Genomic DNA, 57,671 nt, shown 5'->3' on the forward strand with positions numbered 1-57,671 from the left:
CTTCTCGGCTGAGGTGCTTGTACATCTGGCAACTTGGACTTGGCGGTTTGAGTGACCATGATGCCTTGACATCCTCAGCCACCTATTACCGGGTTCATCTTTGTTGCACCTCGTACTTGAATCCGCCTCATCTTTAGACCATTTTTCTGTAAAGTTAGTGTGAATTTCAAGTATTGCGGAGATTTTTTCATTCAATTTTTCATTTGAATCCAAAAAGCTTGGAACATAAAAATCTTGGCAAGGCTGAGCCCAAGCTTTCAATGTTGCAAGGGGCGGCATCACAAAATCTTTGTGAATGACCAAATAGGCTTGTGGGTATTTCATGATTTTTAAAATGAGTTGTCATGCAGCAACTTAAAAAAATGTAGTTGCTTGCAGGAGTGGATTAGGAGCCCTACAGCCGGTGGTAATGTGGACCGGATAGCCTCAAGCCCAGATGGATCTTTGGCTTGGCTGTAGGGCTGGATTGAGGGTGCCGATCAGATTTACAAGTTAACCATCACCTCATGGCTTGGATAACCTACCTCATAATATTTAACCACAACGTTATAGGTATAACTTTGAAAATCGAAGTTATAAAAAACTTGCCAATAAATATTGGCACCGTCCTCGATACGACAAATCTCAATAATTTCACAACCAGGAATATTGATCATCCAACTTTTAATGAAGTGATCATGAAAGGCATGCATTCCGTAAAGGGCCTCCTGTTTATGGTATCGATGTTCCTTTCCATTTTCTTCATAAAAATCGTGAATAGCAACATCAATGCTCTTCATGATGGCACCATTGGTAATTGAGAAATTTTTATTCATAAGTTTTCCGTGTTTGAAGAAAGATGCCCTGACGCTTTGATGTTCAAGGCATCTTCTTGGTTGTCAGATGTCTAAAAGTTCGTAAATGATGTGTTTTAGGCAGCTTGTCGTTTTAAACGACAGTTGTGGATGGCAAGTTCGAAGCGTTGCCATTGCACTGAATCGTGATGATCAGTGTTGTGAGTGCATCAACGATTTGACGAGCCGAACCGTTGCACGGATCAATCACTTTGATCAATGCTTGGTCAGAAATCGTGGTGATCCCCGCATCGGCCAACATCCGGTGCGCCAGCGGCAACCATTTCTGGCTTGTGGCAGCAAGGAACGGAATGCAGTGGCAACGATCTTGAACGGCCTGATCAATTTTGTTCAAGTGGTTAGTGGTCATGACGAAGATGGAATGCCGTGTGTTCATCACCGACTTGAGAATGGCCATTGCTTGCCCGGTCAGCTCATCAACTTCATCGAGCACAAAGTAGTGATGGGAAGCTGAGGGAATGGTCTGAGCTTGAGATTGAATGTTCGCAAGAATTGACATGCCGTTAGCACCCGGCGACACTGGGAAATAGACATAATCAGACAGATACCCCGTGCTCACCACTTCCATCGCATCGGGCAGCATCTTCGCCAAAGCGCTTTTGCCTGTTCCTGGAGGGCCATACAACAAGATGCCTGTTTTGCCTGCATTAGGAAATGGACGAGTGCCGCTCACAATGTCCATCACCAGACTTTGACTTTTTGGGCTGGCGAATACGATGTCGTTGATAGTCTGTGGATCGTAATTTTTAAAGGTATGAGTTTTCATGTGACTTTCCTTGGAGCAGACGAGACAGTGTCTCGCCTGATTGATTGATGGTTAGGCCTGTGCCGCAGCCAGTTCAATGGCCGCTTGCTTTTGGTCTTCTTTGGATTGGATGGCGGCGGTTTGTTCCGCTTCTTCCAACTCCTTCTTGTTATCGGTGTAATAGGCTGCGTAAGCGGCATTCACAGCACTGTCGTTTTTCACGACAACGTGGACATCGAATTCGCCGGTAGGGCGATAGGTGGCAATCAGAACCATCGGTTTGTCGTTGTCGTTGGTGTCGAGCTGCATGACTGCTTCATCCACAGCAAAGCTCATCAGCTTTTTGGTGCGGACAACGGTCTCGACCTTTTCTGCACGAGCTTTGGGCGTCATCCCTTTATTCTTGGAGCCAAGGCGAACTTCTTCCACGCCACCCTGATCTTCCAGCCAAGTGCTCAATTGGGATTCGGGCACACGAGTTGGTTTGTTCTTGGCGTCAGGCTGAACACCAACCAAAGCTGCACGCAGTGCCGTGCTGTAAGCGCTGACACGACGACGATCAACACCACCAAAAACAGCTTTGACAACACGATTCATATCGTGTGTTGATGCCTTGAATGTGTAGCTGCGTGCTGCGATGAATGCATTGAGCCCCTTACGGCTTTGCTCACGCACTTCAGAGCTCGTGTCGGTCTTCATACGGAGGTAGAACGCATAGCACTTGGTCAGCATTTCATACAAGCGCTTGTGGCTTGCTGCCAACTCGGTGATTTCCCATTTTTCACGCTCGGCTTCCAAGTTTTCCAGCAGAAAGTAGACCTGCTCGATCGGCTTGATGGTTGCTGCAATGACTGCAGAAATTGCAGCGCTTGGGGCTTGAGGTGATTGCTGGGAAGCAATATCCGAAATTTCGGATGTGGTGGATGGGGCTTCAGTAATGTTCATGGTGATTCCTCGGTTGTGAACAGTGACTGCGATTGCGGGATGCAAGCACTTGTTTAAGTCACAACTTGACTGTTACATGCCAAACTTTTAAGGTCGATTAGCAGACATAGGAACTCCCTTAAGTGTTAATATTTATTTGAAATGATCGACTCATCTAAGCTACCCGGCAGAAAGTCCAAGGAATGGACTACCAAAAGCATCAAGGCCTATGTCATGCTGATGATGTTGTTTCTGCGAGCAAGTCCCAGCTATGCGTTGGCACATGCATTTGCCACCAAAAAAACAAGCTCAGCTCAGCAATCGCAATTGATTGCACGGCTGTATCAAGGCGAAAAGCAACCCGAATTGCAGGGCACAGATTTGGAAGAAGTGTTGGCTGACTTTGCTCGGGTCAGGAAGACGTATGAAGAGTTCGGCGATATCTACACCGTTGATTTCGAAGAATGGTGGGACACACGTGCCTTGAAGATTTATGGCTTCGAGGGTCTGCGTCCGAAGGTGCGGAAAATTGCATTTCTCACCGAAGGCAATCAAGTGAGTGATGACGACAAGAAGGCTTTGCGTAAATATCTGCATGTCACCAGACCAGCAGAAGCAACGCCGCCTGCACTTTTGCTTTCAGTGCCATTAGGTATCAGCAAGGACGAATTGCTGGACCAAGTCTCAAAGTTGATTGATGCAGAAAAAGTTCCGGTGAAGCGCAAAGCTCACATGGCCAAACGCCCCTTCACGGCCAAGCGGCTTCGATCAGAGCCCTTGTTTTTGGGATTGAAGCTGCTGTGGGCGAAAGCAAAATTTCCCAAGATGCCATTGTGGAAACTGGGCGCACTGCTCAATGTCAGTCCCCGCAATCATTTGGGAAAAGATCCCTTAGATGTAAAACGGACGAGTGACAACTTGGAACTGCGCAATCACCTGGCGATCTTGACGCACAGGATGCTGAAAAAAGCTCAAACGATTGCGGAGAACGCAGCAAGAGGCGATTACCCCAGCAATAACAAGTGCCGACTTCCCAAGTTCGAGCCCAAGCATGTGAGTAACCGCATCAATAAATCAAAGCGCATCATCAGAAGCGCAGCAGCGGCAGATGTGTCAGATGAGTTATCGCTGTAACGTGAATCAGTTGCTCAAGCCAACTCAACAGCCTGACGCTTCATATCGTCATTGATGAGAACAGAGCGTTGGGGTGTGGCTATGCCAACTCCGCAGCACGTCGAAGCATGTCGTCGGATGCATCAATGTAGACAGCGGTGACGGCAGGGTGTTTATGACCCATCAAGCGCATCAACACACGAAGCCCCACACCTGATCCTGCAATTTTTGTGGCGTATGACCGGCGACCCGAATGGCTGGAGCATCCATCCAGTTCAGCCCCTCGATACAAGTTGATGAAATGCTGCGCAAGTGAGTTAGCGCCAAATCCTTCTCGGGGATTCTTTTGCGATGGAAAAAGGGCACGCTGCCGGTCATCTGTGCGCATCGTTTGCAAGTATGCAGACCACTCTTCACGCAAGCGCTGATTGATGAAAACTGTTCGGGCGTGCTTGCCTTTTGTTTGCTCAGCAGTCAATCTAATCTCGCTGCGCACTGTTCCGTTTGGTGCAAGCACATGACCAACAGTCAGTGCAGCGATTTCGCCAACCCGCATTCCTGATAAATGGCTTGTAAGGATCAAGCAGCGATCACGTGCCGCGTGCTTGCGTGTCTTTGTGTGCTCTAGCACTTGCTCAATTCCTTGCTCGTTCAGTGTGCGTGCTTGTGCCATTTTTGTTCCTGCTTAAATCACATTTTTTATGTTAAATGAGCATAAATTCACACATTCCTGATGAGCAACCAGAGCAGTGGTGTCATGCCAAAGTGGCGGGCTATTGGCGTGATCACTTGAAGATCAATGACTTAGCGCGGGAATCCAACAATTCAGCAATTTTGTTAGATTTGGATTGCAGCTGAAATGTGTGGCAAGTGCGCCACGAAACTGGCGTGACTGCACAGCAAGCCCTACAAGCTGCGATCAAGCCTGTCAGCAGTCCGAGCCAGCCAAGTCCGAAAATAATGCGCTGTAGGGCTTTTTTGAGTGCCTGCACCCTGCATGTCGTTTTAAGCGTCAACGCAAGTGTCGATTAAATTTACGCTTGGCATTCGGGTCCTTTCTTGAAGAAATGATGCTTCGTGCTATGCAGCCCAAATCTTCATAGCTGCACCTAAAAATCTGCGCTGCAATTTTTGCGGGATGTGGAGATCTCGGCCCCTGGTGATTGCAGCACACACCCCCACCGTGCATTGACGTTTTTCACGACATCCGATGTGCAGCCAGTCTTGCACAACGCTGTTTCTTCTTTCAACTAAATACACATGCATTGAGCTGCTGGCTTGATGTTATTCACCGCTGTCCGAATACGGGATTTGCAAGTCCCGTATTCACCTAAGTGGCCGTGGTGAGTAGGGCCGATGGTCGGCCCATGTGGAATGAATAACAACAAGAAAGAAGAACAATGAAAAGAACACCCATCACCGTGGACGCCCGTGGCGCGGGGCAAGGCAAGACACGCAACGGCATCTATCCCATGCTGGCCAGATTGGCAATGACAAACATGCCCACACTGATCGTGGTGCCCAGCCAATTGCTTCAAGAGCAATACTGCACCGACAACCCCACACTCAAGATCAGGAAGATCAACAGCTCTCATGATTCTGGCTCAGGCCTCAATGTATCGGCTGAAATCCTCAACGCCTTGGCCAATCGAGCGCCCATGGTGATCATTACCGAAGAGGCCTTTCGAAGAACCCATATCAGCTGGGACATCAAGTGTGACTACCACTTGATCATTGATGAGGCGATCAATCCATACAGCATTGAAGAGCTGCGCATTGATCCAAAAATTGCCCTGCAGTTGGACAAGATTTTCAGCGTCGAAGACAAGAGCAAGTCTTGGGATGAATACTTGAACGGTTACAAACAATTGATAGAGGAATCTGATGAGTCCGAGGCTGAAAAGCTGGAAATGCATAAGGATTTTCAGCCAAAATCGTGGGCAAGTCTCAAGCGCATTGCGGTGGAGAGCAGTTCGATTTTTGAGGAGAGCTTGCAGTGGCGTCGATTGATGAATCCCAACACTCGGCTGTGGGTCACTTGGGGGCACTGGCAGAAGATCAAAGCAGGTGACACGAGGGAGTTGAGCATTGCGGTTGAGCTGAACGACAGTATGTTGAACGGCTGGATTTCCGTGCATATTGCCGCAGCTGCATTTGACAGCACTTTCATGAGTATGTGGCTCAAGGCAAACGGCGTGAGCTACACGATCAGTGTGCCGTTCAAGCCCCACAAGCAAGTGCCTATATTTCATGTTCCCGAAGATAGTTTCAGCTGGAGCAAATACAGACGCAATGCACAGCCCGATGCATTGCCGGAGTTTTATCGCTATGTGGAAAGCCAGTTGAAGGGTGGTCCTTGTCTCGTGGTGCGGAATAACGACGAGATCGCGGCCAAGTTGAGCAATGAACAGAAGATCACCCACAATGTTCATGGCATCAACACCTACAGCGACAGCACGGCGGTGTGTCTCAGCACTGCACTCAAGCCCGGGTGGTCATTCAAGGCCTTTCTGACACAGCAAGCCGAGGCGGCCGGTCTTTGGCCTGAAAAAGTTGATTGCTTCATCGCACGAGCATTTGGAAGCTACATGTTCTATCAAATCCTTATGCGCAGTGCCCTGCGTGTTGATGGCAACAGCAAGCCAGTTCATTGCTTTGTGCTCGATCACGAGATCGCAATGGGATTGATGGATTTCTTTGACGCAGATGCCCAGATCAAACAGATCAGTCCATTTGCCTTGACCTGTATGAACAAGTTACCCCGTAAGAAGACCAAGATCGCCATGACCCCAGCAGAAAAGCAAAAGAGATACAGGGAACGCAAGGCCAACTTGGCCAAGATGTCAGCAACATCAAGGGGTGTTGATTCCCCCGATAAAACATGACCGTTACTTTTTTCTCTTATATAGCTTTATAGAGATTTTCGTAACGGAATTTGACTTGTGATTTGCAGATGGATGTGTGAGATGTGTGATGTGACAGATCAGATGTATTTGAGATGCGTGTGAGGTGATCTGGTGTTGCGTGAACTGATTGAAGCTCAGTGCTACTGCCACTTATGAATGGAATGACTTCGCGAAGCGAGACTCACTAAACAAGACAGAATGGGAAGTAACGCATCCATGTTCTGGTGATCAGAAACCCGCCAACTTGATGGGACACCAAACAGCCTCGGTTGCTCAATCAACAAGGCCGAAAATAAAGTCGTGGACATCAACAACACACAGGAGTAATTGATGTCCGCACTCACAACACTTAAGCTGAGCACAGCTAAGAAATCCCAAGCGATGACACCCGCAGTGCATCGCCGTTTGAAGCTGGGCAAGAAAATTTGGGAGCAGATCGAACTTGCCAAAGCCACAAGCGCTGGGGGCACTTACACAGTGCGCCGCTTCAAGACCATTCGTGATGAAGAGGGCAATAGTCGCAGCGTTGAATTGCCCAAAAAAGTGCGGCAATGGTGGTGGATCACAGCTGATGGCAAGCTGGCCATGAGCATCCGTTATGGAAGTCGCGTGATTGATTTGGCCAAGGGCAAGTCATCTATCGAAATGGCCACTGTGGATGACTTGGTGCCAACGCTTGAGTTGATCAAGAAGGCCGTGGAAGCAGGGGAGTTGGATGGTCAGATCGAAGCTGCAAGCATCAAGCTTCGTGAAGGCTTTGGCAAGTGATGGCCAGATGCACTGTAGTTGTCGTTTTAAACGTCAGTTGCAGTGCCCTGCATAAATACTTGATGCGATTTTATGAATTCAGTCACATCAAACCGATCAAGCCCTTGAGTCCACCTGAGGCCCGCCTGCACAAGCTGAAACGAACGGCTGAGCTGGCCAAGTCTGCAGTCAAGACCGAAAAAGACTCCCAGAAGCGTCAGAAAGCTTTGGTCAAACAGCGCAAGCAGCAGGGCAAGGGGCGACCGACCAACAATCCCAATCAAACCTTGTGATTCGGGAAAACCGCATCAAAACCTTGGTTTCTTAAAGAAAGAACTGGTGGTTTTTTGTGGTCTCGTGATGGTGGGGATGACAGGCATAGCTGTGATGTGCATTTCGGTGCTCCCTCTGACTTGTGCCATATAGCTCCTCCTCTTATCGGAAAGCTATGAAAAAAAATCTTCAACTCATCAGCGACAACTATCTCGATACCCGCATCATCAAGCGTGTAGCCATCAACGGCGTGGAATTCGATGAGGAATTTCTTGCCGGGCTGGTTGCCAAGCACATGAATCAACGCGGGCATCTCAAGCAGCCAACGCTGACCACTGCTTTTGAAATTTATCTTCATGAAAAATCCGCAGCAAACCGCAAGCGATTTCGAGACAACGCCACAAGAGACTTCAACTATTTTTTGAGTCTATTCGGCGATTTGACACTGCAAGAGCTCAGACATTCGCATGCCACCAAGTATCGGGATGTGCAATTGGCACGGGGCCTAAACCCGACGACTGTTCGCAAGCACTTTGCAACACTCAATTCCATGCTCAACCTGTCTTTCAAACATTTGGATATTGATCGTCTGAGCCCATTTCGAGGACTGCACATTCCCGGGGAGGGTGAAGTTAAACGATACATGCGGACCATTACGCCGGAACTTTTGCAAGCCGTGAAGTCGCGTCTTTTGATCAATAGGACGCAATACAAACTACTGGCGTTGATTCAGCTGAACACGGGATTTCGCTTGTCAGAACCCCTGTTTGCAAGGCGTGAGGATCTGGTGCTTGAACATGAAATACCGCACCTTTGGATTCGTAGGAACAGTCTTTCAGACAGGAAAACGAAGTCCAGTATCCGTGCTGTGCCGCTCGTTGGGGTGTCACTTCAGGCTGCTGTAGAGCTTCAGAAAATATCCGTTTTCTCAAGCAGTGAATGGCTTGTGCCGCGCTATGCAAGGGAAAACGGCAATACCAGTTGCTCTGCCATCATCAACAAGCACCTGCGTGATTTGGAGTTTCGTAGTCACATGTTCAGACATGCGCTGATTGACAGGCTGAAAGCTTGCAATGATGTGCCCACCCGTCTTGCGGAAAGCATTACCGGGCATTCAAGCGGCGGTTCTGACTTCAACACATATGGGACTGTGGGCTACACATTGCAACAGAAGCGCGATGTGCTGATGCGTGTGCTGGTTTGATGTCGGATTGGTGCTACGGATAGCTGTCAACTCTCAAAATGAGAGATTGACGGATCAGCAACATGGCGTCCCAGGAGCGTCAAGAAAATTGACGCCTCTACGTAGTCAGTGCAGCGAACTTGTCGGAGGGCTGTCGATGAAATCCACAATGCCCATTGCATTGATTTCGCTTATGGCAAATTCAAGAGCTTGCTGATCGCTTTGAAATTCGCCATCCCAAACTGTTGAATTGCGCTTGTCATCAACGACCTCAAGCGTCCAGCCCGTGTTGGGCATCCGATAGATGCAAATTTCAACCCACCGATCTTGGTCTCGGTAGATTTGTTGCAAGGGGGAGTGGATAAGGTCGTGTTCGTCCATAGCCGAAATTTACATCAATATGGAGCGGGTGTGACATTCAACTTGATGGTCGGGCCAGGATCGCGTGGCAGCTGCACGTTGTATTGCTTGCCATTGAATTCGTAAGTGACGTTGTAGCCCATCACGCGATTTTCAAAGACATTTTGAGTCATGCAGTTCTGCACTGTTTGTGTCTGGGTTGTTGGCGCGCCTTCAATGTTGTTGCCCAAAATGGCACCACCGAAGATGCCAAGTGCAGTAGCTGCAGCCTTGCCACTGCCACCGCCGATTTGATTGCCAAGCACACCACCTGCAATCGCGCCCATTGCAGCACCAGCACCGCTCTTGTTCTGTTGCACAGCCACCTGTTCTTGTGTGCAAACTTGGCGTGGCACAGAAACTTGCTGAATGACCTGAACTGAGGAAATTACTCGACCAACTTCTTGAGCCGAAGTGATTGTGCCGAGGCTAATGAGTGCCAACGCTGCTATGGATTTTTTCATTTTTCTGATTTCGGACCGTAAATGCAAATGATACAACTGGCCTTTGTGCCGGCTTAGGGGGCGTGACAGCTGTCGTTTAAAACGACACCTTCGCTGCCAAACCCCATCAAACCCAACCCTGCCGCCACACGCTGTCATGTTGCAGCTCTCGCCACGCAATGGTCTGCGTGGCCTTTGAAAAGACCGCCTCGATTTCCACCGATTCAATCGGATCGGAGGGCTGGTCAGGTTGGATCACCCGGCTGACCAAAAAGTGTTTTTGCTTGGCCACAGGCGTGACAGCCGTCCATTTGCTCAGCAGCAGTTTCTTGGGGTTCAGTGAGTTCATGGCGGTCCTTCACCGACTGTTTTGCATTTCCCGCGTCACTGCTTCGGCCAACTCAATCACCGCCATCGCGTAGTAGCTGCTCCAGTTGTAGCGAGTGATGGCATAGAAGTTTTCTGTCCCCGCCACATAGCTGGGGGCGTTGGGGCCGTTGCGCAGCTCGATCAGAGCCAATGGGCCTGGGTGCGCCAAGGCGGCGCCATTCAGGCCTGCACCTTTTGCGGTGAAGCTGGCCACGCTGAAGGTAGGCAGGATGTCGGGTGCCAGCAAGCTGTCCATGTCGGTTTGGGCGCTCAGGCTCACCGGGTAGTGCGTGGGCATGCCGGTTTGCCACAGGAAGGCCTTGAAGTAATTGGCCACCGAGCCGATCGCATCGGCGGGGCTGCCAAACAGGTCGACGCGGCCATCGCCGTCAAAGTCCACCGCGTATTGGGCCCAGCTGGACGGCATGAACTGCGGCAAGCCCATGGCACCGGCATAGCTGCCGCGTACCGACAAAGGGTCTGCGCCGCTGCGCGAACTCAACAGCAAAAATTGCTCCAGTTCTGACCTGAAAAACGCTTGACGTTCGGTGGCCCGGGGATGGGCCTGCGGAAAATGAAAGGCCAGCGTGCCCAGTGCATCCACCAAGCGGAAGTTGCCGGTGTTTTGGCCGTAAAGGGTTTCGACGCCAATGATGGCAACGATGATCTCGGCGGGCACACCGAATTCTTTTTCGGCACGCGCCAGTGTGGCTTGGTGCTTGCGCCAAAAGCGGGCACCAGCCTGAATGCGGGTGGGCTCAATGAAGCGGGCACGGTAGGTGGCCCAGTCCTTGGCCACGGGGGAGGGCGGGGGCAAGACCAGCTTTTCCACCAACGGCAGGCGCTGTGCTTGCGCCATGACTTTTTGTAGCCAGATGGGATCGAGTTGCAAGCGGGGTGCGGCTTCTTGGGCCCAGGCCATCACATGGATGTCATCGCTCAGCGCAGAGCCTGTGTGCTGAGGGCTGGGTTTGGTCTTGTGCGTATGCGCTGGTTTGGCGTGAGCGCTGCTGGCATGGGCGCTGCTGGCATGGGCGCTGTGGTGCGTCTTCTTGGCCAACACCGCAGAAGGGGCCAAAAATAAAGTGCTGCAAAGGCAGCCCATGAGGAGCAGGTGTTTCAGGCCAAGATGGCGCGATGGCGTTTCAAAATGCATGCAGACAGTTTAATGTCCGCAAAGCCTGATTGGGCTCAGACTTGTGCAACATGGCGCGTGATAAGCTGGGCCATCAATTCGAAAAAATCAAGAAAAGCGACAGCCCCGTTGGGCCGAGCTTTGGCAGAAAGACAAGCCGTATGGGCGCTACAGGTTATTTCACTCACCCCCAATGCATGAAGCACGAGATGGGCCGTGGCCATCCCGAATGCCCCGAGCGGCTCAGTGCCATTGAAGACCGCTTGTTGATCACCGGTCTGGACATGGCTTTGCAGCGCCGCGAGGCGGGCCCGGCAGCGCTGGCCGACATCGAGCTGGCCCATGGCCGCATGCATGTGGCCGCTTTACGCGGTTTGAGCGACAACTTGCGCGACGATGTGGCTGCCGGTGGCCCCAGCCACACCGCGCTGGATTCGGACACCTCGATCAATGTGCACACCTGGGATGCCGCCCTGCTTTCAGCGGGGGCGGCGATAGAGGCCACGGACGCCGTCATGGCGGGCGAACTGGAAAACGCCTTCTGCGCCACCCGCCCGCCGGGCCACCACGCTTGCCGCGACAAGGCCATGGGCTTTTGCTTTTTCAACAACGTGGCCATTGCGGCCAAGCACGCGGTGGAGCGCCATGGCCTGAAACGGGTGGCGATTGTTGACTTTGATGTGCACCACGGCAATGGCACCGAAGACATCGTGGCCGGGGACGAGCGGATCTTGATGGTCAGCTTTTTCCAGCACCCGTTTTACCCAGAAGGGGGCTCGCAATCGACCGCTGCCAATCTGCTGAACTTGCCGGTGCCCGCCTACACACGCGGCATGGACATTCGCGAGTTGATCGACATGATGTGGATGCCCCGGCTGGAGGCGCACCAGCCAGAGCTGATTTTCATCAGCGCGGGTTTTGATGCCCACCGCGAAGACGACATGGGGCAGATGGGTCTGGTCGAGCAAGACTACGCTTGGATCACCCAGCGCATCAAGGACGTGGCCTTGCGCCATGCCAAAGGTCGGATTGTGAGTTGCCTGGAAGGTGGCTACAGCCTGAGCGCTTTGGCCCGCAGCGTTGAGGCGCATTTGCGCGTGTTGGCCGACGTTTGATCGCCAAGGCGAAGGTGGCGCAGGGTCGCCTACTTTGTGCACAATCGAGAGCATGAACGCTCCACCTGCAAACACCGACATCCTGTTGCACGAACGCGATGCACGCGGCGTGCACCGGCTCACGCTCAACCACCCCGCCAGTTTCAACACCTTGGGCGAGGCCATGTTGCAGGCTTTGCAAAGCGCATTTGACGCCATTGCCCAGGACGCCGATGCGCGTGTGGTGGTCTTGGGTGCGGCAGGCAAGGCTTTTTGCGCAGGCCACAACCTCAAGGAAATGCGCGCACAGCCCGAGCTGGCTTACTACCAGAAGCTGTTTGCCCAATGCACGCGCATGATGCTGTCGATCCAGAACTTGCCGGTGCCTGTGATCGCGCGGGTGCAGGGCATCGCCACAGCAGCGGGTTGCCAATTGGTGGCCCAGTGCGATCTGGCAGTGGCCGCCCAGGGCGTGCAGTTCGGCGTCAATGGCATCGATGTGGGCTTGTTTTGCGCCACCCCCAGTGTGCCGCTGGTGCGCAATATGCACGCCAAACAGGCGATGGAAATGCTGCTCACCGGTGGCTTCATCTCCGCCGATGAAGCCTGCCAGCGCGGGCTGATCAACCGCGTGACGCCTGCGCATGAACTGGATGCCGGTGTAGACGATTTGGTGAACGCGATTTTGGCCAAACCCCGCGAGGCGGTGCGCATGGGCAAACAGTTGTTTTACAAACAGCGCGAAATGGGCGTGGAAGCGGCTTACCAACTGGCCGGTCAAACCATGGCCTGCAACATGGTGCACGAGGTGGCGCAAGAAGGTGTGCAGGCTTTCATCGACAAGAGGAATCCCGCGTGGCGAACATGAAAACCGTGCAGATGAGCGACCCGATGGCTTGGGTGGATGCGTTGCTCAGACCAGAGTCGCTCCCGGTCATCGCCGCTTTTGCGCTGAGTGTTTTGTTGGCTTGGCTCATGGTGTGGGGTCTGCGCTGTTTATTGCGTGGCCATGAGCTCAAGGTCCTGCTGGGCCGCCAACTGGTGGACGGGGTCTTGTTCCCGGTCTTTTTGCTGGGCTTGACCTTTGTCGCTCGCACGGTGTTGACACAAGATCACTCGCTGGCCTTGTTTGACATCTTGTTGCCGGTGTGCACTTCTTTGGCAGCCATCCGCTTGGGGGTCAAGGTGCTGCAAGCGGCCTTTGCAGGGGCGGCCTTTGTGCGGGCCTTGGAACGCACGATTTCCTGGCTGGCTTGGGGTGCGGTGGTTTTGTGGGTGACCGGCATCTTGCCCCTGGTGCTCAATGAACTCGATCAGATCCAATGGAAAATCGGCGGCGCAGTGATGTCGGTGCGCACCATGATGGAAGGGGCTTTGACGGCGGGCGCGGTGCTGATCGTGGTGTTGTGGATTTCTGCCGCCATTGAAGCGCGTTTGCTCCAATCGGCCACGGGCAGCGATTTGTCCTTGCGCAAAGTCATCAGCAACACTGTGCGCGCCTTGCTGATGTTTGTGGGCTTGCTCATGGCTTTGTCTGCAGTGGGCATCGACCTGACGGCCTTGTCGGTGCTGGGCGGTGCTGTGGGTGTGGGCATTGGCTTTGGCCTGCAAAAGCTGGCGGCCAACTATGTCAGCGGGTTTGTGATCCTGGCCGAGCGCAGTGTGCGCATAGGCGATACGGTCAAGGTCGATGGCTTTGAAGGCCGGATCACCGACATCAAGGCCCGCTACACCGTGATCCGTGCACCGAATGGTCGCGAATCCATCGTGCCCAATGAGTTGATGATCACGCAGCGGGTCGAGAATTTGAGTTTGTCGGATGCCCGGATCGCGCAGACCACCGTCGTGGTGGTGGCCTATGACACATCGGTGGATTTGGTCATCGAATTGTTGATGCAGGCCTGTATTTCACACGAACGGGTGTTGACCGAGCCCGCCCCCTTGGTGGCTTTGTCGGCTTTTGGCGCCGATGGGCTGGAATTCACGGTGACCTATTGGCTGGACGATGTCGCCAATGGCCAGTTGAATTTGAAATCCGACATCAACCGTGCGATTTTCAAGGCCTTGAAAGACCACCACGTTGAAATCCCGTTTCCCCAGCGGGTGGTTCATCTTCGTGGACAGGCAGTTTGAGCGCTTTTTGCAATGGAAATGTATTCAATTCAAGGCTCTGGCGTGCGCGCAGCCCATGGGCGGTGGTTTAGGATCAGCGCTGGCGGTTCAATGCATGTTTAAAATACGAACGACCGTTCTTTTTTGAGCCTTGGCAGTTGGCCTTTCAGCGGTTCTGGTGCACAATTGACGTTTACGTAACGTCAACTGTTGACGCGCAGCCCCGGCTCAGATATTTCAATCAATGGAGATGCTTTCATGAAAATTCTTGTTCCCGTGAAACGGGTGGTGGACTACAACGTCAAAGTGCGCGTCAAGTCCGACAACAGCGGCGTGGACATTGCCAACGTCAAGATGAGCATGAACCCCTTTGACGAGATCGCCGTCGAAGAAGCCGTGCGCCTGAAAGAAAAAGGCCTGGCCACCGAAGTGATCGCGGTGTCTTGCGGCGTGGCCCAATGCCAGGAAACCCTGCGCACGGCCATGGCCATCGGCGCGGACCGTGGCATTTTGGTCGAGACCCCCGCTGACCTGGACTTGCAGCCCTTGGCCGTGGCCAAGTTGCTCAAGGCCCTGGTCGACAAAGAACAACCCGGCCTGATCATCTTGGGCAAGCAAGCCATTGACGACGACTGCAACCAAACCGGCCAGATGCTGGCCGCTTTGGCCGACTTGCCCCAAGCTACTTTTGCCTCCAAGGTCGAGATCGTGGACGGCAAAGCCCAGGTGACCCGCGAGATCGACGGCGGTCTGGAAGTGCTGTCCATCAGCCTGCCCGCCGTGGTGACCACCGACCTGCGCTTGAATGAGCCGCGTTATGTGACGCTGCCCAACATCATGAAGGCCAAGAAAAAGCAGCTCGACATTTTCAAGCCTGAAGACCTGGGCGTCGATGTGGCCCCCCGCATCAAAACCCTGAAGGTCACCGAACCTGCCAAGCGCAGCGCCGGTATCAAGGTGCCCGATGTCGCCACCCTGGTGGACAAACTCAAAAACGTCGCCAAAGTCATCTGAACAATTTCCCTGTAGGAGCCCACCCCGTGGGCGATGGTGTGTTGAGCGATGAAGCTTGACTCAGGGGCATACGCCCGAACCCCCCATCGCCCACAGGGGTGGGCTCCTACACAAAAAACAAAGGACAAACCATGACCGCTCTTGTCATTGCAGAACACGACAACGCCTCCATCAAAGGCGCAACCCTGAACACCGTCACGGCCGCTGCCGCTTGCGGTGGTGACGTGCATGTGCTGGTCGCTGGCCACAACGCCGCTGCCGCCGCTGCCGCCGCAGCACAAATCGCTGGCGTGGCCAAAGTGATCCACGCCGACAGCGAAGCGCTGGCGCACGGCCTGGCCGAAAACGTCGCAGCCCAGGTGCTGGCCATCGCTGCCAACTACAGCCACATCCTGTTCCCCGCCACTGCGGCTGGTAAAAACGTGGCCCCCCGCGTGGCAGCCAAACTCGATGTGGCGCAAATCAGCGATGTGACCCAAGTCATCTCGGCCGACACCTTCGAGCGCCCCATCTACGCTGGCAACGCCATCGCCACGGTGCAAAGCGCTGACGCGACCAAAGTCATCACCGTGCGCACCACCGGCTTTGATGCCGCAGCCGCCACGGGTGGCAGCGCCGCTGTGGAAGCCGCAGCCGCCCAAGCCGACAGCGGCAAGAGCAGCTTCACACGCAGCGAAATCGCCAAGAACGACCGCCCTGAGCTGACGGCAGCCAAGATCATCGTCTCGGGTGGTCGCGCTTTGGGCAGCGCCGAGAAGTTCAACGAAGTGATGACGCCCCTGGCCGATAAGCTGGGTGCGGCCATCGGTGCCAGCCGCGCGGCGGTGGACGCGGGCTACGCCGCCAACGACCTGCAAGTGGGCCAGACCGGCAAGATCGTCGCGCCTCAGTTGTATGTGGCTTGCGGTATCTCGGGCGCGATCCAGCACTTGGCGGGCATGAAGGACTCCAAGGTGATCGTCGCGATCAACAAGGACCCTGAAGCGCCGATTTTCAGCGTGGCGGACTTTGGCCTGGAGGCCGATTTGTTCGCTGCTGTGCCTGAATTGACCCAGGCACTCTGATTTTTCAGCACCTCACAAAAGGCATCGTTCGCGATGCCTTTTTTGTAACCTCACCCAGACTTACCGGAGACTTTCATGAGCTACACCGCACCCCTCAAGGACATGCTGTTCAACATCGAGCACCTGGCCCGCATCGACCAGATCGCGCAGATTCCCGGCTTTGAAGACGCCGGTTTGGAAACCGCGCAAGCGGTGCTGGAGGAGTGCGGCAAGCTCAACACGGAAGTGATTGCGCCCCTGAACTGGGAAGGCGACAAGAACCCGTCTTTCCACCACAGCGGCAACCAGGTCACGACGACACCCGGCTTCAAGCAGGCCTACAAGCAGTTCACCGAAGGCGGCTGGCAAAGCCTGCAGCACCCTGCCGAGTTTGGCGGTCAGGGCTTGCCCAAAACGATTGGTGCAGCTTGTGGCGAAATGCTCAACTCGGCCAACATGAGCTTTGCCCTGTGCCCCATGCTGACGGACGGTGCCATCGAGGCTTTGCTCACGGCCGGCTCGGACGACATGAAGGCCAAGTACCTTGAAAAACTCATCTCGGGTGAGTGGACCGGCACCATGAACCTGACCGAGCCGCAAGCCGGTTCAGACCTGGCGGCCGTGCGCACCCGCGCCGAGCCCCAGCCCGACGGCACCTACAAAGTATTTGGCACCAAGATCTACATCACCTATGGTGAGCACGACATGGCCGACAACATCATCCATCTGGTGTTGGCCCGTGTGCAGGGCGCGCCTGAAGGCGTCAAGGGCATCAGCTTGTTCGTGGTGCCCAAGTTCATGGTCAATGGCGATGGCACTTTGGGTGAGCGCAACGACGTGCATTGCGTCTCCATCGAACACAAGATGGGCATCAAGGCCAGCCCCACAGCAGTGCTGCAGTACGGCGACGGCATGGCGGCGAGCATTGCAGACAGCACCGGACCCGGCGCTGTGGGCTTTTTGGTCGGTGAAGAAAACCGTGGCCTTGAGTACATGTTCATCATGATGAACGCCGCCCGCTATGCGGTGGGCGTGCAGGGCATCTCGATCGCCGAGCGCGCTTACCAGCATGCCGTGCAATACGCCCGCGACCGCGTGCAAAGCCGCCCGGTGGACGGCAGCTTGCCCGCAGCGGGCCCCATCATTCACCACCCCGATGTGCGCCGCATGCTCATGACCATGCGCGCCTACACCGAAGGCTGCCGCTCGCTGGCGTCTGTGGCCGCCGCTGCTTATGACGCGGCGCACCACCACCCCGATGCCGAGGTGCGCAAGCAAAACCAGTCTTTCTACGAATTCATGGTGCCGCTGGTCAAAGGCTTCAGCACCGAGATGAGCCTGGAAGTCACCAGCCTGGGCGTGCAGGTGCACGGCGGCATGGGATTCATCGAAGAAACCGGCTGCGCCCAGTACTACCGCGACGCCAAGATCCTGACCATTTACGAAGGCACGACCGCCATCCAGGCCAACGACTTGGTGGGCCGCAAGACCTCGCGCGACGGTGGCCAAACCGCCAAAGCCCTGGCCGATCAAGTGGCCCAAACCGAGGCGCAGCTCACTGCCTCGGGCAACGCCGATGCGCTGGCCATGGCCCGCCGTTTGAAGGCCGCCCGCGAAGCCTTTGTGGACGTGGTCAACTTCGTGGCGGGCAACACCAAGGCCAAGCCCAACGACGTGTTCGCAGGCAGCGTGCCTTACCTGATGCTCACCGGCAACCTGATGGCCGGTTGGCAAATGGGCCGCGCCCTGCTGGTGGCTTTGACGCCCGAGGCGCAAGCACAAGACGCGGCTTTCATGGCGTCCAAAGTCACCACGGCGCGTTTCTATGCAGACCACATCCTGGCCAAAGTGCCCGGCATGCGCGACAGCATCGTGGAAGGTGCAGGCAGCGTGACCGAGCTGGCGCTGGACGCGTTCTGACCACTGACTGTGAATGGTGCACGGGGCGTGTGACACGCCCCATCGCCCACGGGGTGGGCTCCTACGAAAGGTGTGCATTTCTCTTTATGAATGGTGCATGGGGCGTGTGCTACACCCCATCGCCCACGGGGTGGGCTCCTACGACAAGCGTGCATTTCTCTTTATGAATGGTGTATGGGGCGTGTGCCATGCACCGTCGTCCATAGGGCGGGTTTCTATGAAAGACAGGGCATCTTGTTGTAGGAGCGCACCCCGTGCGCGATGGTTTGATTAAGTGGGTGGCCCCCACACCACCGCCCTTGTCGCCGCGTCGACACCGATTGATGCGCTTGTTCTCACACAATAGACCGATATTTTTCAGGAGACTCCATGTCCAAGTTGCCCCCCGTTCTGGCGAACCTGCCGTTCCCCGTCATTGCTTCGCCTTTGTTCATCATCAGCAACCCCAAGCTGGTGATCGAGCAGTGCAAGGCCGGTGTCGTGGGCTCCATGCCTGCGCTCAATGCCCGTCCTGCCGCGCAACTGGAAGATTGGCTGGCTGAAATCACCGAGACCCTCGCCGCGTACAACAAAGCCAACCCCGACAAACCTGCTGCGCCCTTTGCGATCAACCAGATCGTGCACAAGAGCAATGACCGCCTGGACCACGACATGGCCATGTGCGTGAAGTACAAGGTGCCGATCATCATCACCTCCTTGGGTGCGCGTGAAGAGATCAACCAAGCTGCGCACAGCTATGGCGGTGTGGTGCTGCACGACATCATCAACAACAAGTTTGCCCACAAGGCGATCGAAAAAGGCGCGGACGGCCTGATCGCCGTCGCTGCGGGCGCCGGTGGCCATGCGGGCGTTAAAAGCCCCTTCGCCTTGATCCAGGAAATCCGCCAATGGTTCGATGGCCCAGTGGCCTTGTCGGGCTCGATTGCCACGGGCGACGCCATTTTGGCCGCGCAGGCCATGGGCGCCGACTTTGCCTACATCGGCTCGGCCTTCATTGCCACACACGAAGCCCGCGCCGCTGAAGACTACAAACAAGCCGTGGTCGATTGCAATTCCGACGATGTGGTCTACAGCAACTTGTTCACCGGCGTGCATGGCAACTACCTGGCGCCTTCCATCCGTGCGGCCGGTTTGGACCCCGAAAACTTGCCTGAGTCTGACCCCAGCAAGATGAACTTTGGTGGCGACGCCAAGAAGGCCTGGAAAGACATCTGGGGCTGCGGTCAGGGCATTGGCTCCATCACTTCTGTGGTCAGCACGGCCGAGCGTGTGGCCCAATTCAAGCGCGAGTACCAAGCAGCTCGCGCTCGACTGGCGCTTTGAGTTCAACGGACCGCCTTGTCGCTGAATCAGGCACCCCGCGCACCGTGGGGCGAGCCTGGTTGCTGGACGTCTTCAAGGCGCTGGGCTGTGTGCTCATTGTGCTGCATCACCTGGCTTTTTATGGGCCGATGTCCGATGTGATGATGCAAGTTTGCCCCGGACTGATCGAGTGGCTGTATGACCGTGCCCGACTGGCGGTGCAAATGTTTTTGGTCTGCGGCGGGTTTTTGACCGCAGCGAGTTTTTCCAAAGTTTTGAGCCTGACTGTGCCGGGCAGTCTGACGCTGCTGTGGAGGCGCTACTTGCGTCTGGCCATGCCTTTGCTGGCTGCTTTGAGTGTGGTGGTGTTGGTGTCTGAAGTCATCCGCCCTCTATTCGACCATGCTTCTTTGTCGGCCTTGCCCACTTGGGGGCAAGCTTGGGCCCACGTGGCCTTGTCGCAGCATTTGTTGAACATGGAAGCGCTGTCGGCAGGCGTTTGGTATGTGGCGATGGACTTTCAGCTTTATGCCACAGCCCTGGTGGTGTTTGGGCTGGCCCAGCGATTGGCCGCAGGCACTGCCGCTGTGCCTGCCGTCTGGCGTCAGCGCTTGTGGTTTTTGTTGACGGCCGGTTCGCTCCTTTGGTGGAGTGGCAACGAAAGTCTGGACGATTACGCGGTGTACTTTTATGGCAGTTATGGGCTGGGTTACCTGGCTTACAAGAGCAGAGACATCGGGTTCTCGCGAAAGACCTGGGCGCTGGTTGCGGTTTTGGCTGTGCTGGCTTGGTGGCTGGACCCCCATTGGCGATTGGCCACGGCTTTGTGTGTTGCAGCCTTGCTGGCCCGAGCACCTCAATCGTGGCTCGATGCCCCAAGTGCACACACCCGACTGACGCAGACTGTGCAATGGCTCTCGCAGCGTTCGTATGCCATTTTTGTCATTCACTTCTCGGTGAGCCTGGCGGTCAACGCGGGGGTGACGCATTTCTGGCCCGAACAAGTGTGGCCCAACGGCTTGGGCATGTTGGCTTCTTTCGGTTTGTCGCTGTGCGCTGGTGCACTTGTGTTCAAGTGGGTGGAGCAACCGAGGCCCAGCCTGAAGCGCTGGGTGTCATGGGTAGCGGTGTTCATGGCCAGTGTGGCGCTGGCCATGAAGATCAACGCCATTGCCGGCTGAACGGCAACAGGCGTCGATAAAGCCCGCTCAAGCGGTGGCTTTGACCTTTTCGGTGATGTAGGCCAGCGCTTCTTCCACCTGGTCGATCAGGATCAGGCACAGGTCACCGTCCGACAAACGGGCCAGCGCCTTGTCGATGGCATTGAACTCCCCTTGGATGTCTTCCACATGGCTGGTGCGTTTGGCGCCTTGAAGGCCTTCGCGCAACAGTTTGAGCACCTCACCGTCGGCACGGCCACGTTGGCAGGCGTCTTGGTAGAGCAACACATCGTCGAAAGCGGCACCGAGGATTTCGGTTTGATCGCGGATGTCTTGGTCGCGCCGATCGCCCGCACCGCTGATCACCACCACGCGTTTTTTCGCGGGCATGTTGTCCACGGCTTGCACCAAGGCCTGGATGGCATCGGGGTTGTGACCGTAATCGGCAATCAGGGTGGCGCCTTGGTAGTCAAAGATGTTGAAGCGGCCGGGCACACCCTGGATGTCGCTGATGAAGGTGGACAGGCCTTGTGCAATGGCATCCCAGGGCACATTCACGGCCCAGGCTGCGGCCACCGCGGCCATCACGTTTTCTGTTTGAAAGCCGATCTGGCCTTGACGGGTCAAGGGCACATTCGCCAGCGATATGCGGAAAATCTGTTTGCCCTTTTGGGCCACGATGTCACCGTCATCGGTGAAGACGACCCGCTTGCCTTGGGCGCGGTGTGCGGCCAGCACGGGCTGGTGCATATCGAGTGCGAAAAAGGTCACGTCGCCGGGGCAGTGGTGCGCCATGGACACCACGGCGGGGTCAGCGGCGTTGAGCACGGCCATGCCATTGGGCTCCACGTTCAGCACGATCACGCGCTTGAGCACCGACAGGTCTTCCAGCGTGGTGATGTAGTTCAGGCCCAAGTGGTCGCCAGCGCCCATGTTGGTGACGATGGCCACCTTGCAGCGGTCAAAGGCCAGGCCTTCGCGCAGCAAGCCGCCACGGGCGGTCTCGAACACGGCCGCATCCACATCGGGATGCATCAGCACATTGCGTGCGCTGCGCGGGCCGCTGCAGTCGCCGGAGTCGGTCTGGCGGCCGTTGACGTAAACGCCATCGGTGTTGGTCATCCCCACACGCAGGCCTTGGGCCTTGAGCAAGTGCGCGGTCAGGCGCACGGTGGTGGTCTTGCCATTGGTCCCGGTCACGGCAATCACCGGCACGCGGCCGGTGTCGCCATTCGGGTACATGTGGTCGATCACGGCCTTGCCCACATCGCGGCCTTTGCCATATGAGGGGCTGATGTGCATGCGCAAGCCGGGGGCCGCATTGACCTCAACGATGCCGCCGTTTTGTTCTTCCAGTGGGCGCATGACGGATTCGCACACCACGTCCACACCGCAGATGTCCAGGCCCACCATTTGGGCGGCCTCGATCACTCGGGCAGCCACTTCGGGGTGCACATCGTCGGTCACATCGGTGGCGGAGCCGCCGGTGGACAGGTTGGCGTTGTTGCGCAGAATGACGCGGCGGCCCTTGACGGGCACAGACTCGGGCTCCAGGCCCTGCTCGCGCAAACGGCCAATCGCGATGTCGTCAAAGCGGATCTTGGTCAACGACGTGGAGTGGCCTGTGCCCCGGCGTGGGTCGGCGTTGACCTGGTCTACCAGTTGGCGCACGGTGTGTTTGCCGTCGCCCACCACCAGGGGTGGCTCGCGGCGCGAAGCGGCCACCAGTTTGTTGCCCACCACCAGCAGTCGGTAATCGTGGCCGGGCAGGAATTTTTCAACCATCACCACGCCATAACGCACGGCGGTCGCATAGGCGGCGTCAAAAGCTGCGCGGTCGGTGATGTTGACCGACACGCCTTTGCCCTGGTTGCCGTCTTGCGGTTTCACGACCACGGGCAGGCCCACTTCCAGGGCGATGGTCCAAGCTTCTTCCACGTTGTGGGCAGGGCGGCCCATGGGCACAGGCACGCCAGCGGCGTGCAGCAGGCTTTTGGTGAGGTCTTTGTCCTGGGCAATCGATTCGGCAATGGCGCTGGTGCTGTCGATCTCGGCGGCCTGAATGCGGCGCTGTTTGGCACCCCAGCCAAACTGCACCAGACTGCCGTCCGTCAGGCGGCGAATCGGCACACCTCGGGCCACGGCAGCGTCCACAATGGCGCCAGTTGATGGCCCCAGGCGCACGTCTTCGTCCAGCTCGTGCAGTTGGGCAATGGCCGCTTCCAGATCGAAGCCCATGCCAGCGATGGCGGCTTTGCACAATTGCTCGGCCAGTTCCAGGGCTTGACGGCCCACAGATTCTTCAGAGTATTCAACGACCACTTGGTACACGCCAGGCTCTTGCGTGGGCGTGGTGCGGCTGAACGAGATGGGGCAGCCGGCTTGCGTTTGCAGGCCCAGGGTCACCTTTTCAAGCGCATGCGCGATGGTGATGGTCTGCCCGGGGCGCAGGCTGTCAAAGGGGCCGACTTCGGGGAAGATGCGGCGCAGTTGCTGCTCGATCGGGTGCTGGGCGTTCAAGCCTTGCTCGGCCACTGGGCAGGTGATGATGGCTTCAATGGCCGTGTGGCGGCTCCACAGATTGGGGCCGCGCAGAGCGCGAATTCGGGACACTTCCATGGGTATGGGTTCCTGTTGTTCTTATGAGGCCGCGTCAGGCGGCAGTGGTTTGGCCGTAGCTCTTGACGCCGGCGCGGATCAAATCGGCACCCATGTCCATGGCCCAAGCTGCACAGGCGGCAATCAGCATGTCACTTTGGCTGAGGGTGTCGGTTTTGAGCAGGCGGGCCACGGCCGGGCGCTGAATCGACAGCACGGCTTGCTCTTTGCTGCCTTCGGCCAGAATCAATTGACCCTCACGCCAAAAGCCCACACGGCCACCTTCGGCGCGGTGGGCATTCAGGCGTGATTCGGATTCGTCTGGTGCATAGAGGATCACACCACCGTCGCTGTACTGCGCCAGATCGGCCACCGCTTCGTCGGCTGCGTTGAGCACGGCGTAACCGTTGCTCAGCACCAGATCGATCTGAGTGCGGATGTAGCCGGGCATCTTTTCGTCGGGGCCGGGGTACAGGTCTTCCAGCGGCGCGGCCTTGGGCATGCTGGTTACGATGCCCACCAGGCAACGGTCGTAGGGCAGGCCTTGGGTCAACAGACGGCGGGCATCGCTTTCAAACACCGCTGCTTGTACCGAGCGGTTGACCAACAGGCGTTCGGCTTGCTCAAAGTCCATGGCTCGCCCGCTTTGCAGGCAGCGCTGGTTCATATAGAGGCCATCTGCACAGGCCAAGCCCGTGTAGAGGCCCTGCAAGTGCAACAGCCAGGAGATCAGTTTGGCTGGGCGTGTGGTGTCGCCGTCGCCCATCAGGCCGACCAATGGAATGCGGCCGTTTTCCTTGGCCGGAATCAGGTGTTCGGCAATGGCTTTGCCCACAGTGCGGGGCTGACCCACAGCGGGGTTCAGGTGCATCAGCAAGCTGGGACCTGCATTGACTTCGACCACCACGCCCTGGGTGCCCAGGGGCTGGCGGATGTCTGGTGTGACCACGTCCACGCCTGCGATGTCCAGGCCCACCATGCGGGCGGCCAGCACGGCTTGGGCCGCCACATCGGGGTGCACCACATCGGTCACGTCGGTGGTCATGTTGCCGGTGCGCTTGACCAGCACTGTTTGACCGGATGTGGGCACGCTGTCAGGGGTCAGGCCCTGGCGGGCCAGCTCCAGCACTTCGGGGCTGTTGTCGCGCAGCTTGACCAGTTCCAGCGGCAAGCTGCCGTCGCTGCCGCGACGGGGGTCGGCGTTGATCTGCAGGTCCACCAATTCACGCACGGTGTTTTGGCCGTTGCCGATCACGCTGGCTGTTTCGCCCTGGCTGGCCGCCACCATGCGGTCGCCCACCACCAGCAGGCGGTGTTCGGATCCCCGGATGAAGCTTTCGACGATGACTTCGCTGCCTTGCTCCAGCGCAATGGCGTAAGCGGCTTCGATGTCAGCTTGGGTGCTCAGGTCCAGAGACACACCGCGTGCACGGTTGCCATCGCTGGGTTTGACGCACACCGGCAGGCCGATGTCTTGTGCCGCCGCCCAGGCCGCAGCCGGGCTGTCCACCACCTGGCCTTCGGGCACGGGCACGCCGCACATGGCCAGCAAGTTCTTGGTCAGGTCTTTGTCTTTGGAGATGCCCTCGGCAATGGCACTGGTGCGGTCCGTCTCGGCCGTCCAGATGCGCCGCTGGTTCACACCGTGGCCCAGTTGCACCAAGTTGCCCGCATTCAGGCGGATGTAGGGCACGCGGCGCTCGTAAGCGGCTTCCACAATGCTGGCGGTGCTGGGGCCCACATACAGCGCGTCCACCAAGTCGGTCAGCTTGGCAATCGCGCCAGGCACGTCATAAGGGGTGTCGTGGATGGCGGCCAAGATCAGCTCGCGGGCCATCTCCAAAGAAGTGCGCCCGACGGTTTCGTGGTCGGTGCGGATGACCACTTTGTAAACGCCACGTGGCCCGGCTTCGCGTGCCTTGCCAAAGCCCATGGACATGCCCGCACGGGTTTGCAGCTCCAGGCTCACGTGCTCCAGAATGTGACCGGCCCAGGTGCCTGTGTCCAGCCGTTGAAAAAAGCCACCGCGCACACCGGGCGTGCAGTAGTGCTCGATCATCTGGGGCAACCAAGTTTTCAGTCGGTCGTTGAACCCAGGCAGCAAATTGGAGGGGAAATCCTCCAGTTCGCCGATGTCGATCAAGGCTTCCATGACCGAGCGGTAAGTCCAGATGTTGGGCCCGCGCAGATAAGTCATGCGCAGGAATTGGATGTTTTTGGCGCTCATGGATGGATGGGGCAGCGATACAATGACCAGTCGATCAAGGCAGCGGCCAAAGTGTGTACAAGAAGCTCAGGATTCAAAAAATACATGCGCAGTTTTGTTGCAGTCTTTGGCCAAATCAATGGTTGTTTTTTTCGGCTAGCCAAATTGGCGCGTCGGGCTCTTAGCGGTTCACCTTCATGACTCCAACAACTTCTTCAGTTTTGCCGCGTTCGGTGGTTCCGGACGCTTGGCAGGCCGAGGTTTCTGCGCACCTTCAATCAGAAGAAAACGTTTCAGCCTGGCTGGAGGTTGACCTCGACGGGGAACTGCTGTTTGCTAAAAATGTCATTATTTTGACCGATCGGCGGGTTTTATCGCCCGGTGACGCAGAAAAAAGTTGGCAAAGCTGGCTTTTGCAGAGCGATTTGACTCTGAAACTGAGTGACCATGCGGGTGTGGGGACTTTGGAGTTGGCCTCATCCATTGGCCGTTTGGCAGTCTGGCGCTTTACCTTGGGTTTGCAATCAGCTGTTGCCCGCTGGGTCAGCCAGTTTGAAAACCAGATGGCCCAACTGGCCGGTGATGGCCGTCCTTTGCAAAAAGCCTTGGCGGTCTCGGTCTGCCCGGTGTGTCAGGCGGTCATGCGTGAGGACGATGACGAGTGCCCCAGCTGCGGCCGTGAAGACCTGGCACCACCCTCCACCTGGACCTTGTTCAAGCTGTGGCGCTTTGCCAGGCCCTACCAGGGCTCCTTGCTGGCAGGTTTTGTGCTGACTTTGGCGGCCACGGCGGCGACCCTGGTGCCGCCTTACCTGACCATGCCGCTGATGGACGACATCCTGATCCCTTACCAGAACGGCAAGGCGATTGACCCGGGCTTGGTGTCCATGTACCTGCTGGGCTTGCTGGGCGCCGCTTTGCTCGCCTGGGGCTTGGGCTGGGCCAAGACCTACATCCTGGCGCTGGTGTCCGAGCGCATTGGTGCCGACCTGCGCACCAGCACTTACGAGCATTTGCTCAAGCTCTCGCTGGAATACTTTGGCGACCGCCGCACCGGTGACCTGATCGCGCGCATCGGCAACGAGACCGACCGCATCAACGTGTTCCTGTCCTTGCACCTGCTGGACTTTGCCACCGACGTGCTGATGATCCTGATGACGGCGGTCATACTGTTCACCATCAACCCCACCTTGGCCATGGTGACTTTGCTGCCGCTGCCCTTCATCGGCTGGTTGATCCATGTGGTGCGTGAGCGCCTGCGCACCGGCTTTGAAAAAATCGACCGCGTCTGGGCCGAAGTGACCAATGTGCTGGCCGACACGATTCCCGGTATCCGCGTGGTCAAGGCTTTTGCTCAAGAAGACCGTGAAGCCACCCGGTTCAAGGACGCCAACCGCCACAACCTGATGGTCAATGACCGACTCAACCGCGTCTGGGCCTTGTTTTCACCCACCGTCACGTTGATGACCGAAGTGGGCCTGCTGGTGGTCTGGGGCTTTGGCATCTGGCTGGTCTCGGACGACCAAATCACCGTCGGTGTGCTGACCGCTTTCCTGGCCTACATCGGCCGTTTTTATGGCCGTCTGGACACGATGAGCCGCATCGTCTCGCACACGCAAAAAGCCGCCTCGGGCGCCAAGCGCATCTTTGACATCCTGGACCACGTCTCCAGCGTGCCCGAGCCGGTGAACCCTTTGCCGCTGCCGCCGGTGCAAGGCCGCATCACGGTGCGCGACGCGGGTTTCCGCTACGGCAACCGCGCCGTGATCCGTCAGCTCAATCTGGACATCCAGCCCGGTCAGATGATCGGCCTGGTGGGCCACAGCGGCTCGGGCAAAAGCACGCTGGTCAACCTGATCTGCCGCTTTTATGACCTGACCGAAGGCGCGATCGAGCTGGATGGCACCGACATCCGCCAGCTCAAAATTTCCGACTACCGCAGCCAGATCGGCCTGGTCTTGCAGGAGCCTTTCCTGTTCTTCGGAACGATCGCCGACAACATCGCTTACGGCAAACCCAGTGCGACCCGCGAAGACATCGTGGCCGCCGCCCGCGCCGCGCACGCCCATGAATTCATCTTGCGCATGCCGCAGGGTTACGACTCGCTGGTGGGTGAGCGAGGGCAGGGCCTGTCGGGCGGTGAGCGCCAGCGCATCTCGATTGCACGAGCTTTGCTGATCAACCCGCGCATTTTGATTCTGGACGAGGCCACCTCGGCGGTGGACACCGAGACCGAAAAAGAAATCCAGCGCGCCCTGGACAACCTGGTGCGCGGTCGCACCACCATCGCCATCGCGCACCGCCTGTCGACCTTGCGCAAAGCCGACCGCTTGGTGGTCATGGACAAGGGCGTGGTGGTCGAAGAAGGCTCCCACGACCAGCTGATCGAAGCCCAAGGCGCTTACTGGCGTCTGTACGAAGCGCAGCAGCGCCAAGCCGAAGCCGAAGCGGTCTTGGGTGGCAGCACAGAAGAACAAAAGGTGAGCGCATGAACGCATTCGACTTGCAACGCGATGCCTTTGGCCGCTGGACTTTGGTGCTGGCCGACGGCACGCGCTACACGCCCGTGACCGCGATTCGCGCCTACCCGGTCACAGACCCTGACGGCGGCGTGGCCCTCATGGACGCCGAGGGCCATGAACTGCTCTGGATCGAACAGTTGGCGCAACTGGTGCCTGCAATGCGCGCCCAAGTGATGCAGGCCCTGACCGAGCGGGAGTTCCTGCCGGTGATCGAAAAGCTTGAAGGCGTCAGCAGCTTTGCCACGCCCAGCACCTGGTCGGTGGTGACCAACCGGGGCAGCACGCAGTTCTTGCTCAAAGGCGAGGAAGACATCCGCCGCCTGACCGGCACCGTGCTGCTCATCAACGATGCCGATGGCGTGCAGTACATGATCCGCGACCTGGCGGGCATGGACAAACACTCGCGCAAACTGCTCGACCGCTTCCTGTAGGTCAGAGCTTCAGCTCCGACATGGGTGGTTTGGACGAAGGCTGCACGTCCGGGCTGAAGCCGCCGACAAGACGATTCTCCCCGCAGGTCAGACCAGCAGGTCCGACGAGCTGTCTTAGCCAAAGGCGGCATGTTTTGGCACTACAAAGGCCAGACCGAGCCGTGCTCAGGCACCACCGCCCGCCACTTGATCTCGTGCTCGATGCGCTGGCGCAGCATGTCGGACGCTTCGCGTTCGCCGTGCACCACATACACCTGATCGGGCGCGCAGGGCATTTTGTGCAGCCAGCTGAGCAACTGGTTGGCATCGGCGTGGGCAGACGCCGATTCGATCTGCACCACCTCGGCGCGTACCGCCACATCTTGGGCATGGATGCGGATGGTGTGGCTGCCCCCAGCCAGCCAGGCACCGCGCGTGCCGGGGGCTTGGTAGCCCGTCAGGATGATCATGTTGCGGTGATCGCCCGCGTACTGGGCCAAGTGGTGCAGCACGCGCCCGCCGGTGGCCATGCCGCTGGCCGCCAGGATGACCATGGGGCCATGGCGTTTGGCCAGTGACTTCGATTGCTCCGGCGTCTCCAGCATGGTGGCCACATGGTCCATGTTGTGCACTTCCTGGTCGCTCAGGCGGTGCTCGCCCGGGTGTTTGGCAAACAAGGCGGTGGTGTGGATGGCCATGGGGCTGTCCAGAAAAATCGGCAAACCGTGTGGGATTTCACCTGCTGCTTTGAGCTGTGCAATCGTGTGCAACACCGCCTGCGCACGCCCTACGGCAAACACCGGCACCACCGCCACACCGCCCCGTGCGGCCAGCTTGTGCAACAAAGGGCCAAGTTCGGCAAACAGTTTTTCCTTGGGATGCTGGCGGTCACCATAGGTGGACTCGATCAGCACCGTGTCGGCCTGCGGCGGCGGCTCGGGCGGGTTCATGAGCGGATCATCAGGACGGCCCAAGTCGCCCGAGAACAAGATGCGCCGCCCGGCCACATCCAGCAGCAAGCTGGCCGCACCGAGGATGTGCCCGGCGGGCTGAAAGCGGGCCTTCCATCCAGGGATGGGCTCAAACCATTCGTCCTGTCGCTCGGCGTGCAGGTGTTTCAAACTGTCAACAGCCTCTTGCTTGGTGTAAAGCGGCAGAGCGGGGGCATGTTTTGAAAAGCCATGTCGGTTGGCAAAGAAAGCGTCTTCCTCCTGGATGTGCCCGCTGTCGGGCAGCAAGATGGCCGCCAGATCGCAGGTGCCCGAGGTGGCATGCACACGCCCTTTGAAGCCTTGCTTGACCAGCAAGGGAAGGTAGCCGCTGTGGTCCAGGTGCGCGTGGGTCAGGATCACCGCATTGATTTGCTCCGGGGCCACTGGCAAGGGATTCCAGTTGCGCAGGCGCAGTTGTTTGTAGCCCTGGAACAAGCCGCAATCGACCAGCAAGCGCTGGCCCTCGTGCTCGATCAGGTACTTGGAGCCTGTGACGGTGTCGGCTCCGCCGAGGAAGGTGATGGTGGCAGTCATGCCTTGCATGGTGATCGCCAAAGAAAAAAGGCTGCTTGACGCAAGTCAAACAGCCTCTCGATTCGTTCAGTTCGCTTGCATATTGACATGGCCCCATCAGGATGGCCTTGCCGGTGTTGGTCAGCCACGCGTGTATTTTTTGTAGGAGCCCACCCTGTGGGCGATGGGCTGCAGGGCTTGTGCCAAGCGCATCGCCCACGGGGTGGGCTCCTACAAAAGGCGGGGCCTTTCATTGTGGGAGCGGCACCCGCGCTGCGATGGCGCTTTGCTGACCTCAGCCGCCGAAGAAGCCCTTGAGTTTGTCCGTCCAGCCTTCGCCAGAAGGCTGGTGTTTGCCGCCACCTTTTTGCAGGGACTCCTCAAACTCCTTGAGCAATTTCTTTTGGTGCTCGGTGAGCTTGACCGGGGTCTCGACGGTGATGTGGCAGTACAGATCGCCGGGGTAGCTGCCGCGCACGCCCTTGATGCCTTTGCCTCGGATGCGGAACTGCTTGCCGGTTTGTGTGCCTTCGGGGATGTCGATGGCCGCTTTGCCGCCCAGGGTGGGCACTTCGATCTCACCGCCCAAAGCGGCTTTGCTGAAGCTGATCGGCACGGCGCAATGCAGGTCATCGCCATCGCGCTCAAAAATCGAATGCTTCTTGATGCGGATCTCGATGAACAAGTCGCCCGGTGGTCCGCCATTGCTACCGGGCTCGCCATTGCCCGCGCTGCGGATGCGCATGCCGTCGTCGATGCCGGCCGGAATTTTGACTTCCAGCGTTTTTTGTTTCTTGATCTTGCCCTGACCCTGGCAGCTGGTGCAAGGCTCGGGGATGATCTTGCCAGTGCCTCGGCAGTGCGGGCAGGTTTGCTGCACGCTGAAAAAGCCCTGGCGCATTTGCACTTGGCCTTGGCCGTGGCAGGTGGAGCAAGTCTTGGCGCTGGTGCCGGGTTTGGCACCGCTGCCGTGGCAGGTGTCGCACTCGTCCCAGCCGGGAATGCGCAGCTGCGAGTCTTTGCCGTTGGCCGCTTCTTCAAGCGTGATCTCCATCGCGTAGCTCAGGTCGGCGCCACGGAAGACCTGACGGCCACCGCCACGCCCACCGCGGCCCTGGCCGCCAAAGATGTCGCCAAAGATGTCGCCAAACGCATCGCCGAAGCCACCGCCAAAGCCTTCGGCACCGCCGCGCATATTGGGGTCCACACCGGCGTGGCCGTGCTGGTCATAGGCCGCACGTTTTTGCGGGTCCGACAGCATCTCGTAGGCCTCTTTGACCTCTTTGAACTTGGCTTCGGCGTCCTTGGCGGCATCTCCCTGATTGCGGTCAGGGTGGAACTTCATCGCCAGCTTGCGATAGGACTTCTTGATGTCTTCGTCCGAGGCGTTTTTGGCAACGCCCAGCACTTCGTAAAAATCTCGTTTGGCCATGTGCAATCAAACCGTTAGAACAAGAACGCCGCGAAGGCGATTCAGGGGGCTGAACCAGCTTGCGCGGCGGGACTGCGGCCGGTGGCCGCAGAAGAGGAGGGGTATCAGCCCTTTTTGACTTCCTTGACTTCAGCGTCCACGACGTTGTCGTCCTGGGGCTTGGCTTCTGCAGCACCTGCGCCCGCAGCGGCTTGTTGCGCCTGCATCTCGGCATAGACCTTCTCGCCCAGCTTCTGGCTGGCGGTCATCAGCGCTTCGGTTTTGGCTTCGATGGCGTCTTTGTCTTCGCCTTTCAAAACTTCTTCCAGGTCCTTGGCGGCTGCTTCGATGGCTTCTTTTTCAGCCGCTTCGATCTTGTCGCCGTGCTCGGTCAAGCTCTTCTTGACGCTGTGGACAGCGGCTTCGCCGGAGTTGCGGGCCTGCACCAGTTCGAGCTTTTTCTTGTCTTCGGCAGCGTTCAGCTCGGCGTCTTTCACCATCTGCTGGATTTCTTCTTCCGACAGACCCGAGTTGGCCTTGATGGTGATCTTGTTTTCCTTGCCAGTGCCTTTGTCTTTGGCACCCACATGCAAGATGCCGTTGGCATCGATGTCAAAAGACACTTCGATCTGGGGCGTGCCACGCGATGCGGGTGGAATGCCTTCGAGGTTGAACTCGCCCAAGGCCTTGTTGCCGCTGGCGATCTCACGCTCGCCTTGGAACACCTTGATGGTCACGGCCGGCTGGTTGTCTTCGGCGGTCGAGAAAGTCTGTGCAAACTTGGTCGGGATGGTCGTGTTCTTGGTGATCATCTTGGTCATGATGCCGCCCATGGTCTCGATGCCCAAGCTCAATGGGGTCACGTCCAGCAGCAGCACGTCCTTGCGGTCGCCCGACAACACCTGGCCCTGGATGGCAGCGCCCACGGCCACGGCTTCGTCAGGGTTCACGTCTTTGCGGGGTTCTTGGCCGAAGAACTCTTTGACCTTTTCCTGCACCTTGGGCATGCGGGACATGCCGCCGACCAAGATCACGTCATGGATGTCGGAGACCGACACACCAGCGTCCTTGATGGCCATGCGGCAAGGGGCGATGGTGCGCTCGATCAGCTCTTCCACCAACTGCTCCAGCTTGGCGCGGGTCAGCTTGACGTTCAGGTGTTTGGGGCCTGTGGCGTCAGCCGTGATGTAAGGCAGGTTGACGTCGGTCGAGGCCGAGCTGGACAGCTCGATCTTGGCTTTTTCAGCGGCTTCTTTCAGGCGCTGCAGGGCCAACACGTCTTTGGCCAGATCGACGCCGGACTCTTTCTTGAATTCGGAGATGATGAAGTCGATGATGCGCTGGTCGAAGTCTTCGCCGCCCAGGAAGGTGTCACCGTTGGTGGACAGCACTTCGAATTGCTTCTCGCCATCGACGTCGGCGATCTCGATGATGGACACGTCAAACGTGCCGCCACCCAGGTCATAGACGGCGATCTTGCGGTCGCCCTTTTCGTTCTTGTCCAGACCGAAGGCCAAAGCGGCAGCGGTCGGCTCGTTGATGATGCGCTTGACGTCCAGACCGGCAATGCGGCCTGCGTCTTTGGTGGCCTGGCGCTGTGCGTCGTTGAAGTAAGCGGGCACGGTGATGACGGCCTCGGTCACTTCTTCGCCGAGGTAGTCTTCGGCGGTTTTCTTCATCTTGCGCAAGATTTCAGCGCTGATTTGAGGTGGCGCCATTTTCTGGCCACGCACCTCCACCCAAGCGTCGCCGTTGTCGGCTTTGGCAATGGTGTAAGGCATCAAATCGATGTCTTTTTGGACTTCTTTTTCGGCGAACTTGCGACCGATCAGGCGCTTGACCGCGTACAGGGTGTTGCGGGGGTTGGTGACCGCTTGGCGCTTGGCCGATGCGCCGACCAGGATCTCGCCGTCTTCTTGGTAAGCAATGATCGAAGGCGTGGTGCGAGCGCCTTCGGCGTTCTCAATCACCTTGGTGGTGTTGCCTTCCATGATGGCCACGCACGAGTTGGTGGTGCCCAAGTCAATACCGATGATTCTTCCCATGTTGATTCTCCAAAATTCAGTGAAAGTGCAGATGTTCTGCAGGTGGGGTGGGGTGGAAACTTTTCAAGTCCCCACACGCCAAAAAAGGTTTTGTGTTGTTTTTGTAGGAGCCCACCCCGTGGGCGATGGGCGTGGTACACACCCTGAAAATCATCGCCCACGGGGTGGGCTCCTACAGCAATTGGCTTTATTTGGGGGCGGTGACCGTCACCAGGGCCGGGCGCAGCACGCGCTCGGCGATCAGGTAGCCCTTTTGCAGCACCGAGACCACGGTGTTGGCTTCTTGGTCTGCAGGCACCACGCTGATGGCCTGGTGGTGGTGCGGATCGAACTTGGTGCCCGCAGGCGGGGCGATCTCGACCACTTTGTTGCGCTCCAACGCGCTCTTGAGCTGGCGCAGGGTGGCCTCAGAGCCTTCGCGGATTTGTTCCAGCGTGGCGTTCGGGATGGCCAGACCGGCTTCCAGGCTGTCCAGCACGGGCAGCAAGCTGTCGGCAAAGCCTTCCACGGCGAACTTGCGTGCCTTGCTGATTTCGTCGTCCGCGCGGCGGCGTGCGTTTTGCACATCGGCCTGAGCACGCAAGTACTGGTCGGCCAGATCGGCGTTTTGAGCCTTCAGGTTGGCCAATTCAGCTTGGGCGTCAGCCAGCGGGTCGGTGGGGGCCATGGCCGCAGCGGCAGCCAGTTCCTCTTCGGTCAAAGGTGTGTTTTCGGGGTTTTGATTGGCTTCTGACATGAAAAATGTCCGCAAAAAAGAAATGAACCCCTTGTAAGTAGGGGTTCTGGGTAGGAATTTCAAGAGACAAAAATCGCCCAAGGGGCGGGCGCTCAGTTCAGCGCCAACAATTCCACGTCAAATTTCAAGGTGGCGTTCGCTGGGATCACGCCGCCAGCGCCGCGAGCGCCATAGCCCAGTTCTGAAGGAATGATCAGGGTGCGCTGACCGCCCACTTTCATGCCGGCCACGCCTTCGTCCCAGCCCTTGATGACCATGCCTGCGCCCAAGGGGAACACAAAGGGGTCGCGGCGGTCACGGCTCGAATCGAACTTGGCACCTTGCTGGCCGTCTTTGTAGAGCCAGCCGGTGTAGTGCACGGTGACGTCCTGGCCTTTGGTGGCTTCAGCGCCTTCGCCAACGACGGTGTCTTCGTATTGCAGGCCGGAGGGGGTGGTGTTCATGGTGAGCTTTCTGTGAATGCGTGCGGCCTGAAAAGACGGCCACACGGTGTGCGAAAACCCAAAATTATGCCAGCAGGCCCCGCCGAGCCAGATCGCGCACCAAGGCGCTGACGCCATAAGTCCAAGGAGGGGCTTGGTCCGAGGTGGTGATGGTGTTGCTCAAGGTGCCCAGTTGGGGCGTCGAGACACTCACCACATCGCCCACCACATGGGTGAAGCCCTGGCCGGGGCCATGCCGGTCTTGCGTGGGCGCGAACATGGTGCCCAAAAACAGCATCATGCCGTCCGGGTACTGGTGGCAAGGGCCCATGGCCTGGCCCACCAGGTCCAGTGGGTCGCGGCTGATCTGGCTCAGTGAACTGCTGCCTTGCATGACAAAGCCCTCGGGACCTTGCACTTTCAGGCTCAGCTCGCACTGGCGCACATCGTCGATGCCAAAGTGCGCGTCAAACAAGCGGATGAAGGGGCCGATGGCGCAGCTGGCGTTGTTGTCCTTGGCTTTGCCCAGCAGCAGGGCGCTGCGGCCTTCAAAGTCGCGCAGGTTCACGTCGTTGCCCAGGCTGGCACCGACCACCTCGCCACGCGAGTTGACGGCCAGCACCACTTCGGGCTCGGGGTTGTTCCATTGGCTGCCAGGGTGGATGCCCGCCAAGGCACCCGTGCCGATGGCGCTCATGGGCTGCGACTTGGTGAAAATTTCGGCGTCAGGGCCAATGCCCACCTCCAGGTATTGCGACCACATGCCCTGCGCCAGCAAGACCTCTTTGAGCTTGGCCGACTCGGGCGAGCCGGGTTTGACACTGCGCAGGTTATCGCCAATCACGGCCACCACCGCCTGGCGCACGGCTTCGGCCTTGCTGGCGTCGCCACGGGCTTGTTCTTCGATCACGCGCTCGAGCATGCTGGCCACAAAGGTCACGCCCGCGGCTTTGATGGCCTGCAGGTCGCAAGGCGCCATGAACCAAGGCTGCTCGCTTTGGCGTTGGGCTTCAGCGCTGTTGGCCAGTGCTTGAGAGGTATGGGCCAGACGTGCAGCGCGACCATCATCGATCCATGCGTGCACCCGGCTTGCCACGTCGGGCAGTTCGAGCAAAGCGCTGCAAGTGCTGGCTTCCAGGGGGATGTTTCTGCCGAAGTCAGGTCCCTTTTTGATACGGCCAAACCTTATGTGATCGGGTCTGGCGACATCCTCAACATCGTGGTGTGGGATCACCCCGAACTGGCCATTGCCCCTGCAGGAGCCGTGGCCACGGTGGGCAGCGATGCCGCAGCCACCGCCTCTTCGGTGGGCAACGGCTACAACGTCAACCCGGAAGGGCTGATCCAGTTCCCCTACGTGGGCAGCATCAAACTGGCCGGACTGACCGAATACCAGGCCCGCGACCTGCTGACCAAGCAATTGGCCAAAACCATCAAAAACCCGGAAATCACCCTGCGCGTGCAGTCCTACCGCAGCGGCCGTGTTTACATTGATGGTGAAGTCCGCAACCCTGGTCTGCAAGCCGTCAACGACATCCCCATGACCCTGCCCGAGGCGCTGGGCCGTGCAGGCGGCTTCACACCACTGGCCGACCGGGCCGCCATTGTCATCACCCGCAACGGCAAAACTGCCACGGTGAATTTGCCCTTGTTGACTGCCAAGGGTGTCAATCCGGCGCAAATTCTGCTGAGCAACGGTGACCTTGTTCGTGTGCTGGGGCGTGAAGATGCCAAAGTCTTTGTGATTGGGGAAGTGCTGCGCCCGATGACCCAATTCCTGCGCAACGGCCGACTGACACTGAATGAGGCCCTTGGTGAGGCCGGTGGCATCAATCCCAACTCTGCTGACCCGCGGCAAATCTATGTGGTGCGCACGGCCAAGTCCGATCAGCCGGAGATTTATCACCTCGATGCCAAAAGTCCCCTGGCTTACGTCTTGGCCGAAGGGTTCGAGCTGCAAGCGCGGGACGTCGTTTACGTCGATCCCGTGTCACTTGTTCGCTGGAACAGAGTGATCAGCCTGATTCTTCCAAGTGCCCAAGCCGTGACCACCACCCGCACCGCCACGGGCAACTGAAACCGAGAACCCAGGCGACTCGCGCATGCAACGCATCATGACCTTGTGCATTGGCAACATCTGCCGCAGCCCACTGGCTCAGGTGCTGCTGGCGCGTGAGCTGCCTGAGCACCAAGTCTGGTCAGCAGGTTTGTCCGCATTGGTGGGTTCTCCGGCAGACCCCACCACTGTCCAGATTGCCCAAGAACAAGGCCTAGACCTGGCTGCCCACCGTGCCCAGCAAGTGACCAGCTTCATGTGCCAGCAGGCCGAGCTGATTTTGGTCATGGAGCAAGGCCACAAAGCCCAGCTCGAACAAATTTATCCCCAAGTGCGCGGCAAAGTCTTTCGCCTGGGGCAGTTTGGCCAGTTCGAGATTGAAGACCCCTACCGCAAACCCCGCGAAGCCTTTGACACTGCCTACCAAGGCATCGCTCAAGGTGTGGCCGACTGGCTCACGCGCATCCGACAACTCAGCTGACACATGAACCTTCCTAACCCGAGCGCACAACTCGCACAGCAGCCCCTCATGCCCATGGGCGAGGACGATGACAGCATCAACTTGCTCGACTTGCTGGACGTGGTCCTCGACCAGAAAAAACTCATTGGCGCTGTCATGGCCGGTGTCATGCTGGTGGGCGGTGGTTACGCCATCATGGCCACGCCCATTTATGAGGCCAACACCCTCATACAGGTGGAAGACTCCAAAGGCAACCCGATGGGCGCTTTGATGGGCGAGGCGGGCAGCCTCTTTGACATCAAATCGCAAGCCACTGCCGAGATCGAGATCTTGAGATCCCGCTTGGTTGTAGGCCAGGCTGTCAGCAATTTGCAGTTGGACTTGACCGTCACACCCAAATACCTGCCGGTCATTGGTCGCTGGCTGGCCCGGGGCAAGACGGGTCCATCCAACCCCGGCTTTTTGGGGCTGAGCGGTTATGTGCGCGGCAACGAAAGCATCCGCATTGGCAGCTTCTTGGTGCACCCCTCGCAAGAGGGCGAGCGGTTTTCGATTGTGCTGACCGACAAAGGCTACACCTTGCTGTCACCCGAAGGGGACAACCTCGGGCAGTCCGGCTTTGAGACAACCCTGGCCTTTACGCACCACGGCCAGCCTGGCCAACTGTTGGTGGGCGGTGCCGTGGGCAAGCCCGGTGCCGAGTTTTACATCACCCGTCGATCGCACTTGGACGTGACCGAACGGCTGCAATCAGAAATGAAGATTGCCGAGCAGGGCAAACAGTCTGGTGTTTTGCGCACCACGCTGGAGGGTGCCAGCCCCGAGCGCATCACCAAAATATTGAACGAAGTGGGGCATCTCTATGTTCGCCAGAATACAGAGCGCAAGGCCGCCGAGGCCGAAAAATCATTGGCCTTCTTGAACACCCAGTTGCCCCAGCTGAAGAAACAACTGGAGGCCTCTGAAGCCAAGTTCAACCAGTTCCGCACCGAAAAAGGCACTTTTGACCTGGACAAGGAAGCCGAGATCTACCTCAAGGAAGGGGTTGATCTGAAGGTCAAGCTGCTGGACCTGCAAACCAAGCGCAAAGAGCTCGAAGTGCGCTTCACGGCCCAGCACCCCAGCATGCAGGCCATGGACAGCACCATCCGTGACATCCAGGCCAAGCTCAAAGCCATGGAAGGCAAGGCCAGAACCTTGCCCGGCATCGAGCAAGATCTGCTGCGCCTGACGCGCGAGGTCAAGGTGGACAACCAGCTCTACACCAACTTGCTCAACAGCTTCCAGCAACTGCGGCTGGTCAAAGAAGGCAAGGTCGGCAACGTCCGCATTGTGGATGTGGCGGTCGTGCCCGAAAAACCCGTCAAGCCCCAGCGTGGTCTGGTGTTGGCCCTGTCTGCTGTGCTGGGCTTGCTGGCCGGTTTGGGCTTGGCCTTTTTGCGCAACAGTTTGCGCCCAGGCATCAAAAATGCCGAACAACTCGAAAACAGCCTGGGCATGCACGTGTTTGCCACGGTGCCCTTGTCATCTGCGCAGGCGCAGTTGGATGCAGACATTCTGAGCAAAAAGCCAGGCAGCCACCTGCTGGCCAGTCTCAAGCCCAATGAAGCGGCCATTGAGAGCCTGCGCAGCTTGCGCACTGCCTTGCAGTTCGCCATGCTGGATGCGCCCAACAACATTGTGTTGTTCACCGGTCCTACCCCCGATATTGGCAAGTCGTTCACCAGCGCCAACTTTGCAGCCGTATTGGGTGCAGCGGGTAAGCGCGTGCTGCTGATCGATGCCGATATGCGCAAAGGCCACATCCACCAGTTTTTTGGGCTAGAGCGCGGTCTGGGCTTGTCGGAGCTGATCAGTGGCAGCCAAACACTGGACAAAGTGCTGCGTCCTGGCGTCGCTCTCGGTTTGGACTTTCTGTCCACCGGGACCATGCCCCCCAACCCCGCAGAACTGCTGATGTCTGCCTCGGCCCATGAACTGCTGAAGCGCCTTTCTGCTCTCTACGATGTGGTGCTGGTGGATACCCCTCCGGTGCTGGTCGTATCGGATACAGCGATTTTGGCACCGCAGGCGGGCACCACGTTTGTTGTGGTCCGCGCCAATGTCACTTCGCTGGGTGAAGTGCAAGAGACCACCAAGCGCCTTGCGCAGTCAGGCGTCACGGTCAAGGGCGTGATCTTTAACGGGCTGGACGTTTCCAAGCGCCGCTACGGATATGGCTACGGCTACGGTTATGGCTACAAATACAAGCGCTACGGCTACCGGTATCAGACGTACAACTACGACAGCAATGACAAATAAATCAGCACGTGCTTGCTGAACGGGACGTGCCGAGTGCGCCCTGACATCACATCCACAGTTGTTCATGAGTTGAGTTGTATTTTGAATTTCGAAGAGTCCCCCAAACCATTGCCCTTTGGCCCGTGCTACAGCGTCCGGTCGATGGAATGGTCACAAGCGCTGGTCATGCTGATTTTGGAGGTCGCTGCTTTGAGCGTGCCACTGCTTTGGTCAGGTGTCTCCAAAGGCGACGATTACCTCACCTGGGTCGTTTTGTGGTTTTTGTGGATGGGCTTGTACAAAAAAGTTTACATCCGGCGTTGGCCCTTCTGGGCGGAGATGTTGAGCATCGTCCAGGCCTCTTTGCTCTTTGGATTTGTGGCCAACGCCACTGGCGAGTTGCCTTTGGCCCATAAGGTCACAGGCACTTTTCAGCTAGCAGCAGTCATCACCGTGGCGATTTTATTGGCCCGGCTGTTCAGTCGGGTGATTTTGAGCTGGCTGGGCCTGTGGAAGAAACCCAGCCTGGTGTTTGGCAGTGGCGAGAATGCACTCAAAGCCTACATGGGCCTGCAAAGTGAGCCTTGGATGGGCCTGCAGCTTGTTGCGTTTGTTGACCTGCACACGGACTGCCAGCACCACGCTTTTCCGCCAGGTATTCCCTGCATTGCGTGGTCTTTGACTGCCGGTGCACAAAACTGGTCGAGCCTCTTGCCTTATCAGTGCGTCATTGCACTGGAATCGAGTGAGCACTGCCTTCGCGACCATTTGCTGAGGTGTTTGACCCAACACAAAATACCCGATGTGCACGTGATTCCGGCGCTCAGTGGCATTCCGCTGTTTGGTGCCAGAGTGACGCATTTTTTCAGTCACAACGTGCTCAGTCTCTCCTTGAGCAACAACCTGACCAACCCCGGCTTGAGCCTGATCAAACGCGTGTTTGACATTTTTGCAGCCAGCTTGGCCATTGTGCTGTTGGCGCCAGTGATGGTTTGGATCGCATGGCGCATATGGCGGGAAGACGGGGCACCGGTGGTGTTTTCACAAAGGCGCATGGGCCGTGGCGGCAGGACATTCAAGTTTTACAAATTCCGAAGCATGGTCAAAAACGCAGAGCAAGTCATTCAGCACTGGGAGGAAAACAACACCCCAGAATGGCAAGCCTACGTGGCCAACAACTTCAAACTCAGCGATGACCCGAGGTTGCTCTCAGTAGGTCACCTGATCCGCAAAACCAGCATGGATGAGTTGCCGCAACTGTTTAATGTGCTGCTGGGTGACATGAGTTTGGTGGGCCCGCGTCCGCTGATGCTGCGTGAACTGCCCGAATATGGCGAAGAGCTTGTCTTGTATGGTTTGGTGCGGCCAGGTATCACGGGGCTTTGGCAAGTCAGTGGGCGCAGTGCCACCACTTTTGCTGATCGCATCGCATTTGATGGCTGGTACATCAAAAACTGGTCGCTTTGGGGCGATATCGCCATCCTGTTCAAGACCGTCCGTGTTGTTTTTTCTCGTATCGGTGCCTACTGAAAAGGCTCTCAGCACGAGTCATGACCCCATCGACTTCAGACATGGCAACAACCATTGACAAAATCTACGTGGCCGGCCACCGCGGCATGGTGGGCTCGGCCATCGTGCGCCAGCTGCTGGCTGCAGGCCAGCCAGCAGCCAGCATTGTCACCCGCACCCATGCCCAGCTGGACCTGACCTGCCAAGCCGCCGTGCGGGAGTTCTTTGCGCAAGAAAAGCCCGACCAGGTGTATCTGGCCGCAGCCAAGGTGGGCGGCATCCATGCCAACAACACCTACCCGGCCGAATTCATTTACCAAAACCTGATGATGCAGGCCAACGTGATCGACGCGGCCTTTCAGAGCGGGGTCAAGAAGCTGCTGTTTTTAGGCTCCAGCTGCATCTACCCCAAGATGGCTGCGCAGCCCATGGCCGAAGAAGCTTTGCTCACAGGCACCTTGGAGTCCACCAACGAGCCCTATGCCATTGCCAAGATCGCAGGCATCAAGCTGTGCGAGAGCTACAACCGCCAGTACGGGGCAAGCAGCGGCACCAGCCACGGGGTGGACTACCGCAGCGTCATGCCCACCAACCTGTATGGCCCTGGCGACAACTACCACCCTGAAAACAGCCACGTGATCCCGGCGTTGATTCGCCGCTTTCACGAAGCCAAAGTGGCCCAGGCCCCCAGCGTGGCCATCTGGGGCACGGGCACCCCCATGCGCGAGTTTTTGTATGTGGACGACATGGCCGCCGCCAGCTTGCACGTGATGAACCTGCCCCAAGCCACCTACGCGCAACACACCAGCCCCATGCTGAGCCACATCAACGTGGGCTATGGCCAAGACGTGACCATTGCCCAAGTGGCCCACACCATTGCCCAAGTGGTGGGCTACACCGGCCAAGTGGTGTTTGACACCACCAAACCCGACGGCACCCCCCGCAAACTGATGGACAGCACCCGCCTTCACAGCCTGGGCTGGCAAGCCCAAGTCCCCCTGCACCAAGGCCTGACCAACGCCTACGCCGACTACCTGGCCAACAGCTGAGCCTTTCCCCCTTGTAGGAGCCCACCCCGTGGGCGATTGCCTTTTGAATCTGTCGAACACCCCAATGCCCCTCCCCAAAGTCGCCCTCATCACCGGCATCACCGGCCAAGACGGCTCCTACCTGGCCGAATTCCTCTTAGAAAAAGGCTACATCGTCCACGGCATCAAGCGCCGGGCCAGCAGCTTCAACACCGAGCGTGTAGACCACATCTATCAAGACCCCCATGTGAGCAACGCCAACTTTCAGTTGCACTATGGCGACCTGAGCGACACCAGCAATTTGATCCGCATCATCAAAGAAACGCAGCCCGACGAGATCTATAACCTGGCCGCCATGAGCCATGTGGCCGTCAGCTTTGAAAGCCCCGAATACACCGCCGATGTAGACGGCATCGGCACCCTGCGCATTCTGGAAGCCATCCGCATCTTGGGGCTGGAGAAGAAAACCCGCTTTTACCAAGCCAGTACCAGCGAGCTGTATGGCCAGGTGCAAGAAACCCCCCAAAAAGAAACCACCCCCTTTTACCCCCGCAGCCCCTATGCGGTGGCCAAGCTCTATGCCTACTGGATCACGGTCAACTACCGCGAGGCCTATGGCATGTATGCCTGCAACGGCATCTTGTTCAACCACGAAAGCCCACGCCGGGGCGAGACCTTTGTGACCCGCAAGATCACCCGGGGCCTGGCCAACATCAGCCAAGGCCTGGAAGAGTGCCTGTACATGGGCAACATCGACGCCATGCGCGACTGGGGCCACGCCAAAGACTATGTGCGCATGCAGTGGATGATGCTGCAACAAGACCAGCCCGAAGACTTTGTGATCGCCACCGGGGTGCAATACAGCGTGCGGCAGTTCATCGAATGGACAGCGGCTGAGCTGGGTATGCAAATCAACTGGCAAGGCGAGGGCGTGGATGAGGTAGGTTACGCAGTCATCACCTCCAAAAATGTCATCCCGGAAAAAGGTGTCATCCCGGGCTTGACCCGGGATCCAGTCCCCATCATCCGCATCGACCCCCGCTACTTCCGCCCCACCGAAGTCGAAACGCTGCTAGGCGACCCCACAAAGGCTAAACAAAAGCTTGGATGGATTCCAGAAATCACAGTTCAGCAAATGTGCTCGGAAATGGTGCGCAAAGATTTGTCCAGAGCTAAACAGCATGCTTTGCTAAAAGCCAACGGTCACGATGTTTCAGTGAGCCTCGAAGGTTAAAGAAAGGAGCTCAATGACTCCGGGATATTACAGCCAAAGTCTAGACGGGCATCGTGCTGCATATCTTGATTTTGTGGTCAAGCGTTTTGGTGGAGAAAGAATTCAAGTGGGTGATCTGTTCAGAAGGTCTTCAGTCGTTATGTTTTTAATGATCGAGGAAAATTTTGTATTGTATGTGCTGTCTGCTTTTTGGCGCTCCATTCTTGGTCGCCGTACTGTGGGATTACTGTTTAGGCCAGGGCCTACAGTGCAACGAAAGACGCTAAAGCATCTATTTAAGTGGCTTTTACTACGGATACTGAAGTTACTCCCTGAAGTTCATACGCTTTCAATCGTTCCTATTAATTTTGATGAAAGAATCTCTCTAATTGTTGATAATTGGATTCATGATTTTCAGTTGTGGGATATTTCTGAAAATGAGATAATATTATTCAATAATATAAAAAATCAATATGAAAGCGATCGATTTGCTGAAAATTTCACTTTATTCGAAAAGGCAAAAAAACATGCAAATGGGCGCCCATTACTTGTTGCATTAGGAATGCAAACCCGCAACAAAGGTACAGAAATTTTGGCTCGTTATATAAGCAATGATGTGAAAAGAGGTTGGACCGTATTGGTTGCTGGACGCTTTGCAAGCGATCAACAACAATCTCGCCAATTGATTGAAGCTTGTGGTGGTTTAGTAATAGACAAATATTTATCCGATATTGAGATGATTGAAGTCTATGCTGCGGCTGACGCAGTATGGTGCTTATACGATCCAGCATACGATCAGGCATCTGGAATTTTGGGGAGAGCTATTCAACTAGGAGTTCCAACAGTTGTTAGAGATGGTTCATATAGTGCAAAATTATGTGAAAATGAAAAAATAAATCATATTTTAATTCGCAAAGAAATGAATCTAAACATAATGAAAGAAAAATCAAATATAAATAATTTTGATGAAATTAAAAAAAAGACTTCAAATAGAGGGGTAAGAAGTGCTGAGTGTTTACGAAAAGCATTGAATATAGAAAATCTAGATATCCAATGAAAACAAAACTGAATATTCAGCGCAATGTAAAAATAACTGTACTGGCATTTATTGTAAACATAATATTAACATTTGTTGGTTTTCGACTGGTAGTTCAACATGGTGGAACTGAAGCTTTGGGCTTGTGGTCAATGTTAACTGCATCAATATACATCATTCGTTTGGGCGATGTCGGTGTTGGAAGTGCAACAGAGAGGGTGATAGCACTACTGGATGTAGAAAAAGAACCCCTTCTAATGAGAAGATATTTGGATACAGCTTTGGTATTGAATGGATTAATTTTTATTGTTTTAACTGGCATTATATTTATATTGATGAATTTGAATATATCTTGGTTAATACCTGGAAGCCAAGCTGAGCAGTCTGAAGGTAAAAAAATTCTACCCATAATATTGATGGCATTTATACTGACAAATTTGGGGAATATAGTTTTAGGCGGTTTGCGAGGTTTGCATTTTGCTTGGCAGGGTGCTTATTTTTCCATATTTTCGGGTAGCGTGCAACTGATTCTTATCATTTTGCTAGTTCCAAAGATTGGTGTTGAAGGACTAGCATGGGCACAACTTAGTCAAGCACTAATACTTGGTTTGTTGGCTTGGCTATTTTTCAACCGGCATATACAGTTCTGTACTAAATTGAAAGTATCTTCGCTCCCGAGATATGGTTCTTGCAATTTATTGAAAGAGTTGTTTGGCTTTAGTATTAGAGTTCAGGCGGTTAATCTTGCAAATGGATTCTTCGAACCTATTTCTAAAATTATGGTCGGACACTCTGGTGGTATGGCACTACTTGGACTTTATGAAATGGCTTTCAAAATAGTCGCATTACCTAGAAATGCAGTAATCTCTGGTGTGCATAGTCTTACGCCAGCAATAACTCGATTAATGAGACAGGATCAGTTTGAGGCGATAAATCTTTACAAATTGGCTTATAAAAGAGTTACATTTGGGACTTCTATGGTTCTTGGTTCCGTGATATTGAGTGCCCCTTTGATTTCAATAATTACAATCGGAACTGTTAATAGTAGATTGATTTGCTTTATTGCGATAATAGCAGTTGGCTTTTTAATTAATAGCTTTGGTGCGCCTGCATATGCTTTAGGTTTGGCTGCAGGAGTAATGAAGTTTAATTTGATATCATCGATCTTAAGTTTGTGTTGTGTTATATTTTTTGGTTTTGTATTGAAAATAATTATGCCGATCTATGGTACTGCTTTAGCCTGTGCGATTGGTTTGTCAGTTGGAGGACTATTTATTCGTTGGAAAAATGAGAAGTTGTTGGCAGTAGAAAAAATATGAAAGTAAGAAGTATTTTCTTGTCATATGCATCCGAGGAATTTATTTCAGCACGTCATGCATTATGTAAATCTGCAATTAATGTTGGTTTCGATGAGGTTCGGCAAAGAGGACCAGCTGATCTTGATTCTGATTTTTGTGAAAAGAATGAAGGAATTTTAAAAGAAAAACGAGGGGCTGGATATTGGCTTTGGAAACCAGAAATCATATTGCAGGAACTAAAAACACTGAAAATTGGCGATGTTTTAGTTTATTGCGATGCTGGTAGATCGAATTATTATCAATTAAATGTCTTTCCAAGTCGATTAATAAAAGAAGCAATTGCTAAAGGTTTTTTATTGGGTCCGACAATTGGTCAGCATGGTCCGACAACGCGCTGGACAAAACGTGATGCATTTATATTAATGGATATGGATAATATTTTTACTCATGAAAAACCATTGGTACAAGCAGGGTGGAGTATTTGGACGCCGGTCCCAGAATCTTTTGAATTCCTAAAAGAGTGGCTTTTTTTTTGCTCGGATGCTCGAATTTTAACGGATATGGAAAATACACTTGGGCTACCTAATTATTGTGATTTCATTGATCACAGACATGATCAATCTGTTTTGACTTTACTTGCATATAAAAAAGGTGCACCATATCTAAATTTTTGCGGATCCTTAATTGAGAAAATCCTCAAAATGCGGCCAAATTCAAAATTGGCTCATTATTTTCTAAGAAAAATTGATGATGCGGAAATTTTGATTGAAGGGGATTTATTGAGAATTATAGTAAAAATACTAAGTACCCAAATATTTAAAATTAAATAAAATTAATTTTATATGCATGGAAAAGTAAAATTTTAAATAAATATTAAATGAGAAAGCTTGAGGCTATAGAAGGTTCCCGTGGTTTTGCCGCAGTAATGATAGCGCTGTATCATATGCCCGAACTCAATGATTTATTTTTCATTAAGTTTAGTTATCTTTTCGTGGACTTTTTCTTTGTTCTTAGTGGTTTTTTAATTGCAACAATTTATATTGATGAATTAAGTAGCAAAAAATTAATTATAGATTTTTTTGTAAAAAGATTAGCTAGATTGTGGCCAATGATGATTTTTGCATGGATACTATATTTGGCGGTATTAAATATAATCGGATTTATTGATAACAAAAACTTTATCCTTGTTCATCCTACTTTATTTGAAATTGCTTCGCAGATATCTATGTTTTATGGCTTGGGCTTAGGGGATGGAAATATATATAACTTTCCAAGTTGGAGTATAAGTGTTGAATTTTTAGTTTATATTATTTTCGGATTTGTATTGTTATTTTTTAAAGATAAATACAAATATTTTATTTTTTTCGTATTGATGTCGGTGTCTTATATATTTATGTTGTATGTTGATGGCATCCAAAATGAGTGTGGTTTTATTAAATATGGAAAATGCATGGACAGAGTGGCATCAATCGGAGGTTTGGTAAGATGTTTAATAGGTTTTTTTCTTGGATGTACTATAACTTTAATTAAGACTAAATATAAAATAAATGCTAAAATATCAATTAATAAAATGACAATAATGTCTTGTGGATCAGTATTTTTTTTATTGAGTTTGATGGAGTTAAATTCTTATCTTGCATTTCTAGCGCCATTGGTATTTTCGATTTTTGTATTTTCGATATCATTTGATGTGGGTTTAATACATAAATTTTTAAGTTCAAAAATTATGCAATTTCTAGGTCGAATTTCTTACTCAATATATTTGTTGCATTTAACGATTCTAATGATTTTAGATAAAATTTGGATTTACGATTCAATATCTTTTAAAATAATAACATATTTATTTATACTGATAATTTCATCAAAGGTAACTTTCGAATACATAGAGAAAAAATTTAAAATTATAATGTTAAAAAATTACTCAAAATTTTTTTGTACTTAAAAAATGATTTCAATAAATAGATATAATATCTTAGCATTTCTTTTCCTGATACCACTTGCTTTTGATTTTAAAGGGCAATATGGTGGTATTTTCATACAGTATTTAATTACTTTTATTGTTATTGTAATTGGAGTATATCTTTGTGCTAAATTAAAAATAAAAAATAAATCAAATTATAGTGTGATAATGACTTTTATAGTTATTTATACTATTATAGGAGGATTTTTGTGCTTTCTTGTGAATGATGTTTTATTTGAAAATTATATCAGAGTAACAGTAAATTGGATTCTGTTTGGGTTGGGTTTATTTGTTGCTATGCGTTACGTAAACATAGGGAAAAATGATTGTATAACTAGTGGTATATATGCTGGGGGAGTAATTTCGGTATTGTTTACTTCGGTTTATGGGTTTATTTCAACAGGATTAAACATCGGTGAAGTAAGGTATCAAATATTGTCTCCAGTTATTTTAATTGTGGAGGCCCTGCTTATTCACAATATATTTGTTGAGCGAAAAAAAAATTTAATAGATAAATTTATATTGTTTTTGTGCTTTGTTCTTCAATTATTTAGCGTAACTAGAAGTCATTTGTTGGCATTTGTTTTAATCTTAATTTTGGCACTATGGGTAACTTATGGATCTTTGGTTAATATAGTACATAAAGATTTTAGTGGCTTGATTGTTTTTTTATTGGCTATATTAATAGGCAGTGCAATACTGCAATACATTTATCCTGAGTTGATTAATAGATGGTTTATACGAATTTTAAGTTCATACGAAACGTATGGTAGTGATATCACTACACTCACTAGATTGGCTGAAATTAAAGATCAACTTAATAAATGGGATGAAGGCATACTAACCATCTTATTCGGTAAGGGTTATGGTGCTTATTATGGCTGGGATTCAGTTTATGATTCGGAATTGAGCTATGTATTTAATATTTCTGATTTAAATGGTGTCAATGAGTTTATGCCGGGACACAATTTATTTGTATACACCCTATTCGCTGGTGGATTGTTCTTTGGTTTACCGTTTACTTTTTTTATTATATATATTTTTATTAAATCATTAATATTCATGAATAAATATCGATATAAAATATATGGTAACAAAACAGCAAAACCTTTTACTATTGGATTATTTTTGGTTTTTGCTTCTCTTTCAATTACAATTGGTGGGAATCCTTTGGGGCCGCGTTATTCGGCTTTGCTCTTTGGGGTTGGAATGGGTATGTTGGTATCAGGTTTTACTTTTGTGAAGTCGTCAAATCATAAATACAATTCTTGGGGCTAATTTAATAATTTAATTAATCAAATTATGGGTGTAGCTAAAACTAATCGAATAAATTTTCGTAGTAATTAAAAATGAAAATTATTTATATTTATCATAATATACTTTGGGCCAAGTATAAAGCTTCAGTCTTTTCGAAACTGTATGAATTATCACTTATAAATAATGAAAAGATTAAATTTTTGCAAATAGCCGAAACTGAGTTTGATCGCTCAAAATTATCGGGTGTGGACATGAGTTACCACAATTATCCTTTTGAATTGCTGTTCAAGGGAGCATACGGGGCTATCCCTAGGAGTAAACTAATCATAAAACTATTCTGTTCCGTATGGCAAAAAAAAGCTGATCTAATTCTGCTTCCCGGCTTCCATAGTACTGAATATTGGGCAATGCTGCTGGCAGCAGTATTGAGAGGGAAAAAGCGTGCAGTTTTTTGTGACTCAACAATATATGATCATCAGCAGACCTTTATTAAAGGTTTACTTAAAAGAATTTTCTTTTTATTTTGTGATGGTTTTTTTGTTTACGGTATACGTGCACGTAGTTATGTCATACATTACGGTGCCAGGCCTAATAAAGTATTTTATCGCTGCCAAGCGGCCGCATTACCCAAAGACTATTCAGCCGATCTTGCGTTTAAAAAACGTATGCAACATGCGCCTACCTCTGACGCGACGCGTTTTCTTTATGTGGGCAGGCTCTCACACGAAAAATCACTAGATATTCTAATTCATGCATTCTTAAAAGTTAGAATAAATTTGCCAGATGCTTCATTGATAATCGTTGGAGAAGGTTCGCAGGGCCAAGTGTTAAAGAATATGGTAAGTTCATTAGGTCTGACTGATGCGGTATTATTTTCAGGAAGCATGGATACACTTGCATTGGCAATCGAATATGCAAAGGCTTCCTGTTTAGTACTGCCGAGCTTTAGCGAGCCATGGGGTTTAGTTGTTAACGAAGCATTGAGTTACGGGTGCCCTGTAGTGGTCAGCAATCGTTGCGGATGTATACCTGAGTTGGTTGAGAATCAACCTACAGGCTTTGTATTTGAAGCCCAAAATATTGACGACCTTGCCAATAAGCTTTTATCCGTTCCAGCTGCATTTGCAGATGTCGAGAAAACAGCTCGTGAATGTATTAAACTGATTTCTAACTATAATCCATCTGTAGCCGCCGAAGAAATTCTATCGGGTTGTAAGCAGATCCTTGACAGTAAGTTAAAATAGCGATGGATTCTCATATCTGTTTTGTAGGGCCTTTGCCGCCACCTGTGCACGGTTATTCTGAGATCAATAAACGTATGCTTGGAGTTTTGAGTAGTCAGCATAAAATACATATATTTGACATGTCGCCAAGAGATAAGACTTTTGGATTTTTATTGTTATGGTGGCGATTTTCTAAATTGATTTTCGGCAACAAGCCAAATGCACTATATCTTGCTTTCTCAGGCGGTCTGAGGCAATGGATTGATCTTGTGTTTATTCTCATTGCGGGGTGGCGGGGTGTACCTATTTACATACATCACCATAGCTTTGCTTATTTATCTCAAAAGAATCGATCTGTGATTATGAGCCTTGGCGTGGTTCGCAATTCTTTTCATATTGTATTGTGCAATAAAATGGGAGAGAAAATTAACCAGCTTTACGGAATTGAACATAAAAACATTCGCTCTATCTCCAATGCAGCCTTTCTTGAAGAAATTAGTGTATCTGATCATGCGAGAAACGTATCTACTTCATTACGGCTAGGTTTCCTGTCAAACATAACGGCTGAGAAAGGGATTTTTGAATTCTTTTCAGTTCTGTCGCAAGCTGTTTCTCATGGTGTTTCATTGCAGGGTTTAATTGCAGGACCAGTTGATGAATCTGTAAGGGATAATTTCCATAAGAGTTTGGCAAGTCATCCAAATGCCATCTATTTGGGGCCTGTTTATGGGGCGGATAAAATTGCATTTTTCGCGAGCATTGACGTGTTGTTCTTTCCTACGCGCTACCCAAATGAGGCACAACCCGTCACAATTCTTGAGGCATTGGCTCATTGTGTACCGGTTATAGCTTTCGCGCGGGGTTGCATCGCAAGCATGGTTCCTGATGGTGCTGGTGTTGTTTTTCCCTATTCAGAGGGTTTTGTTACACAAACAATTACGGCACTCCGGCCATTGGCCGAAAGTTCTGTTGCATTGGAGAAAGCAAGACAAGCTGCCCGTTTGGCTTTCGAGTCGCAGCGAGATATCAATAGAATTGTATTGGAAAATCTTGTCGTAGAGATTGGCTCGTCGTCAGAGAAAAAGCAAGTTAAAACATGATCCAAGATCTATCTAGATTTCGTATGCCTAAAGGCTTTCGTGGTCGCTCAGCGTTTGCCGTGCAAATATGGTGGTTGACACAGACAACACTTTTTCACTGGTCGCCTCAGTTTGCATATGGCTTCAGAAGCTGGCTGCTGCGTCTCTTTGGGGCGCATGTGGGCAACGGTGTTGTGATACGTCCAAGTGCCAAGATCACTTATCCATGGAAGGTAAGCATTGGTGATTACGCTTGGATTGGGGACGATGTGGTGCTTTACAGCCTGGGTGAAATCGAGATTGGTGCCAACGCGGTGGTGTCACAAAGCAGTTATTTATGCGCGGCTGACCATGACTACAGCCAAGTAGATTTTCCTATCCGTGCCCATAAAGTCACTATTGGCCCTGAGGCGTGGGTGGCCACGGATGTATTTGTTGGGCCAGGCGTCAGTATTGGGCGTGGGGCAGTCATTGGCGCGCGAAGTTCTGTGTTTTCTGATATGCCGGATAGCATGGTGTGTATGGGTTCGCCTTGTATGCCCATTCGTCGTCGCTGATTTTCTTTTGAGGGGTACTCATGAACGATTTTTTTCTAGGGTTAAAAATATATGGCGACGACTTTTCATTGGATGAAATGACTTATTGGTTTAAAGAAGAGGAGAATGGATATTCTAATTTGGGGTATGTTGATAGTGAAACTGATTATTATCCATATCATTTGATGAATTTTAATTATGGCTGGAAATATGTTGATGGAGACGCACTTAAAGTGTTAGGCTTAGGAAGTGCATTTGGCTCTGAATTTGAAAAAGTCAAAGAATTAATCAGTAGTATAACTATAGTTGAGCCTGGGAAAAAATTTTGGAGAAGAGCTGCTTTTGGTCATGAATTAAATTATTTAATGCCAAATGCTACGGGGAGGCTTGATTTTAATAATTCCACTTTCGAATTAATAACAGTTTTTGGTGTTTTGCATCACATACCGAATGTTTCATATGTATTTTCCGAGCTGATTAGGGTGCTGAAACCTGGTGGATATTTATTGATTCGAGAGCCTATAATTTCTATGGGCGATTGGCGGTTTCCGCGATCAGGATTAACTAAAAATGAGAGAGGAATCTCAATTGGTTGCATGAATGAATTGATATTGCAGCATGGTATGGAATTAATGGCTGAAAATTTTATTGGTTTTTCGCCAATGCAAAAAATCATGTCTAAATTGGGATTGAGGAATTATTGGTCTAATAATATTGTTGTTGAAATTGATCGGGCTTTATGTAGGTTGTTTAAATTTAATTATAGGTATCATAGAATTAAATTTCTACACAGATTTGCACCATCAACTGGATATTGGGTAGTACGTAAAAAATAAATTTTATTTATTTTAGATTGTATGAAAATCCTCCTGTACGGGATCAACTACAGCCCTGAGCTGACGGGCATCGGTAAATACAGCGGAGAAATGGGAGCCTGGCTTGCGGCTCATGGTCACGATGTTCGCGCTGTGACGGCGTTTCCTTATTACCCCGAATGGAAACTGGCTCCTGGTGCGAAAGGGCCGTTTTATCGACGTGAGTCGCTTGCCGGTGTTTCGGTGACGCGTTGCCCTTTGTATGTGCCTGCCCGCCCTAATGCGTGGCGGCGCATTGTGCATTTGCTCAGTTTTGCCATGTCTTCTTTTCCGGCCTTGCTGTTGCAGTGGCGCTGGCGTCCCGATGTGCTGGTGTTGGTGGCCCCCACCTTGTTTTGCGTGCCAGGGGCTTGGTTGCTCAGTCGCCTCACGGATGCGCGTTTGGTGCTGCATGTTCAAGATTACGAAGTGGATGCCATGTTCGGTTTAAAAATGGGGCAGTCAAAGGGTGTTTAAGCAGTTGGCCTTGGCTTTAGAGCGGCGCTTGCTGCGTTCTTTTGACCGGGTCTCGACCATCTCCAGCGGCATGGTGCAGCGGGCCTTGGCCAAGGGGGTGTTGCCAGAGCGTGTGCGGTTTTTCCCCAATTGGTCAGAGGCATCGCGCTTTCAGGGGGTGTCGCGTTCGGCTACTTTGCTGGCGCGCTTGGGGGTGGATCCTTCTGCACAAGTGCTGCTCTATGCGGGCAACATGGGCGAAAAGCAGGGCCTCGAAGTGGTTTTGCAGGCAGCAGTGCGCTTGCGCACGCATGCTGATCTGGTGTTCTTGCTGGTGGGCGAGGGCGCAGGCAAGGCCCGCATGGTGAAGCTGGCTGCCGACATGGGTTTGCGCAATGTGGTGTTTGCCCCTTTGCAGCCCTATGACGATTTGCCCGCCTTGTTGGCGTCTGCCGATGTGCATTTGGTGGTGCAAAAGCGTGGCGTGGCCGATGCGGTGCTGCCTTCCAAGTTGACCAATATTTTGGCGGTGGGGGGGCATGCGGTGATCACCGCCGATGCTGACACCACGCTGGGCAAGTTGTGTGAAGACTTTCCAGGGCTGGCTGTTTTGGTCGAGCCCGAGTCGGTGGATGCTTTGTTGCAGGGCATCAGCCAAGCTTTGGCCATGCCCCACCCCAATCTGGTGGCTCGAGACTATGCACGTGAGTTTTTGGACAAGGACCGCATATTGACCCGCTTCGTGGATGAAGTCCTGACCAATTAAGCTTCATAAATTATGTTTAGTGGTTTGATTGTCAAAAACAATACATTCGATATATTAAAATAAATACATGAAAATCGCAATTGCTGGTACCGGTTACGTTGGTTTGTCGAATGCCCTTTTGCTGGCCCAACGTCACGAGGTTGTGGCGATCGATGTATTGGCCTCTAAGGTTGACACGCTGAACAACAAGCAGTCGCCCATTGACGATGACGACATCGTTCGCTTTTTGCGTGATGAGCCCCTGAACTTTCGCGCCACGCTGAGCCTGCAAGAGGCTTATGTAGGGGCTGATGTGGTGATCGTGGCCACACCCACAGATTACGATCCAAATACCAATTATTTCAATACGAGCTCGGTCGAGGCGGTCATCGCTGATGCTTTGGCTTTGGCACCGCAGGCGCTGATCGTGATCAAGTCCACGGTACCGGTAGGTTTCACGTTGCGAATGCGCCAGAAGTTTGGCGTGGACAACCTGGTTTTTGCGCCCGAGTTCTTGCGCGAGGGGCGGGCTTTGCATGACAACCTGTATCCCAGTCGCATTGTGGTGGGCGATCAGACCGAACGTGCTGCCGCCTTTGCGGCCATGCTGCAGGCCTGCGCCATCAAGCAGGATGTGCCGGTTTTGTTGACAGGCAGCACCGAGGCAGAGGCGATCAAACTGTTTGCCAATACTTATCTGGCCATGCGGGTGTCCTTCTTCAATGAGTTGGACACTTTTGCTGTTTGCCAGGGTTTGGACTCGCGACAGATCATCAACGGGGTCTGCCATGACCCACGCATAGGGCCGCATTACAACAACCCTTCGTTTGGTTACGGTGGTTATTGTTTACCCAAAGACACCAAACAATTGCTGGCCAATTATTCCGATGTTCCGCAGACATTGATGGGGGCCATCGTGGCGTCAAACAGCACGCGCAAAGCTTTTATCGCGCAAGACATCATGCGCCGCCAACCCAAGGTGGTGGGCATTTACCGTTTGGTTATGAAGGCTGGCTCTGACAATTTCCGAGCCAGCAGTGTGCAGGCGGTGATGTCTTTGTTGGAGGCCGAGGATGTCGAGGTCATTGTTCACGAGCCTTTGTTGACGGAGCCAGAGTTTTTGGGGGCCAAGGTGGAGCCTGATTTTGTGATGTTCAAGCAACGCGCCGACGTGATCGTGGCCAACCGCATGACCCCTGAACTGGTGGATGTGATGGACAAGGTCTATACACGCGATTTGTTTGGCAAAGATTAACGTTTCCTTCAACTGATTGAGCTGGTTTGTTCTCTAGTCTTGTGAATTTTTCAACAGAATCTCAAATGGCCGATCAGCTCGTTCATGAGATGTTCGCGGCCACGGCAAGTGAAAAGCCTCAATCGATTGCTGTGCGTTGTGGTGCACAGGTGCTGACATATGAAGAGCTCGATGCACGTGCCAATGGCTTGGCTCATATGCTGCGTGAATGGGGTGTTGATTCTGATGTTCCAGTTGCCATCGGTACCGAGCGCAGTTTCGACATGCTGGTCGCCATATTGGCTGTGCTCAAGGCGGGTGGTGCTTATGTGCCCCTGGATATCGCTTGGCCATCTAAACGCCTTGAATACGTTCTTGATGACTGCCAAGCGCCGATCTTGCTGACGCATCAAGCCCTGCTGCACAAGGTCAAATCCTCAAAAAATTTGAGAATCTTATGTTTGGATGACATTGATGCCATGCCTGCCGCTCGCTCTGATGCGCCGGTTGTTTTGGTATCGCCACTCGATTTAGCCTATGTGATCTACACATCCGGATCCACTGGGCAGCCAAAGGGTGTCGCCATGCGGCATGGTCCTGTTTGTAATCTTTTGCAATGGCAACGCAACAGCTTGGCCTGCGAGGGTGAAGATGGTTTAAGTACATTGCAATACACATCGATAGGTTTCGATGTGTCGGTGCAAGAGATATTTTCTACGTTGGTCGAAGGTGGCACTTTACAACTGATCGATGAATACGAACGGCGTGACAGTCTGGCTTTGCTGAACGTGATCATGGACACCCAGGTTCAGCGTTTGTTCTTGCCGTTTGTAGCGCTTGATGCTTTGTGTCATGCCGCTATGGAAAATGGGTTGATCCCTTCATCGCTGCGCCGCGTGATGACTGCTGGCGAGCAGTTGCGCGTATCACCTGCGTTGACCTGGCTTTTTTCTCGTTTGAACGCGGTGTTACACAATCAATATGGCCCAACTGAGACTTGTGTCATATGCAGTGAGCTCCAATTGCGTCGACCTGTGAGTCAGTGGCCCGTATTGCCGTCGATTGGCTGGCCAATTGCGAACGTGAGCTTCTGGGTCATGAATGCGCATGGTCAGCCAGTGCCAGATGATTTGCCCGGCGAGCTTTGGATTGGCGGTGCTTGTCTTGCCAAAGGCTATTTGGGCCGGGACGCATTAACGGCTGATTCATTTGTGCCTCATCCCTTGGTTCCCGGGGAACGTCTTTATCGCAGTGGCGATTGGGTTCGTCGAGGGGCAGATGGCGCGATCGTTTTTCTCGGTCGAATTGACCATCAAGTGAAGTTGCGAGGCTTTCGCGTCGAGTTGGGTGAAGTTGAAGCCACCATAGCGAGTCATCCTGCTGTTCGTGAAGTGGCCGTTGCTGTGGTTGACGCCGCTGTTGATCAACAAATGCATGGTCATCCAATCGAGGTGCGGCGACTGACTGCTTTCGTGGCTTTATCAGCTGTCAATTTGGGAATGCAGTCACAAGAGGTCTCGACCCTTGGCAACCTACTCCGATCTTATTTGCAAGAGCGATTGCCAGATTACATGCTGCCTGATGCCTATGTGCTGGTGGACGCATTGCCACGGTCTTCAAGCGGCAAATTGGATCGGATTGCCTTGTCGGTTTTAAAGCCGATACCCACCAAAAACGTGGGCCTTGAGGCGTTCAATAAAGTCTGCAGAGTTGCTCCAGATTGCGCGCCGCAATCGCCAGCCCATTTTTTAGAGGCCTCATTATTGGCCGTATGGCAAAGCGTACTTCGTCGGGCAGATCTAGGTCCAACCGACAGTTTCTTTGATGCTGGCGGGCATTCACTGGATGCGGCGCGGTTACGTGGGAAATTGCAGGCCGAACTGGGTTTGCAATTGACTTTGAGGGACATTTTTGAGGCACCGACTGTCCGCGCCTTGGCCGCCAGGCTCAATGAGCGAGGTGCGTTGACACAGAAATTACTGCCGATTCCTCGTGCCTCAGGCGAGAGTCGTTTGCGGGTTTCACCGGGTCAGCATGGCATTTGGTTCATTGAGCAGTTGCATGGCCCCAGCGCTGTTTATAACGTTCTGATTTCGATTGTTTTTCAGGGTGTGTTGGATGCGATGCTCTTGGAACAGGCCTTGAGCATGCTGGTGCAACGTCATGAGGTCTTGCAAGGGCGCATCAGCCTGGTGAATGACATTCCGGTTCAAAGCAAGGCCAATTCGGACACCGTTCAAGTGCTTTTGCCTGTGCAGGACTTGCGCGAAAACCTTGATCCCGACAGCCGACTGAATGCCTGCATCAACGAAATAGGAAGTCATGTTTTTGACTTGACTTTGGAAGCGCCATTGCGCATGCATTTGCTGAGGCAAAGCGATCAAAAATGGACGCTCTTGCTCAATGTTCATCATTTGGTTTTTGATGGGTGGTCCCTTGGCATTTTGATGAAAGAGCTTGATTTTTTATACAACGCATTGTTGTTGAAAAAATCCAACCCATTGCCTGAATTGCCTGAATTACCTATTCAGTATGTCGATTTCGCAGCGTGGGACCGAGCGAGGCTAGAAGAGCCGCGTGTTCAAACACATCTGGCTTATTGGCAAAAACAGTTGCAGGGTGTCAGTCCCTATCTCGACTTGCCCACCGATCATCCGCGTCCGGTGCGTCCCACTCAGCGTGGTGGTTCAGTTGAATTCACACTGGACGTTTCCACTACGCAGACTGTGCGCAATTTTGCTTCACAAGAAGGTGCAACATTGTTCATGGTTTTGTTGGGCATTTGGGCGGCACTTTTGTCCCGTTATTCGGCCCAAAAAGATTTCGTCATCGGCTCCCAGATGGCCAATCGACCAC

50 protein-coding genes and 1 pseudogene (1 of these 51 running past the window's edge) are annotated in these 57,671 nt (G+C 53.6%); 34 read left to right on the forward strand and 17 right to left on the reverse strand.

Annotated elements, in window-relative coordinates; all coding sequences use genetic code 11:
* From B9Z52_RS17905 to B9Z52_RS14490, 4 genes are all read right to left on the reverse strand, one after another.
* Positions 1-324: hypothetical protein (locus tag B9Z52_RS17905; protein ID WP_158270569.1), on the reverse strand; the 324-nt coding region annotated here is incomplete at its 3' end.
* A gap of 161 nt (positions 325-485) precedes the next feature.
* On the reverse strand, positions 486-815 hold the full coding sequence (locus B9Z52_RS17695; protein WP_146182860.1) for a hypothetical protein: 330 nt from the start codon (positions 813-815) through the stop codon (positions 486-488).
* A 112-nt stretch (positions 816-927) separates the two neighbouring features.
* A complete protein-coding gene (locus tag B9Z52_RS14485; protein ID WP_108414572.1) occupies positions 928-1,620 on the reverse strand; it encodes an ATP-binding protein in 693 nt (230 codons plus the stop codon).
* Positions 1,621-1,671: 51 nt separating this feature from the next.
* A complete protein-coding gene (locus B9Z52_RS14490; RefSeq protein ID WP_108414573.1) occupies positions 1,672-2,544 on the reverse strand; it encodes a hypothetical protein in 873 nt (290 codons plus the stop codon).
* A gap of 141 nt (positions 2,545-2,685) precedes the next feature.
* Here B9Z52_RS14490 and B9Z52_RS14495 point away from each other — a divergent pair, with 141 nt between their 5' ends.
* The gene (locus tag B9Z52_RS14495; protein ID WP_108414574.1) at positions 2,686-3,657 is read left to right on the forward strand and encodes a hypothetical protein; all 972 of its coding nucleotides are present in this window, start codon (positions 2,686-2,688) and stop codon (positions 3,655-3,657) included.
* 79 nt (positions 3,658-3,736) lie between these two features.
* Here the strand turns inward: B9Z52_RS14495 and B9Z52_RS14500 are convergent, their stop codons facing one another.
* Positions 3,737-4,309, reverse strand: coding sequence for a site-specific integrase (locus tag B9Z52_RS14500; protein WP_108414575.1), 573 nt, complete (start codon positions 4,307-4,309; stop codon positions 3,737-3,739).
* 727 nt (positions 4,310-5,036) lie between these two features.
* Between B9Z52_RS14500 and B9Z52_RS14505 the strand changes: the two genes are divergently transcribed.
* From B9Z52_RS14505 to B9Z52_RS14520, 4 genes are all read left to right on the forward strand, one after another.
* Positions 5,037-6,521 (forward strand): DEAD/DEAH box helicase family protein, encoded by a 1,485-nt coding sequence (locus B9Z52_RS14505; RefSeq protein ID WP_108414576.1) that lies wholly within the window; start codon positions 5,037-5,039, stop codon positions 6,519-6,521.
* Between the two features lie 351 nt (positions 6,522-6,872).
* Complete coding sequence (locus tag B9Z52_RS14510) at positions 6,873-7,310, forward strand: DUF6641 family protein (protein ID WP_108414577.1); 438 nt, start codon at positions 6,873-6,875, stop codon at positions 7,308-7,310.
* A complete protein-coding gene (locus B9Z52_RS14515) occupies positions 7,310-7,582 on the forward strand; it encodes a hypothetical protein (protein ID WP_146182862.1) in 273 nt (90 codons plus the stop codon). Before B9Z52_RS14510 ends, B9Z52_RS14515 begins: the two co-directional genes overlap by 1 nt.
* Positions 7,583-7,737: 155 nt before the next feature.
* On the forward strand, positions 7,738-8,766 hold the full coding sequence (locus B9Z52_RS14520; protein ID WP_108414579.1) for a tyrosine-type recombinase/integrase: 1,029 nt from the start codon (positions 7,738-7,740) through the stop codon (positions 8,764-8,766).
* 105 nt (positions 8,767-8,871) lie between these two features.
* Here B9Z52_RS14520 and B9Z52_RS14525 read toward each other — a convergent pair whose 3' ends face one another.
* The 4 genes from B9Z52_RS14525 to mltB all read right to left on the reverse strand — a co-directional run bounded on the left by B9Z52_RS14525 (position 8,872) and on the right by mltB (position 11,061).
* Positions 8,872-9,126, reverse strand: a complete 255-nt coding sequence (locus B9Z52_RS14525; protein ID WP_108414580.1) for a hypothetical protein — start codon at positions 9,124-9,126, stop codon at positions 8,872-8,874.
* Between the two features lie 14 nt (positions 9,127-9,140).
* Positions 9,141-9,608, reverse strand: coding sequence for a glycine zipper 2TM domain-containing protein (locus tag B9Z52_RS14530; protein WP_108414581.1), 468 nt, complete (start codon positions 9,606-9,608; stop codon positions 9,141-9,143).
* 106 nt (positions 9,609-9,714) lie between these two features.
* Entirely contained in the window at positions 9,715-9,936 is a 222-nt protein-coding gene (locus B9Z52_RS14535) for a TIGR02450 family Trp-rich protein (protein WP_108414582.1), read from the reverse strand.
* Between the two features lie 9 nt (positions 9,937-9,945).
* Entirely contained in the window at positions 9,946-11,061 is a 1,116-nt protein-coding gene (gene mltB / locus B9Z52_RS14540) for a lytic murein transglycosylase B (protein WP_369907934.1), read from the reverse strand.
* Between the two features lie 191 nt (positions 11,062-11,252).
* Here mltB and B9Z52_RS14545 point away from each other — a divergent pair, with 191 nt between their 5' ends.
* The 8 genes from B9Z52_RS14545 to B9Z52_RS14580 all read left to right on the forward strand — a co-directional run bounded on the left by B9Z52_RS14545 (position 11,253) and on the right by B9Z52_RS14580 (position 20,757).
* Positions 11,253-12,206, forward strand: coding sequence for a histone deacetylase family protein (locus tag B9Z52_RS14545; RefSeq protein ID WP_108414647.1), 954 nt, complete (start codon positions 11,253-11,255; stop codon positions 12,204-12,206).
* A gap of 52 nt (positions 12,207-12,258) precedes the next feature.
* Positions 12,259-13,053, forward strand: coding sequence for an enoyl-CoA hydratase (locus B9Z52_RS14550; protein WP_108414583.1), 795 nt, complete (start codon positions 12,259-12,261; stop codon positions 13,051-13,053).
* Complete coding sequence (locus tag B9Z52_RS14555; protein WP_108414584.1) at positions 13,050-14,318, forward strand: mechanosensitive ion channel family protein; 1,269 nt, start codon at positions 13,050-13,052, stop codon at positions 14,316-14,318. Before B9Z52_RS14550 ends, B9Z52_RS14555 begins: the two co-directional genes overlap by 4 nt.
* A gap of 237 nt (positions 14,319-14,555) precedes the next feature.
* Positions 14,556-15,311 carry an electron transfer flavoprotein subunit beta/FixA family protein gene (locus tag B9Z52_RS14560; protein WP_108414585.1) on the forward strand — a complete coding sequence of 252 codons (756 nt, stop codon included), beginning with the start codon at positions 14,556-14,558 and terminating at the stop codon, positions 15,309-15,311.
* Positions 15,312-15,442: 131 nt separating this feature from the next.
* Positions 15,443-16,375 (forward strand): electron transfer flavoprotein subunit alpha/FixB family protein, encoded by a 933-nt coding sequence (locus B9Z52_RS14565; protein ID WP_108414648.1) that lies wholly within the window; start codon positions 15,443-15,445, stop codon positions 16,373-16,375.
* Between the two features lie 75 nt (positions 16,376-16,450).
* On the forward strand, positions 16,451-18,274 hold the full coding sequence (locus tag B9Z52_RS14570; protein ID WP_108414586.1) for an acyl-CoA dehydrogenase: 1,824 nt from the start codon (positions 16,451-16,453) through the stop codon (positions 18,272-18,274).
* Positions 18,275-18,643: 369 nt separating this feature from the next.
* Complete coding sequence (locus tag B9Z52_RS14575; protein WP_108414587.1) at positions 18,644-19,597, forward strand: nitronate monooxygenase family protein; 954 nt, start codon at positions 18,644-18,646, stop codon at positions 19,595-19,597.
* The gene (locus B9Z52_RS14580; protein ID WP_199222113.1) at positions 19,594-20,757 is read left to right on the forward strand and encodes an acyltransferase; all 1,164 of its coding nucleotides are present in this window, start codon (positions 19,594-19,596) and stop codon (positions 20,755-20,757) included. Before B9Z52_RS14575 ends, B9Z52_RS14580 begins: the two co-directional genes overlap by 4 nt.
* A gap of 27 nt (positions 20,758-20,784) precedes the next feature.
* Here B9Z52_RS14580 and cphA (B9Z52_RS14585) read toward each other — a convergent pair whose 3' ends face one another.
* Together cphA (B9Z52_RS14585) and cphA (B9Z52_RS14590) are read right to left on the reverse strand one after the other, a co-directional pair.
* Positions 20,785-23,355: a cyanophycin synthetase gene (cphA, locus tag B9Z52_RS14585; RefSeq protein WP_108414588.1), complete on the reverse strand. Its 2,571-nt coding sequence runs from the start codon at positions 23,353-23,355 to the stop codon at positions 20,785-20,787.
* A 34-nt stretch (positions 23,356-23,389) separates the two neighbouring features.
* Entirely contained in the window at positions 23,390-25,561 is a 2,172-nt protein-coding gene (gene cphA, locus B9Z52_RS14590; protein WP_108414589.1) for a cyanophycin synthetase, read from the reverse strand.
* Positions 25,562-25,737: 176 nt separating this feature from the next.
* Here cphA (B9Z52_RS14590) and B9Z52_RS14595 point away from each other — a divergent pair, with 176 nt between their 5' ends.
* Together B9Z52_RS14595 and B9Z52_RS14600 are read left to right on the forward strand one after the other, a co-directional pair.
* A complete protein-coding gene (locus B9Z52_RS14595) occupies positions 25,738-28,032 on the forward strand; it encodes an ABC transporter ATP-binding protein (protein ID WP_108414590.1) in 2,295 nt (764 codons plus the stop codon).
* A complete protein-coding gene (locus B9Z52_RS14600; RefSeq protein WP_108414591.1) occupies positions 28,029-28,493 on the forward strand; it encodes a DUF1854 domain-containing protein in 465 nt (154 codons plus the stop codon). The genes B9Z52_RS14595 and B9Z52_RS14600 overlap by 4 nt, the downstream gene beginning before the upstream one ends.
* 140 nt (positions 28,494-28,633) lie before the next feature.
* On the opposite strand, the gene B9Z52_RS14605 is transcribed toward B9Z52_RS14600, so the two are convergent.
* The 6 genes and pseudogenes from B9Z52_RS14605 to B9Z52_RS14630 all read right to left on the reverse strand — a co-directional run.
* On the reverse strand, positions 28,634-29,998 hold the full coding sequence (locus B9Z52_RS14605) for an MBL fold metallo-hydrolase RNA specificity domain-containing protein (protein WP_108414649.1): 1,365 nt from the start codon (positions 29,996-29,998) through the stop codon (positions 28,634-28,636).
* Between the two features lie 274 nt (positions 29,999-30,272).
* Positions 30,273-31,409, reverse strand: a complete 1,137-nt coding sequence (gene dnaJ / locus B9Z52_RS14610) for a molecular chaperone DnaJ (protein ID WP_108414592.1) — start codon at positions 31,407-31,409, stop codon at positions 30,273-30,275.
* Positions 31,410-31,513: 104 nt separating this feature from the next.
* A complete protein-coding gene (gene dnaK / locus B9Z52_RS14615) occupies positions 31,514-33,433 on the reverse strand; it encodes a molecular chaperone DnaK (RefSeq protein WP_108414593.1) in 1,920 nt (639 codons plus the stop codon).
* 187 nt (positions 33,434-33,620) lie between these two features.
* The gene (gene grpE, locus B9Z52_RS14620; protein ID WP_108414594.1) at positions 33,621-34,169 is read right to left on the reverse strand and encodes a nucleotide exchange factor GrpE; all 549 of its coding nucleotides are present in this window, start codon (positions 34,167-34,169) and stop codon (positions 33,621-33,623) included.
* A 92-nt stretch (positions 34,170-34,261) separates the two neighbouring features.
* Positions 34,262-34,612: an FKBP-type peptidyl-prolyl cis-trans isomerase gene (locus tag B9Z52_RS14625; protein ID WP_090142059.1), complete on the reverse strand. Its 351-nt coding sequence runs from the start codon at positions 34,610-34,612 to the stop codon at positions 34,262-34,264.
* Between the two features lie 64 nt (positions 34,613-34,676).
* Positions 34,677-35,723 (reverse strand): annotated as a pseudogene (locus tag B9Z52_RS14630) (fumarylacetoacetate hydrolase family protein); the annotation flags it as partial.
* On the opposite strand from B9Z52_RS14630, the gene B9Z52_RS14635 reads away from it, so the two are divergent.
* The 19 genes from B9Z52_RS14635 to B9Z52_RS14705 all read left to right on the forward strand — a co-directional run.
* A complete protein-coding gene (locus B9Z52_RS14635; protein ID WP_233251974.1) occupies positions 35,670-36,668 on the forward strand; it encodes a polysaccharide biosynthesis/export family protein in 999 nt (332 codons plus the stop codon). The pseudogene B9Z52_RS14630 and the gene B9Z52_RS14635 sit on opposite strands and share 54 nt — an antisense overlap.
* A 25-nt stretch (positions 36,669-36,693) precedes the next feature.
* A complete protein-coding gene (locus B9Z52_RS14640; protein ID WP_108414597.1) occupies positions 36,694-37,128 on the forward strand; it encodes a low molecular weight protein-tyrosine-phosphatase in 435 nt (144 codons plus the stop codon).
* A 3-nt stretch (positions 37,129-37,131) separates the two neighbouring features.
* On the forward strand, positions 37,132-39,408 hold the full coding sequence (locus B9Z52_RS14645) for a polysaccharide biosynthesis tyrosine autokinase (protein WP_233251975.1): 2,277 nt from the start codon (positions 37,132-37,134) through the stop codon (positions 39,406-39,408).
* A gap of 141 nt (positions 39,409-39,549) precedes the next feature.
* On the forward strand, positions 39,550-40,917 hold the full coding sequence (gene wbaP / locus B9Z52_RS14650; RefSeq protein WP_108414599.1) for an undecaprenyl-phosphate galactose phosphotransferase WbaP: 1,368 nt from the start codon (positions 39,550-39,552) through the stop codon (positions 40,915-40,917).
* A gap of 41 nt (positions 40,918-40,958) precedes the next feature.
* On the forward strand, positions 40,959-41,945 hold the full coding sequence (locus B9Z52_RS14655) for a GDP-L-fucose synthase (protein WP_108414600.1): 987 nt from the start codon (positions 40,959-40,961) through the stop codon (positions 41,943-41,945).
* A gap of 64 nt (positions 41,946-42,009) precedes the next feature.
* Positions 42,010-43,158: a GDP-mannose 4,6-dehydratase gene (gene gmd, locus B9Z52_RS14660; RefSeq protein ID WP_108414601.1), complete on the forward strand. Its 1,149-nt coding sequence runs from the start codon at positions 42,010-42,012 to the stop codon at positions 43,156-43,158.
* A 13-nt stretch (positions 43,159-43,171) separates the two neighbouring features.
* Positions 43,172-44,194, forward strand: a complete 1,023-nt coding sequence (locus B9Z52_RS17700; RefSeq protein ID WP_146182864.1) for a hypothetical protein — start codon at positions 43,172-43,174, stop codon at positions 44,192-44,194.
* Positions 44,191-45,492, forward strand: a complete 1,302-nt coding sequence (locus tag B9Z52_RS14665) for an oligosaccharide flippase family protein (protein WP_108414602.1) — start codon at positions 44,191-44,193, stop codon at positions 45,490-45,492. Before B9Z52_RS17700 ends, B9Z52_RS14665 begins: the two co-directional genes overlap by 4 nt.
* Before the next feature lie 17 nt (positions 45,493-45,509).
* Positions 45,510-46,301, forward strand: coding sequence for a hypothetical protein (locus tag B9Z52_RS17705; RefSeq protein ID WP_146182865.1), 792 nt, complete (start codon positions 45,510-45,512; stop codon positions 46,299-46,301).
* Between the two features lie 47 nt (positions 46,302-46,348).
* On the forward strand, positions 46,349-47,413 hold the full coding sequence (locus B9Z52_RS14670) for an acyltransferase (RefSeq protein ID WP_108414603.1): 1,065 nt from the start codon (positions 46,349-46,351) through the stop codon (positions 47,411-47,413).
* A gap of 3 nt (positions 47,414-47,416) precedes the next feature.
* Complete coding sequence (locus tag B9Z52_RS17710) at positions 47,417-48,709, forward strand: hypothetical protein (RefSeq protein ID WP_146182866.1); 1,293 nt, start codon at positions 47,417-47,419, stop codon at positions 48,707-48,709.
* A gap of 71 nt (positions 48,710-48,780) precedes the next feature.
* On the forward strand, positions 48,781-49,932 hold the full coding sequence (locus tag B9Z52_RS14675; RefSeq protein ID WP_108414604.1) for a glycosyltransferase: 1,152 nt from the start codon (positions 48,781-48,783) through the stop codon (positions 49,930-49,932).
* Between the two features lie 2 nt (positions 49,933-49,934).
* Positions 49,935-51,011 (forward strand): glycosyltransferase family 4 protein, encoded by a 1,077-nt coding sequence (locus B9Z52_RS14680; protein ID WP_108414605.1) that lies wholly within the window; start codon positions 49,935-49,937, stop codon positions 51,009-51,011.
* Positions 51,008-51,547 carry a putative colanic acid biosynthesis acetyltransferase gene (locus tag B9Z52_RS14685; RefSeq protein WP_108414606.1) on the forward strand — a complete coding sequence of 180 codons (540 nt, stop codon included), beginning with the start codon at positions 51,008-51,010 and terminating at the stop codon, positions 51,545-51,547. The genes B9Z52_RS14680 and B9Z52_RS14685 overlap by 4 nt, the downstream gene beginning before the upstream one ends.
* Before the next feature lie 20 nt (positions 51,548-51,567).
* On the forward strand, positions 51,568-52,362 hold the full coding sequence (locus B9Z52_RS14690; RefSeq protein WP_108414607.1) for a class I SAM-dependent methyltransferase: 795 nt from the start codon (positions 51,568-51,570) through the stop codon (positions 52,360-52,362).
* A 21-nt stretch (positions 52,363-52,383) separates the two neighbouring features.
* Positions 52,384-52,857, forward strand: a complete 474-nt coding sequence (locus B9Z52_RS18230; protein ID WP_305037607.1) for a glycosyltransferase — start codon at positions 52,384-52,386, stop codon at positions 52,855-52,857.
* A gap of 28 nt (positions 52,858-52,885) precedes the next feature.
* Positions 52,886-53,602 (forward strand): WcaI family glycosyltransferase, encoded by a 717-nt coding sequence (locus B9Z52_RS18235; RefSeq protein ID WP_369907935.1) that lies wholly within the window; start codon positions 52,886-52,888, stop codon positions 53,600-53,602.
* Positions 53,603-53,669: 67 nt separating this feature from the next.
* Entirely contained in the window at positions 53,670-54,836 is a 1,167-nt protein-coding gene (locus B9Z52_RS14700) for a nucleotide sugar dehydrogenase (RefSeq protein WP_108414608.1), read from the forward strand.
* A gap of 65 nt (positions 54,837-54,901) precedes the next feature.
* On the forward strand, positions 54,902-57,671 hold the start of the coding sequence (locus B9Z52_RS14705) for a non-ribosomal peptide synthetase (RefSeq protein ID WP_108414609.1). The gene runs 3,065 nt beyond the window's last position; only the first 2,770 of its 5,835 coding nucleotides appear in the window; it begins with the start codon at positions 54,902-54,904; its stop codon lies beyond the right edge, outside the window.

It is taken from the genome of Limnohabitans sp. Jir72, from assembly GCF_003063575.1.
Lineage (GTDB): Bacteria > Pseudomonadota > Gammaproteobacteria > Burkholderiales > Burkholderiaceae_C > Limnohabitans_A.

What these genes read in the sequence shown, in the direction of transcription:
- cphA (WP_108414588.1), bottom strand. Translation starts at nt 23,355, where the DNA reads ATGGAAGTGTCCCGAATTCGCGCTCTGCGCGGCCCCAATCTGTGGAGC.
- B9Z52_RS18230 (WP_305037607.1), top strand. Translation starts at nt 52,384, where the DNA reads ATGAAAATCCTCCTGTACGGGATCAACTACAGCCCTGAGCTGACGGGC.
- dnaK (WP_108414593.1), bottom strand. Translation starts at nt 33,433, where the DNA reads ATGGGAAGAATCATCGGTATTGACTTGGGCACCACCAACTCGTGCGTG.
- B9Z52_RS14535 (WP_108414582.1), bottom strand. Translation starts at nt 9,936, where the DNA reads ATGAACTCACTGAACCCCAAGAAACTGCTGCTGAGCAAATGGACGGCT.
- B9Z52_RS14545 (WP_108414647.1), top strand. Translation starts at nt 11,253, where the DNA reads ATGGGCGCTACAGGTTATTTCACTCACCCCCAATGCATGAAGCACGAG.
- B9Z52_RS14550 (WP_108414583.1), top strand. Translation starts at nt 12,259, where the DNA reads ATGAACGCTCCACCTGCAAACACCGACATCCTGTTGCACGAACGCGAT.
- grpE (WP_108414594.1), bottom strand. Translation starts at nt 34,169, where the DNA reads ATGTCAGAAGCCAATCAAAACCCCGAAAACACACCTTTGACCGAAGAG.
- B9Z52_RS14665 (WP_108414602.1), top strand. Translation starts at nt 44,191, where the DNA reads ATGAAAACAAAACTGAATATTCAGCGCAATGTAAAAATAACTGTACTG.
- wbaP (WP_108414599.1), top strand. Translation starts at nt 39,550, where the DNA reads ATGGAATGGTCACAAGCGCTGGTCATGCTGATTTTGGAGGTCGCTGCT.
- dnaJ (WP_108414592.1), bottom strand. Translation starts at nt 31,409, where the DNA reads ATGGCCAAACGAGATTTTTACGAAGTGCTGGGCGTTGCCAAAAACGCC.
- B9Z52_RS14640 (WP_108414597.1), top strand. Translation starts at nt 36,694, where the DNA reads ATGCAACGCATCATGACCTTGTGCATTGGCAACATCTGCCGCAGCCCA.
- B9Z52_RS14515 (WP_146182862.1), top strand. Translation starts at nt 7,310, where the DNA reads ATGGCCAGATGCACTGTAGTTGTCGTTTTAAACGTCAGTTGCAGTGCC.
- B9Z52_RS14605 (WP_108414649.1), bottom strand. Translation starts at nt 29,998, where the DNA reads ATGACTGCCACCATCACCTTCCTCGGCGGAGCCGACACCGTCACAGGC.
- B9Z52_RS14525 (WP_108414580.1), bottom strand. Translation starts at nt 9,126, where the DNA reads ATGGACGAACACGACCTTATCCACTCCCCCTTGCAACAAATCTACCGA.
- B9Z52_RS14485 (WP_108414572.1), bottom strand. Translation starts at nt 1,620, where the DNA reads ATGAAAACTCATACCTTTAAAAATTACGATCCACAGACTATCAACGAC.
- B9Z52_RS14560 (WP_108414585.1), top strand. Translation starts at nt 14,556, where the DNA reads ATGAAAATTCTTGTTCCCGTGAAACGGGTGGTGGACTACAACGTCAAA.
- B9Z52_RS14575 (WP_108414587.1), top strand. Translation starts at nt 18,644, where the DNA reads ATGTCCAAGTTGCCCCCCGTTCTGGCGAACCTGCCGTTCCCCGTCATT.
- B9Z52_RS14645 (WP_233251975.1), top strand. Translation starts at nt 37,132, where the DNA reads ATGAACCTTCCTAACCCGAGCGCACAACTCGCACAGCAGCCCCTCATG.
- B9Z52_RS17700 (WP_146182864.1), top strand. Translation starts at nt 43,172, where the DNA reads ATGACTCCGGGATATTACAGCCAAAGTCTAGACGGGCATCGTGCTGCA.
- B9Z52_RS14510 (WP_108414577.1), top strand. Translation starts at nt 6,873, where the DNA reads ATGTCCGCACTCACAACACTTAAGCTGAGCACAGCTAAGAAATCCCAA.
- B9Z52_RS14685 (WP_108414606.1), top strand. Translation starts at nt 51,008, where the DNA reads ATGATCCAAGATCTATCTAGATTTCGTATGCCTAAAGGCTTTCGTGGT.
- B9Z52_RS14505 (WP_108414576.1), top strand. Translation starts at nt 5,037, where the DNA reads ATGAAAAGAACACCCATCACCGTGGACGCCCGTGGCGCGGGGCAAGGC.
- B9Z52_RS14675 (WP_108414604.1), top strand. Translation starts at nt 48,781, where the DNA reads ATGAAAATTATTTATATTTATCATAATATACTTTGGGCCAAGTATAAA.
- B9Z52_RS14565 (WP_108414648.1), top strand. Translation starts at nt 15,443, where the DNA reads ATGACCGCTCTTGTCATTGCAGAACACGACAACGCCTCCATCAAAGGC.
- mltB (WP_369907934.1), bottom strand. Translation starts at nt 11,061, where the DNA reads ATGGGCTGCCTTTGCAGCACTTTATTTTTGGCCCCTTCTGCGGTGTTG.
- gmd (WP_108414601.1), top strand. Translation starts at nt 42,010, where the DNA reads ATGCCCCTCCCCAAAGTCGCCCTCATCACCGGCATCACCGGCCAAGAC.
- B9Z52_RS14520 (WP_108414579.1), top strand. Translation starts at nt 7,738, where the DNA reads ATGAAAAAAAATCTTCAACTCATCAGCGACAACTATCTCGATACCCGC.
- B9Z52_RS14500 (WP_108414575.1), bottom strand. Translation starts at nt 4,309, where the DNA reads ATGGCACAAGCACGCACACTGAACGAGCAAGGAATTGAGCAAGTGCTA.
- B9Z52_RS14680 (WP_108414605.1), top strand. Translation starts at nt 49,935, where the DNA reads ATGGATTCTCATATCTGTTTTGTAGGGCCTTTGCCGCCACCTGTGCAC.
- B9Z52_RS14700 (WP_108414608.1), top strand. Translation starts at nt 53,670, where the DNA reads ATGAAAATCGCAATTGCTGGTACCGGTTACGTTGGTTTGTCGAATGCC.
- B9Z52_RS14600 (WP_108414591.1), top strand. Translation starts at nt 28,029, where the DNA reads ATGAACGCATTCGACTTGCAACGCGATGCCTTTGGCCGCTGGACTTTG.
- B9Z52_RS14625 (WP_090142059.1), bottom strand. Translation starts at nt 34,612, where the DNA reads ATGAACACCACCCCCTCCGGCCTGCAATACGAAGACACCGTCGTTGGC.
- B9Z52_RS14670 (WP_108414603.1), top strand. Translation starts at nt 46,349, where the DNA reads ATGAGAAAGCTTGAGGCTATAGAAGGTTCCCGTGGTTTTGCCGCAGTA.
- B9Z52_RS17710 (WP_146182866.1), top strand. Translation starts at nt 47,417, where the DNA reads ATGATTTCAATAAATAGATATAATATCTTAGCATTTCTTTTCCTGATA.
- B9Z52_RS14490 (WP_108414573.1), bottom strand. Translation starts at nt 2,544, where the DNA reads ATGAACATTACTGAAGCCCCATCCACCACATCCGAAATTTCGGATATT.
- B9Z52_RS14495 (WP_108414574.1), top strand. Translation starts at nt 2,686, where the DNA reads ATGATCGACTCATCTAAGCTACCCGGCAGAAAGTCCAAGGAATGGACT.
- B9Z52_RS14690 (WP_108414607.1), top strand. Translation starts at nt 51,568, where the DNA reads ATGAACGATTTTTTTCTAGGGTTAAAAATATATGGCGACGACTTTTCA.
- B9Z52_RS14655 (WP_108414600.1), top strand. Translation starts at nt 40,959, where the DNA reads ATGGCAACAACCATTGACAAAATCTACGTGGCCGGCCACCGCGGCATG.
- B9Z52_RS17695 (WP_146182860.1), bottom strand. Translation starts at nt 815, where the DNA reads ATGAATAAAAATTTCTCAATTACCAATGGTGCCATCATGAAGAGCATT.
- B9Z52_RS14530 (WP_108414581.1), bottom strand. Translation starts at nt 9,608, where the DNA reads ATGAAAAAATCCATAGCAGCGTTGGCACTCATTAGCCTCGGCACAATC.
- B9Z52_RS14570 (WP_108414586.1), top strand. Translation starts at nt 16,451, where the DNA reads ATGAGCTACACCGCACCCCTCAAGGACATGCTGTTCAACATCGAGCAC.
- B9Z52_RS14595 (WP_108414590.1), top strand. Translation starts at nt 25,738, where the DNA reads ATGACTCCAACAACTTCTTCAGTTTTGCCGCGTTCGGTGGTTCCGGAC.
- B9Z52_RS14555 (WP_108414584.1), top strand. Translation starts at nt 13,050, where the DNA reads ATGAAAACCGTGCAGATGAGCGACCCGATGGCTTGGGTGGATGCGTTG.
- cphA (WP_108414589.1), bottom strand. Translation starts at nt 25,561, where the DNA reads ATGAGCGCCAAAAACATCCAATTCCTGCGCATGACTTATCTGCGCGGG.